At 60.0% G+C, this 48,007-nt stretch carries 44 protein-coding genes and 1 tRNA gene; 23 read left to right on the forward strand and 22 right to left on the reverse strand.

Annotated features, from left to right (window positions below):
• Nucleotides 1–30 precede the first annotated feature (30 nt).
• The 11 genes from U5K31_00235 to U5K31_00285 form a co-directional block, all read right to left on the reverse strand.
• Nucleotides 31–114: transfer RNA gene (locus tag U5K31_00235), tRNA-Leu, on the reverse strand.
• 73 nt (nucleotides 115–187) lie between these two features.
• Nucleotides 188–1,207, reverse strand: a complete 1,020-nt coding sequence (galE, locus tag U5K31_00240) for a UDP-glucose 4-epimerase GalE (GenBank protein MDZ7771170.1) — start codon at nucleotides 1,205–1,207, stop codon at nucleotides 188–190.
• An 81-nt stretch (nucleotides 1,208–1,288) separates the two neighbouring features.
• Entirely contained in the window at nucleotides 1,289–2,020 is a 732-nt protein-coding gene (mtgA, locus tag U5K31_00245) for a monofunctional biosynthetic peptidoglycan transglycosylase (GenBank protein ID MDZ7771171.1), read from the reverse strand.
• Nucleotides 2,021–2,054: 34 nt separating this feature from the next.
• A complete protein-coding gene (locus U5K31_00250; protein ID MDZ7771172.1) occupies nucleotides 2,055–2,387 on the reverse strand; it encodes a taurine dioxygenase in 333 nt (110 codons plus the stop codon).
• Nucleotides 2,388–2,413: 26 nt separating this feature from the next.
• Nucleotides 2,414–2,803 (reverse strand): hotdog domain-containing protein, encoded by a 390-nt coding sequence (locus tag U5K31_00255; protein ID MDZ7771173.1) that lies wholly within the window; start codon nucleotides 2,801–2,803, stop codon nucleotides 2,414–2,416.
• A 40-nt stretch (nucleotides 2,804–2,843) separates the two neighbouring features.
• Nucleotides 2,844–4,301 (reverse strand): carboxypeptidase-like regulatory domain-containing protein, encoded by a 1,458-nt coding sequence (locus U5K31_00260; GenBank protein ID MDZ7771174.1) that lies wholly within the window; start codon nucleotides 4,299–4,301, stop codon nucleotides 2,844–2,846.
• A 119-nt stretch (nucleotides 4,302–4,420) separates the two neighbouring features.
• On the reverse strand, nucleotides 4,421–5,641 hold the full coding sequence (locus U5K31_00265; protein ID MDZ7771175.1) for an MFS transporter: 1,221 nt from the start codon (nucleotides 5,639–5,641) through the stop codon (nucleotides 4,421–4,423).
• 22 nt (nucleotides 5,642–5,663) lie between these two features.
• On the reverse strand, nucleotides 5,664–5,894 hold the full coding sequence (locus U5K31_00270; protein MDZ7771176.1) for a hypothetical protein: 231 nt from the start codon (nucleotides 5,892–5,894) through the stop codon (nucleotides 5,664–5,666).
• Nucleotides 5,828–6,460, reverse strand: a complete 633-nt coding sequence (locus U5K31_00275; protein ID MDZ7771177.1) for an alpha/beta fold hydrolase — start codon at nucleotides 6,458–6,460, stop codon at nucleotides 5,828–5,830. The genes U5K31_00270 and U5K31_00275 overlap by 67 nt, the downstream gene beginning before the upstream one ends.
• A gap of 141 nt (nucleotides 6,461–6,601) precedes the next feature.
• Nucleotides 6,602–8,038 (reverse strand): amidohydrolase family protein, encoded by a 1,437-nt coding sequence (locus U5K31_00280; GenBank protein ID MDZ7771178.1) that lies wholly within the window; start codon nucleotides 8,036–8,038, stop codon nucleotides 6,602–6,604.
• A 155-nt stretch (nucleotides 8,039–8,193) separates the two neighbouring features.
• Nucleotides 8,194–9,480 (reverse strand): amidohydrolase family protein, encoded by a 1,287-nt coding sequence (locus U5K31_00285; GenBank protein MDZ7771179.1) that lies wholly within the window; start codon nucleotides 9,478–9,480, stop codon nucleotides 8,194–8,196.
• 149 nt (nucleotides 9,481–9,629) lie between these two features.
• Here U5K31_00285 and U5K31_00290 point away from each other — a divergent pair, with 149 nt between their 5' ends.
• Nucleotides 9,630–13,946, forward strand: coding sequence for a M14 family zinc carboxypeptidase (locus U5K31_00290; protein MDZ7771180.1), 4,317 nt, complete (start codon nucleotides 9,630–9,632; stop codon nucleotides 13,944–13,946).
• A 9-nt stretch (nucleotides 13,947–13,955) separates the two neighbouring features.
• On the opposite strand, the gene U5K31_00295 is transcribed toward U5K31_00290, so the two are convergent.
• The 6 genes from U5K31_00295 to U5K31_00320 form a co-directional block, all read right to left on the reverse strand.
• Entirely contained in the window at nucleotides 13,956–14,849 is an 894-nt protein-coding gene (locus tag U5K31_00295) for a hypothetical protein (protein ID MDZ7771181.1), read from the reverse strand.
• 119 nt (nucleotides 14,850–14,968) lie between these two features.
• The gene (locus U5K31_00300; GenBank protein MDZ7771182.1) at nucleotides 14,969–17,440 is read right to left on the reverse strand and encodes a pitrilysin family protein; all 2,472 of its coding nucleotides are present in this window, start codon (nucleotides 17,438–17,440) and stop codon (nucleotides 14,969–14,971) included.
• 56 nt (nucleotides 17,441–17,496) lie between these two features.
• On the reverse strand, nucleotides 17,497–17,799 hold the full coding sequence (locus tag U5K31_00305; GenBank protein ID MDZ7771183.1) for an insulinase family protein: 303 nt from the start codon (nucleotides 17,797–17,799) through the stop codon (nucleotides 17,497–17,499).
• A 127-nt stretch (nucleotides 17,800–17,926) separates the two neighbouring features.
• On the reverse strand, nucleotides 17,927–19,099 hold the full coding sequence (locus U5K31_00310; protein MDZ7771184.1) for a bifunctional chorismate mutase/prephenate dehydratase: 1,173 nt from the start codon (nucleotides 19,097–19,099) through the stop codon (nucleotides 17,927–17,929).
• A gap of 28 nt (nucleotides 19,100–19,127) precedes the next feature.
• A complete protein-coding gene (locus U5K31_00315) occupies nucleotides 19,128–19,598 on the reverse strand; it encodes a hypothetical protein (protein MDZ7771185.1) in 471 nt (156 codons plus the stop codon).
• The gene (locus tag U5K31_00320; protein MDZ7771186.1) at nucleotides 19,595–20,131 is read right to left on the reverse strand and encodes a hypothetical protein; all 537 of its coding nucleotides are present in this window, start codon (nucleotides 20,129–20,131) and stop codon (nucleotides 19,595–19,597) included. The genes U5K31_00315 and U5K31_00320 overlap by 4 nt, the downstream gene beginning before the upstream one ends.
• A 146-nt stretch (nucleotides 20,132–20,277) precedes the next feature.
• Between U5K31_00320 and U5K31_00325 the strand changes: the two genes are divergently transcribed.
• Entirely contained in the window at nucleotides 20,278–20,481 is a 204-nt protein-coding gene (locus U5K31_00325; GenBank protein ID MDZ7771187.1) for a hypothetical protein, read from the forward strand.
• Nucleotides 20,482–20,640: 159 nt separating this feature from the next.
• On the opposite strand, the gene U5K31_00330 is transcribed toward U5K31_00325, so the two are convergent.
• Nucleotides 20,641–22,887: a prolyl oligopeptidase family serine peptidase gene (locus U5K31_00330; protein ID MDZ7771188.1), complete on the reverse strand. Its 2,247-nt coding sequence runs from the start codon at nucleotides 22,885–22,887 to the stop codon at nucleotides 20,641–20,643.
• A 199-nt stretch (nucleotides 22,888–23,086) separates the two neighbouring features.
• Between U5K31_00330 and U5K31_00335 the strand changes: the two genes are divergently transcribed.
• From U5K31_00335 to fbp, 5 genes are all read left to right on the forward strand, one after another.
• The gene (locus U5K31_00335; protein MDZ7771189.1) at nucleotides 23,087–23,710 is read left to right on the forward strand and encodes a tetratricopeptide repeat protein; all 624 of its coding nucleotides are present in this window, start codon (nucleotides 23,087–23,089) and stop codon (nucleotides 23,708–23,710) included.
• Between the two features lie 121 nt (nucleotides 23,711–23,831).
• Nucleotides 23,832–24,074, forward strand: a complete 243-nt coding sequence (locus tag U5K31_00340) for a hypothetical protein (protein MDZ7771190.1) — start codon at nucleotides 23,832–23,834, stop codon at nucleotides 24,072–24,074.
• 90 nt (nucleotides 24,075–24,164) lie between these two features.
• A protein-coding gene (gene prfB / locus U5K31_00345; protein ID MDZ7771191.1) for a peptide chain release factor 2 occupies nucleotides 24,165–25,305 on the forward strand; the annotation gives its coding sequence in 2 pieces (ribosomal slippage) (nucleotides 24,165–24,242 and nucleotides 24,244–25,305; 1,140 coding nt in all).
• The gene (gene coaE / locus U5K31_00350) at nucleotides 25,305–25,895 is read left to right on the forward strand and encodes a dephospho-CoA kinase (protein MDZ7771192.1); all 591 of its coding nucleotides are present in this window, start codon (nucleotides 25,305–25,307) and stop codon (nucleotides 25,893–25,895) included. The genes prfB and coaE overlap by 1 nt, the downstream gene beginning before the upstream one ends.
• A 76-nt stretch (nucleotides 25,896–25,971) precedes the next feature.
• Nucleotides 25,972–26,982 carry a class 1 fructose-bisphosphatase gene (gene fbp / locus U5K31_00355; protein ID MDZ7771193.1) on the forward strand — a complete coding sequence of 337 codons (1,011 nt, stop codon included), beginning with the start codon at nucleotides 25,972–25,974 and terminating at the stop codon, nucleotides 26,980–26,982.
• 309 nt (nucleotides 26,983–27,291) lie between these two features.
• Here the strand turns inward: fbp and U5K31_00360 are convergent, their stop codons facing one another.
• The 3 genes from U5K31_00360 to U5K31_00370 are packed head-to-tail and all read right to left on the reverse strand — an operon-like array spanning nucleotide 27,292 to nucleotide 30,603.
• The gene (locus U5K31_00360) at nucleotides 27,292–27,831 is read right to left on the reverse strand and encodes a DUF192 domain-containing protein (GenBank protein MDZ7771194.1); all 540 of its coding nucleotides are present in this window, start codon (nucleotides 27,829–27,831) and stop codon (nucleotides 27,292–27,294) included.
• Nucleotides 27,722–28,678 carry a hypothetical protein gene (locus U5K31_00365; GenBank protein ID MDZ7771195.1) on the reverse strand — a complete coding sequence of 319 codons (957 nt, stop codon included), beginning with the start codon at nucleotides 28,676–28,678 and terminating at the stop codon, nucleotides 27,722–27,724. The genes U5K31_00360 and U5K31_00365 overlap by 110 nt, the downstream gene beginning before the upstream one ends.
• Entirely contained in the window at nucleotides 28,660–30,603 is a 1,944-nt protein-coding gene (locus U5K31_00370) for a hypothetical protein (protein MDZ7771196.1), read from the reverse strand. Before U5K31_00370 ends, U5K31_00365 begins: the two co-directional genes overlap by 19 nt.
• Nucleotides 30,604–30,857: 254 nt before the next feature.
• Here U5K31_00370 and U5K31_00375 point away from each other — a divergent pair, with 254 nt between their 5' ends.
• The 10 genes from U5K31_00375 (at nucleotide 30,858) to U5K31_00420 (ending at nucleotide 41,733) form a co-directional block, all read left to right on the forward strand.
• Nucleotides 30,858–31,319 carry a ribosome maturation factor gene (locus U5K31_00375; GenBank protein MDZ7771197.1) on the forward strand — a complete coding sequence of 154 codons (462 nt, stop codon included), beginning with the start codon at nucleotides 30,858–30,860 and terminating at the stop codon, nucleotides 31,317–31,319.
• A gap of 27 nt (nucleotides 31,320–31,346) precedes the next feature.
• Entirely contained in the window at nucleotides 31,347–32,603 is a 1,257-nt protein-coding gene (gene nusA / locus U5K31_00380; protein MDZ7771198.1) for a transcription termination factor NusA, read from the forward strand.
• 103 nt (nucleotides 32,604–32,706) lie between these two features.
• Entirely contained in the window at nucleotides 32,707–33,759 is a 1,053-nt protein-coding gene (locus U5K31_00385; protein MDZ7771199.1) for a hypothetical protein, read from the forward strand.
• On the forward strand, nucleotides 33,696–35,507 hold the full coding sequence (gene infB / locus U5K31_00390; protein ID MDZ7771200.1) for a translation initiation factor IF-2: 1,812 nt from the start codon (nucleotides 33,696–33,698) through the stop codon (nucleotides 35,505–35,507). The genes U5K31_00385 and infB overlap by 64 nt, the downstream gene beginning before the upstream one ends.
• Nucleotides 35,508–35,511: 4 nt before the next feature.
• Nucleotides 35,512–35,922: a 30S ribosome-binding factor RbfA gene (gene rbfA / locus U5K31_00395; protein ID MDZ7771201.1), complete on the forward strand. Its 411-nt coding sequence runs from the start codon at nucleotides 35,512–35,514 to the stop codon at nucleotides 35,920–35,922.
• Between the two features lie 10 nt (nucleotides 35,923–35,932).
• Nucleotides 35,933–36,673, forward strand: a complete 741-nt coding sequence (gene truB, locus U5K31_00400; GenBank protein ID MDZ7771202.1) for a tRNA pseudouridine(55) synthase TruB — start codon at nucleotides 35,933–35,935, stop codon at nucleotides 36,671–36,673.
• A gap of 47 nt (nucleotides 36,674–36,720) precedes the next feature.
• Nucleotides 36,721–37,665: a bifunctional riboflavin kinase/FAD synthetase gene (locus U5K31_00405; GenBank protein MDZ7771203.1), complete on the forward strand. Its 945-nt coding sequence runs from the start codon at nucleotides 36,721–36,723 to the stop codon at nucleotides 37,663–37,665.
• Between the two features lie 94 nt (nucleotides 37,666–37,759).
• The gene (gene rpsO / locus U5K31_00410) at nucleotides 37,760–38,029 is read left to right on the forward strand and encodes a 30S ribosomal protein S15 (protein MDZ7771204.1); all 270 of its coding nucleotides are present in this window, start codon (nucleotides 37,760–37,762) and stop codon (nucleotides 38,027–38,029) included.
• Between the two features lie 173 nt (nucleotides 38,030–38,202).
• Nucleotides 38,203–40,320, forward strand: a complete 2,118-nt coding sequence (gene pnp, locus U5K31_00415) for a polyribonucleotide nucleotidyltransferase (protein MDZ7771205.1) — start codon at nucleotides 38,203–38,205, stop codon at nucleotides 40,318–40,320.
• 150 nt (nucleotides 40,321–40,470) lie between these two features.
• A complete protein-coding gene (locus tag U5K31_00420; protein MDZ7771206.1) occupies nucleotides 40,471–41,733 on the forward strand; it encodes a pitrilysin family protein in 1,263 nt (420 codons plus the stop codon).
• A 25-nt stretch (nucleotides 41,734–41,758) separates the two neighbouring features.
• Here the strand turns inward: U5K31_00420 and U5K31_00425 are convergent, their stop codons facing one another.
• Nucleotides 41,759–42,826: a 6-bladed beta-propeller gene (locus U5K31_00425; GenBank protein ID MDZ7771207.1), complete on the reverse strand. Its 1,068-nt coding sequence runs from the start codon at nucleotides 42,824–42,826 to the stop codon at nucleotides 41,759–41,761.
• A gap of 495 nt (nucleotides 42,827–43,321) precedes the next feature.
• Between U5K31_00425 and argF the strand changes: the two genes are divergently transcribed.
• The 6 genes from argF to U5K31_00455 all read left to right on the forward strand — a co-directional run bounded on the left by argF (nucleotide 43,322) and on the right by U5K31_00455 (nucleotide 47,975).
• On the forward strand, nucleotides 43,322–44,323 hold the full coding sequence (gene argF / locus U5K31_00430; GenBank protein MDZ7771208.1) for an ornithine carbamoyltransferase: 1,002 nt from the start codon (nucleotides 43,322–43,324) through the stop codon (nucleotides 44,321–44,323).
• A gap of 62 nt (nucleotides 44,324–44,385) precedes the next feature.
• Nucleotides 44,386–45,648: an argininosuccinate synthase gene (locus tag U5K31_00435; GenBank protein MDZ7771209.1), complete on the forward strand. Its 1,263-nt coding sequence runs from the start codon at nucleotides 44,386–44,388 to the stop codon at nucleotides 45,646–45,648.
• Nucleotides 45,641–46,984 carry an argininosuccinate lyase gene (argH, locus tag U5K31_00440; GenBank protein MDZ7771210.1) on the forward strand — a complete coding sequence of 448 codons (1,344 nt, stop codon included), beginning with the start codon at nucleotides 45,641–45,643 and terminating at the stop codon, nucleotides 46,982–46,984. The genes U5K31_00435 and argH overlap by 8 nt, the downstream gene beginning before the upstream one ends.
• Nucleotides 46,985–47,101: 117 nt before the next feature.
• A complete protein-coding gene (locus tag U5K31_00445; GenBank protein ID MDZ7771211.1) occupies nucleotides 47,102–47,395 on the forward strand; it encodes a hypothetical protein in 294 nt (97 codons plus the stop codon).
• Between the two features lie 11 nt (nucleotides 47,396–47,406).
• On the forward strand, nucleotides 47,407–47,688 hold the full coding sequence (locus tag U5K31_00450; GenBank protein MDZ7771212.1) for a hypothetical protein: 282 nt from the start codon (nucleotides 47,407–47,409) through the stop codon (nucleotides 47,686–47,688).
• Between the two features lie 59 nt (nucleotides 47,689–47,747).
• Nucleotides 47,748–47,975 (forward strand): hypothetical protein, encoded by a 228-nt coding sequence (locus U5K31_00455; GenBank protein MDZ7771213.1) that lies wholly within the window; start codon nucleotides 47,748–47,750, stop codon nucleotides 47,973–47,975.
• Nucleotides 47,976–48,007: the final 32 nt, after the last annotated feature.

The following is a 48,007-nucleotide window of genomic DNA, read 5'->3' on the forward strand; positions in this document are numbered from 1 at the left end:
AAACGCCGTAAGTCCTTGCCTGTCAAATAGTACCGGAGGTCGGATTCGAACCGACACGGGTGTTACCCCATTGGTGTTTGAGACCAACGCGTCTACCAGTTCCGCCACTCCGGCATGATAGGCAGGACAATATAAGCATTCCCTGCTGCCGGTTGAAAGGAATTTGATGGGGCGGCTCTTGCCGGGGTCAGTCTCCCGCGTAGCCCCTGGGATTATGGGACTGCCAGTTCCAGGCGTCCCGGCACATTTCCTCCAGGCCTTTTTCGGCCTCCCAGCCCAGCTCGTCCCGTGCGAGGGAGGGATCGGCGTACACCTCGGCCACGTCGCCGGCCCGTCGGCCGGTGATTTCGTAGGGAATTTCCCTTCCCGTGGCCTGCTCGAAGGCCTGCACCATCTGGAGCACGCTGTAGCCGGTGCCGGTGCCCAGGTTGTAGGTGACCGTCCCGGGATGGTCCTGCAGCTTCCGGAGGGCGCTCAGGTGACCCCGCACCAGATCGACCACGTGAATGTAGTCGCGCACGCCGGTGCCGTCCACCGTAGGGTAGTCGTCGCCGAAAACCGAGAGTTTCTCCAACCGTCCCACCGCCACCTGGGTGATGTAGGGCATCAGGTTTTGTGGAGCGGCGCCCGGGTCCTCACCGATCAGGCCGCTGGGATGGGCGCCCACCGGATTGAAATAACGCAGCAGGGCTACGTTCCAGGCGGGATGGGCCCGCTGAAAATCGCGCAGCATCTCCTCTATATAGAGCTTGGTCCGCCCGTAGGGATTGTAGGGGGAGACGGGCGCCTTTTCGGTGATGGGCACTTCGTCGGGATCGCCGTAAACGGTGCAGGATGAGCTGAAAACCAGGTTCTCCACCCCGTGGTGCAGCATGCACCGGCAGAGGCAGATGGTGCCTCCAAGGTTGTTGTCGTAGTAAAAAAGGGGTTTTTCCACCGATTCCCCGACCGCTTTGGAGCCGGCGAAGTGGATGACCGCATCGATGTCGTGCTCGTCAAAGATGGCCTCCAGGGTTTTCTCGTCGCGCAGATCTGCCTCGTAAAAGGACGGTTTGTGGCCCGTGAGTTCCTCTATGCGTGCGAGCACCTCGGGACGACTATTGGCCAGATTGTCTACGATCACCGCCTGGTGTCCCCCTTCAAGAAGTTCCACGACCATATGACTGCCGATGTATCCGGTGCCGCCCGTTACCAGTATCTCACTCATGCTTATTGGGTTCCCAGTTGATAGGTTGACCTGAAAGTAGGCAGGCAGTCCATGCCAGTCAACCGCAGCGGTGCAGGTCCGTCAGTCCAGCTGTTCCAGGTATTGTTCGTTGCCCAGCAGGTTCATGTAGCGAAGTATCCAGGCCTGGCGTTCATACATGTAGGGGGATGGATGGGCCAGATCGTAGCGGTGCGGGGCGGGCAGAACCGTGGCCATCAGGGCGCTCCGGTAGCGGTCCAGGCGGTCGGCCGGTACACCGAAAAAGTGCTGTGCGGCGGCCTCCACCCCGTAGATGCCCTCCCCGAACTCCACCACGTTCAGGTAGATCTCGAGTATGCGCTGTTTGCCCATCAGCAGTTCCATCCAGAGGGCGAACCAGGCTTCCAGTCCCTTGCGCAGGTAGGAGCGGTTCGGAGTGAGATAGAGGTTCTTGGCCAGCTGCTGGCTGATGGTGCTGGCGCCGCGCAGCGACTCGCCCCGTTCATACTCCTGCAGGGCATCCTGTACCGACGAGAGATCGATACCCCAGTGCGTGGCGAAACGCTGGTCTTCGGCCGTGATGACCGCCATCTTGAGGTGGGGGGAGATGCGTTCCCAGGGCATCCATTCCTGCTGCATGCGATACTCCTGAGCGCCGTACCACCAGGCCGACAGATGACGCTGCAGCATGAAGGAGGTGGTGGGGGGATTGATCCACTTGAAGGCGAGCACCGAGAGGAGGGTAAAAAGCAGAAAGGCCGCCGCCAGACGGCTGATCCATTTCCAGAGAAAACGCAGCCCGCTACGAAAGTATAAAGGTTGCCCTTGTTCCATCAGGAGATCAACAGATATGGGCGGGCCGAGAGTCTCAGGATTCGAGCTCCTTCATCTCTACGATGATCTGGTCGCAGAGTTTGGTCATTCGATCCACGGACGTCTCCTTCTCCTCCTTATCGGATTCGCCCTCAAGAAGGTTTTTTCCATGCTCGTACTCCTCCAATAGCTCCTCGAATTCCAGCATCTGGGCCGAGGGTTTGATCTTGTGGCCCGCTTTGCGCAGGAACTCCACGTCGCCGGTTTCAAATGCCCGTGCGTAGTGGTTGCGGAATTCAGTGTAGGATTCCACCGCGGCCCCGGCGAACTCCTTCAGGTATTCCTCGTCGTCGTAGAGCAGTTTTCGAACTTTTTCCTCATCTACCATGCCAGATCACCAACTACTTCTTATTATTAGATTTCACCGGGATTCTGAGGGGCGCTCTCCCGGGTGACACCGTGGGGGGCGGGACGACCCTCCTCGTCGAGGTGCACGAAGACGATTTTATCGATCCTGATAATGGTTTCCTTGGAGAACTTGTTGCGTACGACGCAGCGTACGGTGATAGAGGAGGTGCCGAAGCTTACGGTCTCCATGCCGATCTCGATGATGTCGCCCAGCTCGGCCGAGCTGACGAAGTCGATTTCCGACATGAACTTGGTGACCAGGTTGCCCCGTCCCAGCTGGCAGCTTACGAATATGGCCGACTCCTCGTCGATCCAACTCAGCACGGAACCCCCGAAGAGGGTACCGTGGGCGTTCAGGTCCTGTGGTTTGATGAGCTTGCGGCTGTAGAAATTCATGGATGGATGCTGGCGGTCCGGTTGGTGAGCAATTCGTCTATCATTTTTTCTGCCGCAGGGTGTCGCTGGCCTGGCGGCTCAGGTAGGTGGAGCCGAAGCGCTCCACCATGCGCCTGTAATATCTCCTGGATTTATCACTATTTCCACTGCGGTGGGCTTCCAGCAGAAGTTCATAGTAAATTTCGTTGGCCACATCCTGTACGGGGTACTGTTCGGCGAGTTCTTCCATGAAGCCTATCACCTCGGGGGTGTGTCCCAGCACGTCCAGGAAGAGGGTGCGGTTGGCCCGCCAGAGCATCCAGAGGGGAGAGGTCAACGGCAGGCCGAGCATGGCCTCCCGCAGCAGGGTGGGGTTGACGGCGAGGGAGTCCTGCACGTCGCCGGGGGGAATGCCGGCACGAATCTCCTGAAGGCGCCGCTGCATGTCGAGGTAGCGCACAAAGTAGGATGCCGAGTACACATATCCGGCGTAGAGTACGTGGCGCATGGGTGTGGTGAGGCTGTCCCCGGAAGCGGAGGACAGGCGGTTTTCGATGCGGCGCATGGACTTCCCATGGAAATAGGGATTCATCATAACCCGCTGTTCCCGCCAGATTTCGTGCCAGTAGGCCATTAGGCTGTCCTCGTTGGCCGACCGACTGCTAAGCTCCGGGTCGGTGAAGGCTTCGAGGTAGGCTTTGCGTCCGGGATTTCGAAAAGTGAATATTTCGCGATTGAGCCGCTCCTCCGCAGCGGGCTCCATGGTCCAGGTGGACTGGTTCGGGTCCCGCATCCCCGAGACATAGATGCCGCCGTTGAAGTCCCTGAAATAGACCGAGTCGGCCCGGTAGGTGAAGCGCACACTGTCACCTTCTACAGGTATAACCGCCACAAAGCTGTTCTCCGGGCCGGGTTCGTAATACGATGCGCCGGGAAATACCAGCCGGTCGCCTCCCAGTCCCATTAGCTGGTATCGCAGGGTGTCCAGGCTGGTAGCCACGGCCGCCTCCAGGACGGGTCCCCCGCGGTGCTCGAATTGCACCCCCTTCTGGTAGCTGAAGCCGTTGAAGGAGCCGAATACGCGAATCCACTTGGTGTACTGCGGTTTGTGAAAATAGCGGTCGCGAACCAGCGTGACCGGGTCGAGGCGGATTTCGAAGTTCAGCTCGCCGGGCTGCCGTATCCAGAGAAGGATGGTGAAGGTCTTGTGCATAACGCCGTAGGCCTGCAGGCGGTAGAGGCCGGCCCGGTCTGCAACCAGAGAAAAGTGGCCTCCGGCGTTCAGCATGGTCTCCTGCGAACGAAAAAGGGCGTCGTCCGACCAGGGTTCCAGGCTAACGATCCCTGCAGGGAGGGGCGAGCCGTCCAGACTGGTCACCGTGCCGGAGAGGCGGGCTTCGCCGTGCTCCTGCGCTCGGGCGGGCAGGGCGGCCAGCAACCCTGTGAGCAGTGCAGTCAGGAAGACGCCAATGACGTGGGACAACCGGTTGGAACTAATAAAATCTATGGTTTGGTGCATGGCGGATTATTTACTAAGAATATAATACTTGTGTCACCGCTCGTGCAAATTTATGCATAAATTACCTTGCCCGTTTTCGGTTGATTACTTCCGGTAAGGTGAGATACGGCAGGAAAACGTCAACGCTCACCGCCTGCCATCTGTTTTGCCTCGGGCATGCGCCGCAGGCGGTACATGCTCAGGATGCCGAAGAGGGGACCGGCGCAGAGAATCAGGAAGGAGTAGTGCCAGCCGAGGGACTTTTCCAGCTCGGGCAGAAGACGGATGCTCACCATGGTCAGCAGGAATCCCAGGCTGGTCTGTACCGTCAGGGCCGTGCCGATGTAGCGCGGATCGCTCAGTTCGGAGACGGCGGTGCTGAACTGCGCGCTGTCGGCCACCACGGAAAAGCCCCAAACCAGGCAGAGTACGGTGGCCGCCAGGGGCCAGTCGAAGAGCAGTCCGGCTGTGGCGGCGCATCCGCCTGAAATAAGCAGGCTGGTGATGGTCACCCGCGTGCGGCCCGCCTTGTCGGCCCAGGAGCCCGCCATCACGCATCCCAGCGCCCCGATGCCGATTACGGCAAAGCCGGCCAGCCTTGCCATGGGTTCCGGCCAGCCCGCCGCGCGGTAGCTCGCCAGCAGAAAAAGCGGCACCCAGGTCCACATCGCATAGAGTTCCCACATGTGTCCCAGGTAGCCGAAGTTGGCCATGCGTGTGGGCTTGTAGCTGAAGCCCCGGAGGGCGTAGCGCCAGTTGAAAGGCACGCGATCCACCCTGTAGGGTCCCAGTGACACGGCATACCGCGCCAGGAATCCCCCGAAGATGGCCAGCATGCTGGTGGTCTGCAGCACGGCCGACCAGGGCGGGAGTCCGCCGCCCCCTGAAAAGGAGAAGGCGTTCAGCAGGTGGGGCAGGGCGGAGCCCAGGGTGAGCGCACCCACCAGTACCCCTATACCGAAGCCGCGATCCTTCTTGCAGAAGGTGGTGACGATTTTCATGCCGGGAGGGTAGACGCCGGCCAGGCAGGCGCCTGTTAGAAAGCGCAGGGCGATCATCAGCTGCGGATCGCCCGTCAGGGTGATGGCCCCGTTGAAGGCGGCTCCCAGCAGGGAGGCGTAGAGGAAGAGACGCCGCGCGTCCAGCCGGTCGGCCAGGTTGAGCAGGGCACTCAGCAGCGCGCCCGCCACGAAGCCGGCCTGTACGCTCATGGTCATCCAGGAGGCCTCGGAACTGCTGAGATTGAACTCGGCGGTGAGCTGGGGCACCACGGCGGATGCCGAGAACCAGAGGCTCATGGCCAGCAGTTCGGCCAGGGCGAGCAGCCAGAGATTTTTGGAACGGCAGGGCGTGTCGGTCACCGTTGGGGGACTGGATTGAATGTCAGTGGCTGGAGAGAAATTCCCGGAGCAGCTCCATAAACCGGTCGGGACGCTCCATGAAGGCGAAATGACCGCTGCGCTCCAGGAGTTCCATGCGGGCCTCCGGCAGTACCTTCGCCAGGGTATCGCCGCTGATAGAGGCTGAGGGTTCCTCCTCACCGTAGATCAGCAGGGTGGGAGTGGCCAGGGAGTCGAGGCGCGGGTAGAGGTCGAAGGCGCTCGACTCGCCCACCAGCATGCCAAACATCTGGCTGCGCCCGGGGTAGTCCTCGGGCACGTAGAGCTCCAGACCCTCGGCCAGGGCCGGTTCGTGAAACTGGGGGCGGAAGGCGTGGCGCAGAAGTTCTTCGCGGGCTTCGGGCTCGCCGGCCGGAAGGCCGGGGTGTTGCGCAGGCTGTCACGCTGCTGCAGGTACGAGGGGTCCAGTCGCGAGGAGAGAGCCTGCTGCTCAGCCTGCCAGTGCGCTGAGCTGGGGGGCATGGGACTCACCAGCGTCAGCGACCGCAGCGATTGGGGATAGGCCAGGGCATAGCGCAAGGCCAGAAAACCACCCCAGGAGTGTCCCAGCAGGTGCACCCTATCCAGCCCGAGGTGGCGGCGCACCGCCTCGATATCCTCCGTAAAGCGGTCCAGCGTCACGTTGGCACTGTCCGATTCAGGGGAGGATCGTCCGCTCAGGCGCTGGTCCATGAAGACCAGGCGGTAGTCGGAAGACAGTTCCCTGAGCCAGGGCTCCATGTATCCGTGATCCAGGAGGGGTCCCCCGTGCACCACCATCAGCGGCTCCCCGGCACCCATGACCTGGTAGTCAGAGGCGGGTGTCCTCCAGCTCCACGTAGCCTTCCTGCGGCGCGCCGGCCGGGCCTACACCCCGCAGCGACCAGGCCCAGGAACAGGATGTTTAAAAGGAGGTATCTATATGATATGGAGTAGTTTATATTATTCATTTCGCGTGCTTTCCAGGAGGCTTCCCAGTTCAGACCGGCTGTAGACCGCGCCCTGCTGCACCACCCAGGCGATCGCACGGGTGTTGGAGATTTCCTCCAGCGGATTGCCCTCCAGCAGGAGCAGATCGGCCGCGTAGCCCGGGGCCACCTTGCCGTAGCGGTCGTCCACCTCCAGCCAGCGCGCTCCGTTGATGGTGGCCGCCTGCAGGGCCGCCAGGGGAGGCAGGCCGTTGTCGACGAGTCGCTGCAGCTCGCGGTGCAGCGACTGCCCCGGGTAGACAAAGGAGTTGTAGGGTCCTGCGTCGGAGCCGGCCAGGATGCTCACGCCAGCCTCGTACATGGGACGGATCATCTCCCCGAAATCCTCGTTCATGGCCAGCTGGAAGGCCACGGCTTCCTCGCTGCGGCGCTGGGCTCCCATCAGGCGGCCCTGGTAGGTCTGCCGGATGCCCGGGTCGATGTAATCGAGGTAGGGATCTCCGGAATGGTCCGCTTCGTGCAGGTGGTCCAGCACCTCGCTGATATAGAGGGTGGCCACCACGGCGGTGCCCTCCTCAGCCATTATCTCAAAGGTCCTCTGCGCCGTTTCCGGGTCGTAGGTCTCCATGACCCGCTCCAACACCTCGTAAAAACCGAGGGGGTCTTCGTCGTTCATGCGGGCGGTGTACTCGCGCGTTAGTGCGTTGGCCTCGCTGGAGGCGGCCTTGTAGACGTAGTACATGTGTTCGGTGGCGTCCAGGCCCAGCCGCACGGCGTTGCGGAAATCGACCGAGAATGGCATATGTCCGGAGACCTTCATGCCTCGCTCCTCGGTGTGCTCGAGAATGGCCGTGTAGACCTCGGGGGAGATGGTGCTGTCGTATATTTTCACGTAGTCGGCGCCAATAGCCTGCAGGGAGTCGAGGGCCTCAGGCACCTGCTGAGGTGTCTCCAGCTCGATGGAGCCGTCCCAGCGGGCGTCGGGACCATCCAGTTTCGGTCCGGAGGTGTAGATGCGCGGCCCCTCCAGGCTGCCGGCCCGCACCAGGGAGTCCCACTCGAGCACGTGCGGGGTGATGTCGCCCCCCGCGTCACGCACCGAAGTGATACCGTTAGCAAGGTAGAGTTTCAGCAGCTCGCGGTTCGAGGCCGCCAGGCTGTCCCCGCCGCGAAAATGCACGTGCATGTCCCACAACCCCGGCATAAGGAAGGCCCCGCCCGCGTCCAGGGTATCGGCCGCCGCCGGGGTGGAGCCGGCCGGTCCTAACTTGTGGATTATCCCGTCGCGCACGGTGAGGCTGCGGTCCTGCAACACCTCGCCGGTCTCCATGTCAATAATGTTGGCGTGGTGGATGGCCAGGTCGTTCGCGGGTCCGCCGCAGCCGACGGCCAGCAGGAACAGAAGAAGGCCCGGTAGGGCCATGATTCGGAAAGGGAAAAAGCGTTTCATGGCTGAGCAGTTGTGTTTAGGTCTTCGGTGTTGAATAATTCCGGGGTCCGCGGCCGGGCGCTTGCATCAGCGCCAGTCACCGGCGGAATCGGGTCCCAGCCGCCCTTCGGCGGCCTGCAGAAGGGCATCGGGGTTATAGACGATTCCGCCCTTGACTACCGCACGCACGTCGCGGGTATGGGTGATATCCTGGAGGGGATCCCCGCCAGCCACAAAAAAGTCGGCGTATTTGCCCTCTTCGATGGTGCCCAGGCGGTCAGCCGCATGCCGATGGCCCGGGCCCCGTTGGTGGTGGCGATCCTCAGCACCTCGTGGCCGGGTATGCCTGCCAGGGTCATGGCCTGCATCTCGCGGTGGGCGGCGAAGCCCCCCAGGAAGGGGAGGGTGGATTTCATGACGGGACGGTCGGTGCCCAGGGTAATGCGTCCCCCCGCCTCCCAGTAGCGCTTCAGGATGGCCTTCTTGGCGTGGTAGACCTCCCGAAAAAGATCCTCCAGGGAGTGGTCGGGGTCGCTTTCGAAGGACTCGCGCATGTAGGGCGTCATAAAACGCAGCTCGTCGGTCCAGTGCCGGTAGGCGGGATGGTCCACCCGCCCGATGATGCCGTAGGTGGAGAGGGTGGCGTCAAACCACACCCCGTGGCGCGTGTAGAGGTCGATGACCTCTCCCACGCAGGCTTCGTCGCCCTCCAGGCCGCGAAGGGAGGCATAGGCGCTCGCGCTAGCCGGCAGGCAGGGTCCCCCGAGAAAGTGCTCCACCCGGTCGATGCCCATGCGCACAGCGTCGGCCGGATTGACCGAGGAGCCGGAGCCCGAGCCCAGATGGGCGGTGACCGTCAGGCCGTGGCGGTGGGCCCGCTCGATGAGGGCCTCCAGGTGCGGGGCGGTGATGCCCTTGGCCTTGAAACCGGCCGCGCCGCGGGCCGCCCAGGTATCCACACGCTCACGGATGGCGGCCTCGTCCATTTCCCGGCTCCAGTCGGGAGCCGCCGAGCCGTAATAGGGTCCACTGTTGAGCAGCCGGGGACCGTCCCGCTCTCCGGCGTCGAGCAGGCGGCTCAGCTCCCGCATCTTCTCCGGCTCCACTTCACCGGCCGGGAAGGTGGCCGTTACCCCGTTGGCCAGGAATATCTTGGGAGTGGCCGCTGTGTCGTCGCCCACCATGCCCTCCATGACCACGCGGTAGTGGGCGTGAAGGTCCACCAGTCCCGGCAGCAGCACCTCCTCCTCGGAGAGCTGCAGGGTTTGTACGGAGGAGGGGAGTTCCCCGGGCACATCGCCCACCGACATGATGCGCCCGTTGCGCACGTAGATCCCCGGGTTGGAGACGGTTTGATCGGCCGTGCCGGTGAAGATCTTCCCGCCCCTCACCACCAGGTCCTGCGCATGCACGGGCAGCGTTCCCAGGAGCATGCCCAGGAGAAGTGGCAGGAACTTGTTCATGGTGTCCGAAATCTTAGGGTGGCGAATTGGAATCCCTGCCAAAGTTAGTATTCTGCGGCGCAATGGCAAAACAGTCCGCGCAGACCGGTTTCCCCTTTTTGCCGGCTGCTTTGTACCTTGACGACTCAACGCGAACCAAAGGGCAGGTGATGAAAGCACGCAATTCAAACGGTTCAACGGGCATGCGAAAAGGGGACAGCCAAGAGGAAGCGAGGCGCCCAAGCGCCGGGGGGCTCTGCAGGAGCGGGGAACGGGTCGCTTCTCGAAGGAGTGCGGCCAGCCTGCCGGTCCTGCTGGCCTTGCTTCTGCTGGCGCTGGCTGTGGTCCCGGTGTCACCGGCGCAGGGGCAGTCCCGGCACAACTTGCTGCACGATCTTTACGGGCAGGGTTACCTGCTGGCTGACAGTGACGGGGACTCCCTTGCGGACGTGGTGCGGGGCCGCCTGGTGCTTTCCGACCGTCCCTCCGAGGAGCAGGTCATCACAGCGGCCAACCTGGCCGCACGCCTGGGTTACGAGACCACCGCCATGGACCTGGATCTGCTCTGCAGCTACGGGTCCTGCCCGGAAGGCGAGGAAAGGCCCGCATTGTTGGTGGGTGACCCGCAGGCCTTTGGGCTGGACGTGGACGACCTGAGCCGCGCGCCCGGCCAGGGCAGCGTGCGCCGGGTGGAGCATCCCCATTTCCCGGGAGGCGCGGTGCTGGTGGACGGCTATGACGCCACCGGCCTGCTGGCCGCCGGCAACTACCTGAGCGGGCGCTACCCTGACCTGGACGAGCCTGGTTCGGGTACGTGGACCGAACTGAGGGAGCGGATCAAGGAGCTGGTCCGCGGCGATTCGGCCTCGGCAGCCGGAATTTCGCTGGAATCCTTTACCCTTTCTGACGGACGCAAGGGCGTAAGCCGCGCCTCCATGCGACTGCAGACCGCTGACGTCTCCTCCTTTCGCAGACTGGCCGACAGCCTTTCCGGGGACGCCTCCGCCGCATGGCGCGGTGCCCTGGACGAAGCCTCGCTCTACCGTCTCACCCTTGAGCTGGTCCACGGTGACAGCAGCCGTACCGTCCGCCTGGCCGCCGATGCCTCGCAGCCCGAACGGGAGGGCGGAGACCCGCAGGGCGGGGGCGATCCCGACTTCGCACTTCAGGAGTTCTATACCACAGGCGGCATCTACCGCGACACCAACGGCGACGAGGTGGCGGACGACCTGCAGGCCTACATCTCCTGGAACGGCACGAAAAATGCCGCTTCGCTGGTGCGCCTGGCCGCGAGGGTGGGACTGGAAACGGCGGGCATGCGCCTCCCGCTGGTTTATCCCGGCGGCGATGAACAGCATCCCGAAAACCTGGGTTTCCCGGTGATTATGGGCCCCGACGCCTACATCCTGGAACAGCTCCGCGGGAAGGGCGGCTTGCTGGAGAACGATTCGCAGCCGGGCGACGGCTACATCGAGTTTCTCACCGGTCGGATAGGCGACAAGAACGGGGTGGTCCTCTACGGTAGCGATGCCGCGGGAAGAGGCGCCGCGGCCGACTACCTGGCCCGGCGCTTGCCCTGGCAGTGGAATTACGGGAAAGGCGAGTGGAGGTTGGAGGAGACGCAGACCGGGGTGAGGCGCTTCCTGCAGGGTGTGGACGGCGCCGGACAGGTGGCCGCAGGCGTGGAGAAGCTGCGCACCTGGATGGAACGCCTGGAAGTCCAGCCCGAGGAGGTCTCCGTGCACCTGGCGGCCGAGGAAACCCCGCAGGGACTGGACGCCTTCCTGGAAGGCCTGATGGCCGAACGCTGGCCGGGGGCCAAACATCGGGCGCAGACCCGCGCCACCGGATTCGGGGTGGGGGATACAGTCTTCGCCGAGCAGGTGAGCTTTCCCTGGGAGGTGGACACCTTCTGGGAGCATTTCGAGCGTGAGGTGGAGCCTGAACTTGGACCCGCCTCCTTCGGACGTATTGAACTGCGTGTCAGCGAGGCGCCGCAGGTGCGCGACTCCCTGGCCGGGGTCATCCGCACCCGCCTCCGCGCGGCCGGCGTGCCGGAGGGCGCCGTTGAGGTGGAGGTGCTCTCGGCCTACAAGCAGGGCTACAGCTGGCTGGCCGACCGCATCATTCCCCGGTTGGAGGGTCGCGAAGTAGCCACCGTCCACATAGACTACCGCCACCTGCGCGACGCCGAGGAGATCAAATGGCAGGCCGCCGTCTCGCCCACGCGCTGGCTGCAGGAGATCTACCCCATCGACGGGGTGATGACCCGCCGGCTGGGCGTGGCTGACTCGGCCATTACCTTCAGGCCCTTTTACGGGCAGGAGGGACCCACCTACCGGCTGGCCGCCCTGGATGCGGCGGGGGACACGCTGCTGGCCGACACCTTCAACCCCCGCTACACGGTGCGTTCCTACTTCGACCACTTTCCCAAATACGACTCGGTGCGGGTCACCACCGGCTGGGTGGAGGCGGATATCGACGGCCGCAAGCTGCTCAACCGCCGCATACGCACCGACATCGAGGCCTTCTGGGACCACCTGCAGGGGAGCACCTACCCGAAGATCGTCGACTATGTGATGGATATCCAGGAGGGGCGGCCTGACGAAGACCTGGCGCCCTTTTTCGATGCCTTCCGCCTGGACGTTACGCTCAGCGAGCCTGACTACCAGATCGGCTTCCTTCGGGAGCAGATCTCCAGCACGGAGGCCCTGCACGAGGATCTCTATTTCGAAACCCTGCTGCTCTTCGACCTGATCGGCAACCGCTACGGGGTGGGGGGACTCGACTACCCGGGGCGGATCCTGCCCTTCATCCACCCGCCGGAGCATGGGCAGCCCGGCCGCGCCTCCATCTCGCTGACCGGAAAGCAGGAGGCGCGTCCCCGCCTGGAACTGCGCTACCGCGAGTCAGGAGGAGAAACCCGCGAGTTGAGCTATACGCTTCCCAACGCCCCGGTGGAGGACCCGGTGCTGCGCGCCGTGAAGGTGCGTGAGAGCTACGAGGGAGTCGGGGGACTCTATTTCGAGGTTCCGGTGGATACCGCAGACAATCCCTACCCGGGGCTGAAGGAGCGAGACCCGGAGTATGCCATCGACCGCACCTTCGTCTCCGCTGAACGGGTACGCGGCATAATCGCCGCACTGGGCGACCTCCATGAGGCCGGACTCTTCCGGCAAACACTGTCCTGGGACCGCGTGGAGGAGGTGGGCTTCCGCTTCACGAAGGACGACAGCCTGCTTGACCCGGAGCCGCTGGTGCTGCGCCGCAGCGCCGCGCCCGCCTCCACCGAACCGCCGGCCCTGCCAGATGTGGGTGCATTTACGTACGAGGGACAAAACCTGGTGCAGTGGCAGCACGCCATCTCCCCGGAGGAGAACAATCGCATCATGGCGCGCATGAACACCTTTGACAATATTTCGGTCTACCACGCGGCCACCTCTCTGTTGGGCAACGAGGTCTTTGCCATGGACCTGCTGCCGCCCACGCCCTCGACCTACCGCTCGCAGGCCAAGATGAACGCTCTCAAGCCCACGCTATTTATCTCCGGGCGGCAGCACGCCAACGAGTTCTCCTCCACCAGCCATATGCTAAAGCTGGCCGAAAAGGTGGCCACCGATTCCACCTACCGCCGCTACCTGGACCGCGTCAACCTGGTGCTGCACCCGGTGACCAACCCAGACGGGGCGGAGCTCTCTATTGCCCTTCATGAGCTCAACCCCTACCACATGAACCACGCAGCCTACCTGGGTCCCTTGGGCGTGGACATCCCGCGCGACCAGAATCAGCGCGACCCGCGCTACGAGGTGGCGAAAGTTCGCAGGGTAATCCACCAGGCCTGGCTGCCCGATATCTACATCAATATGCACGGCTACCCGCCCCACGAGTGGGTGCAGTATTTCGCCGGCTACAGCGCCTGGATGACCGGCCGCGAGCGCGGGCCCAACTCCAACAACTACTGGATCCCGCGGGGCTATTTCCTGACCGGTTTCAACTGGTACGACCACGAGGACCATCCCTTCAACAAGGAGCTCTCCTTTGCCCTCCTAGACTCCATAAGTACCAGGGTCAACGACGTGCCCGCCATGCGCCGGGTAAACGAGGAGATGCAGCGGCGCTACCGCAAGTACCGCTCGCAGGAGGACGCCTACGGGGAGTTCTACCGGAACGGCTTGTGGGTGAACGCCCCGCTCGAGGGACGCACCTTCACCGGTTCAGGCTTCTCCGATCCCGACATCACCTACTTCACCCTCACCTCGGAGGCGCCGGACGAGCCGGCACGGGACGACTGGATGGAGATGAACGCAGCGGCCGGACTGGCCCACAGCACGGCGGTGCTGCAGTACCTCTACCATGGGCTGAGCGGCATGGAGATCGAAGCGGAGATGGAGTCAGGCCGGGTGCGCAGGGCGCGCTACCGGGTCAAGCCGGTATTGCCGGAGAAGTTTCACCGTCTGCGGCAGGAGAAGGAGGAGGATGGGAGCTGAAGGCCCGGATCAGTTGCCGGGCAGCTGCCAGATGTCCACGCGGTTCAGGGCGATGTAGGGCACGGCCACCCGGTTGCGCCGGGTGTCGATGCCGATGTCGGCGGGGCGTCCGGGCAACTCTATATAAACCCGGTCGGTTCCGTCGCTGAGCACGTGCAGGCTGGAGTCGGCCTGGCTGGCGGCGATGAGCCGGTTGTAGCGGAATTCGATGCCGTCGAAGTTGCCGCCGCTCTGCGCTTCGGCAAAAACCACGGGCTCCGGCCCGTCTGCCAGGGCATAGAAGGTGCGTAATCCTCCCCAGGGGGCCAGCACCAGCTCACCTGTGGCGGGGTTGCGGGTGATTCCGTTGGGAGGGGCCTCAAGGGAGTCCACCGCGCCGGTGACCTGCAAATTCTGGATACGGTAAACGGTGGCGTTGCCCGTGTCGGTCACGTAGATGGCACCGTCGGAGCCCTCGGTGACGTCGTTCAGAAAGCCGGGAGTGTAGCGGCGGAAGTCCACGAAGGCAAGCTGGTTGCCGCTTTCGCGGTGGAAGGCGTGCACGCCCAGCACATCGGCTACCCAGAGGGTGTCGCCGGAGATATACATGCCCCGGGGGGCGTGCAGGGGCGCCTGGTCCGTGCCTGATATGAAGAGCATGCTGGCGATCTCCCCGTCCGGACGGACAGTGGAAATGTAGCCGTTGGAGTCCTGCGCGCTGCCTCCCCCGTTGAAGCTGGAGACGAACCAGAGGTCCTGCTGCGGGTCGTAGCGCACAGCCTCTGGCTGGTTGAAACCCTCCACGGCGTGCAGGCGGTCCTCGACGGTCTGCACCTGGTTCCAGGAGGGACCCTCCTGTGAGCAGGCCGCAAGGGCCAGGCAGGTTGAGAAAAAAATCAAAAGGGAGCGGGAAAGCGCATTCATGGGTACCGTTCTACAATTGGTGTTGCCGAGGAAGTAAACTGTACACAAGAAAGTTGAAAATATGGAGATATACAACGCCCTGGCGTCCAGACCGGAGCCGCTCGGCAGCCTCCCGAAGCTTAGCGGTCGCTCTCCTGGAGCTCGTGCAGGCGCACCGGTTCGCCGTAGCCCAGTCCCTGAAGCCGCTCAAGCTGCGTATCGGCGTCGCCTACCACCAGCCAGTGCATGCGGGCAGGGTTGACGTAGCGCTCGGCCAGTTCGCGGATGCGTTCGACGGTCATCTCCCGGACCACCTCCTCGCGCTGGCGGACATAGTCGTAGGGCCAGCCGTAGGCGCTGATATCCTGGAGCATGCCCAGTTTGGCGCCCAGCGTCTCAAAGGCGCGGGCGTTGCTCTTGAGCAGGAAGCTCTTGGTGGTGGCCAGGTCCTCTTCGCTGAAGGTGTCGGGGTAATCAGCCAGAATTTGCCGGATAAGCTCGGCCGATTCGTAGGTTACGTTGCTGCGCACGCCTGTGGAGATGGTGAAAGGCCCGCGCAGTTCCGAGCCCCCGAAGCCGGAACCGATGCCATAGGTATAGCCTTTACCCTCCCGCAGCTCCTGCGTGAGTCGGGAGGCGAAACCCCCGCCGCCCAGTATGTAATTCATTACCGTGGCGGGGTAGTGGTCGGGGTGCGTCTCGGCCAGTGCGGGGTAGCCGATGCGCAGCTGCGACTGCACCGCGCCGGGCACGTCGTAGAACCAGACGGTGGAAGACTCCGGCGCCTCAGGTACGGTATAGTCTGGCAGGGTCACCTCGCGCGCCTGCCAGCCCTGATCAAGTCCCTCCAGGGAGGCAAGTACATCCTGGCGCTCCACGTCACCCGCCACGTGGAAGCGGGCCAGGGAGGGGGAGAGTTTCTGCCGGTAGTGGGTTTTTAGATCGTCCAGCGTAATAGCGCGCACCGACGCTTCTGTGCCCAGGGCGTTGTGGGAGAGAATGTGCTCCTCCCCATAGACCAGGCGATTCCAGGCGTTGCCGGCCACACTGCCGGGATTGGCCTGCTGCTGCACGAGGGCGTTGAGGGTCTGCTGGCGCGCCAGCTCAAACTCCGTAGAATCCCAGCGTGGTTCCAGCAGCATTTCGCGCACCAGGTCCATCGTGGACCCGTAGTTGCGGGCCAGGGTGGTACCGGTGATGCTGAAGGACTCGCGACCTGCGCTCACATTGATCGAGGCGCCCAGCAGGTCGATGGCCTTCTCAAGCTCAGCAGGGGTACGGTCCCGCGTACCCTTGTTCATTAGTTCGGCGGTGAGGCTGGCCACGCCCGGCAAGGCGGGATCGTCCAGCAGCAGCCCCCCTTTCATGCGCAGGGTGAACTGCACCAGGGGGAGCTCGTCGCTGGCGATGCCGTAGACCTCCATGCCGTTGTCCAGCTGCTCTTCCCAGACCTCCGGCACGCGCGTCTGGGGCGCCTCCCCGTAGGGCGGCTCCACTGTGCGGTCAAAGGTGGAGGGGGTGCGCTCGTAATCGGCTTCTGCAGAGAGATCAAAGCCCTCCTCGGCGCCCATGACAATCTCTTCTTCCTGAACTTCAGCACGCTCTGCACCGGCCAGGGCCAGTTCCGACTCGCCCCGGGGTACGAAACTGGTAGCCACGTAGTGGCGGCCTTTCAGGTAGGATTCGTAGACGCGCATTACATCTCCGCGGTCAACCTCCATGATACGGCGGATGTCCTCGTTCACGTAGCCGGGGTCGCCCGCAAAAATGTTGTACTGGGCCAGCTGGAAGGCCTTGCCCAGCACGCTGGAGAGTCCCTGGTAGAAATTGGTCTCCTGTCCAGCCTTGATACGCTGCAGGTCGTCGGCGGCCACGCCCTCCTCCTCGAAGCGGGCGAAGGCGCGGTCGACGGAGGCGCGCACGGTGTCGAGATCCGTACCGCTGTAGGCCTGGATGCCCAGCTGCATGGAGCCGGCCAGCTCGGAGGTGGAGTGGTACATGGATACGCCGGGTGCCACCTGCTCCTCCTCGACCAGCACCTGCTGGAAGGGGGAGGACTTGCCGTCTGTGAGCAACTGCGCCAGTACGGCCAAGGGGTAGGCGTCGGGGTGGTACTGCTCGACGGTGGGCCAGGTCATGGTGAGGCGCGGCGATCGCGCGAAATTATCTTCGTGGTAGAGGCTGGGACTCTCAGCCAGTTCCGGCTTGGGAGCTTCCAGCGAGGCGATCTCCTCTCCACGCGGGATCTCAGCGAAGTACTTCTCCACCCAGGCGCGCGCCTGCTCGGTGTCGAAATCCCCTGCCACCACCAGTGTGGCGTTGTTGGGCACATACCAGCGGGTGTAGAAATTCCTGACGTCCTGCAGGGTGGCATTCTGTAGATCCTCAAGCGAGCCGATCACCTGCCAGCTGTAGGGATGGCTTTCCGGGTAGAGGTTTCTGTCGATGACATAGCTGGTGTGTCCGTAGGGCTGGTTGTCGACACCCTGCCTCTTTTCGTTCTTGACCACCTGCTTCTCCTTGGCCAGCACCGGTTCGGTGACGGTGTTGATGAACCATCCCAGCTTGTCGGCCTCCGCCCAGAGCATCTTCTCCAGGGCGTCGTTGGGCACGGTCTGGAAGTAGTTGGTGCGGTCGCGGCTGGTGGAGCCGTTGGCGCCCGAGCCGCCTACACGGCTGGAGAGGCGGTCGAGTCCCCCGCGCCCCAGGTTCTCCGACTCCAGGAAGAGAGATGCTCGAAGAGGTGGGCGAAGCCGGTGCGTCCCGCCTCCTCGCGGGCCGAACCCACATGAAAGGTGAGCGCCACAGCCGCCACAGGGTCGGAGCGGTCGGTGTGGAATATCACCTCCAGCCCGTTGTCCAGGGTGAATTTCTCGTAATTAATGCCGAGTTCAGGCGTGGGTTCGCCGGTCGAACAGGAGACGAGCAGCAGGGCGGGCAGCAGCAGGAGGGTGGAGAAAAGGCGTTTCATAGGGAGAAGTCAGGTTCAGTGATGACGGAGGGGTACGGCGTGGACACGGCCGAAGATATGCGTGTCGACGGCATACGCTTGCCGGTTGGAATGGTTCCAAGGTAGGACGGGGGAGGTTGTAAAGCAATCAGCCTTCGTCGTCCGCTTCCCATGGTTCCGATCGCGGCTGACCGGAGGGATAGCTGCCCAGCACCCGAAGCATGCCCGCCCTCAATTCCATCTCATCCAGGGCTTCCCGCACAGGTGTTTCCGCAGCGTTGCCCTCAATGTCCAGGTAAAAACGGTATTTCCAGGGACGGTTGGGACGGGGACGCGATTCCAGTTTGGTCATGTTGATATGTGCATCTCCCAGGACCTGCAGGCATTTCAAAAGTTGTCCCTCCCGATGGTCGGTTTCCAGCAGGAGGGAGGTCTTGGCCGGAATCTGGGGGTCGCAACGGACGGGTTCCGGGGCCACAACGACAAATCTTGTGAAGTTGCCGGACTGGTTGGCCAGATCATGCTTCAGGATGACAAGTCCGTAGCGTTTCGCCGCTTGGGCGCCGGCGACGGCGGCCTGGGATAGATCACCGTCTTCCAGCACCTTCCGTGCGGCCTTGGCGGTATCGATGTACGATTCCACCCTGCAGCGATTCAGTCCACCCAGGAAGCGGCTGCATTGGGCGATGGCCTGCGGATGGGAGATAATGCGCCGAATGCTTTCGAGGGGTACGTCCTGGGGGGCCATGAGGCAGTGGACCACCCTCAGGATCTCCTCTCCCGTTATGTGCAGATTCCCGTTGCCCAGGATATCGTAGGTGTCGTTGATGGAGCCGGCGGTGGTGTTCTCAACCGGCAGGATGGCCACGTCGCACGCCCCCTCCGATACCGCGTCGGCCGCCTCATGAAAGGTATCGTAGCCGTAGCAGGCAACCTCGCCGTATCGCTCGCGGAAATGACGCATGGCCGCCATATGACTGTAGGCGCCGTCGGTACCCTGGTAGGCCACCCTCAGATGCGCGGCCTGCCCCTCCCGGTTCTGGTGATCCAGCAGCGAGTGGTGCTGGTAGCGTACGGAGTGTTCCAGGATCTCCCGGAACAGTTCTTCCGCGAAATGGCGGTCAAGTCCACGTTCCCGGGCCAACTCCGATACCTTGTTGAGGAGCTCGTTCTCGCGTTCGGTGTCCCGAATCTCACGGCTGTTTTCCAGTTTCAGATCGGATACCCGGCGGACCATTTCGTGGCGCTTTGCCAGGGTTTCGATCAGGTTCCGGTCAAGCCGGTCCAGCTGCTTGCGTATGCGTTCCAACTCATTGTTCATGGGATGCCGGTGGGGCTATGTGCTATCATCAGGTCGCTTCGGCGTCTTTTGAAGCACCGCCGCCTTCCAGCAGGGGGTGCCGCCAGGTAAAGGCCAGGGCGAGCACCGCACCGAGGGTGAGAATGCCCGGCGCCAGCAGGGGACTGCTCCCGAACAGGGCGTGTCCCATCGCCTCCCAAAAACCGGCGCTGGGCCGGATTTCTACCTCGAAGAGGTAATTGTGGTACAGATGCTCGTAGACCCCGAATGCTCCGCCTGCCGTGATGAGTACCATTAACAGGCGGTGGCTCTTCAGCAGGGAGGGAGTGGCTCGAAACCAGACCGCGGCCACCGAGGCGAGTCCCGCTCCACAGAGCACAAAGGGCAGCCACTGCATGAGGCTCCCCGTGTGTTCGGAAAAGATCAGCTCCGGGATGGTCCCGGCAAAGACCAGGGCCGAAAGGCCCAGCAGAAATCGCCGGAACCAGGCGATCTCGGAACTTGGACCGGTCGCGGTCATTGCGAGCCGGACTGCAGGAAGTGTTCGGCGGCGGCCATCTGCTCCTCGCTGACGTATTCGGAGAGGGCTTGCAGGAAGGCTTCATTGGATTCAAAGGGGCGTGCGCCGATGAGCGATTCAGCTTCGTCGGCATCCAGTCCTGGAATCTGCATCAGCGTAGCGGCGTCGCTGTCGTTTCGCTGAACAGGCACAAAGACGTAGCCTTCGTAGGTGGCCACCTGTGTGGAATCGACGTACTTGCCGATTTCCTGGCGGAACTGGGAAATGCTGACGTAGGGTCGGTACTCCTCGAATTCATGGATCATGTTCTCACCTACGCCCGGGATGGTACCGAAGTCTTCGCCGGAAGCGGTGTTCAGGTTCAGTTTCTGAGTGGGGGCCCAGGCGGAATCGGCTGAAGCCATCGCTTCGCTGTCGGCAGTCATGGTATCTTCGGCGGCCTGCTGTTCGGAAGAGCTGCCGCTGCAGCCGGCCAGGATGAGCATGCCGGCGGTCAGAAAAATGCCCAGGGTAGAGGATAATATGCGTTTCATTGTCGGTATGGGAGGTTGGATTAGATAAAGAAGGTTCGCCACACACGGTGTGCGGCGTTATTTATAATGATTCTAAATATGCCAACTATTTTTCGGGCAATCCAGTCCGATTTTAAAAAACTGTGAGTTGTCGGCGAATCGAATGAATGTCAACTGTTTCAGAATCGTTTTTCAAACGAAACTGGAGAACAGGTATTCATCCTGCGAGCAAGACAGAGGTGCTGACAGGCAATATGGAAGCGGACCTTCTGATCACGCTGGGCGTGCCCTGTGCTGTGGCGGGGCTGCCGCTGCAGATCACCTTGTGGATCATCATCGTTGCGCTCGCCCCGCTGATCTGGTCCTTCTGAAGGCCCGGCAACCGCTCACATCAATTGATATCGTCTTGTTGCAGCCCTACCCCTATTTTGGACTCTAATTTTTTTATTCGCACTCCGATGTGGCAGGGAATATGGAGGTAAAAAAAATCAATGTCCAAAATAGGGGTAGGGCAGGCAACATCCAGAACTTCAGCGGCTGTCCGGGCCGTTCATACTGTTCCAGTGGGGCGGCTCCACGTCCAGTATATGCTCCACAAAGTAGTCGTAGCGCATGCGCTGTCCCAAATCCCCGCCCGAGGTGTGCCCCCCGTTGGGAATGGGGAAGAATTCAAAGTCCTTGCCGGCCTGGATGAGGGCGTCGGCCACCTGGTAGGTGGAGGCAGGCGGCACGTTGGTATCCTGGTTGCCTACGATCAGCATAAGATCGCCCTGCAGGCGGTGGGCGTTGTCCACGTTGGAGGAGGATGCGTAGTGCGGTCCCACGGGCCAGCCCATCCACTGCTCGTTCCAGGAGATCTTGTCCATACGGTTGTCGTGGCAGCCCGAGGCCGATACGGCCACCTTGTAGAAGTCGGGGTGGAACAGCAGTGCCCCCATGGAGCTCTGTCCCCCGGCCGAGGTGCCGTAGATGCCCACCTTGGAGATGTCATACCAGTCGTACTCCACGGCCGCCGCCTTGTGCCAGAGAATGCGGTCGGGAAAACCGGCATCCTTCAGGTTTTTCCACGCCACACTGTGGAACTCCTTGGAACGGTTGTCGGTGCCCATGCCGTCAATTTGCACCACCACAAAGCCCAGCTCCGCCAGGCTCATCATGTGGGAGTGGGCGTCAAAGCTCTTGGGCACGAAGGAGTCGTGCGGGCCGGCGTAGATGTATTCGATAACGGGGTAGTTTTGGGAGGGGTCGAAGTCCGTCGGACGCACGATCAACCCCCAGATGTCGGTCTCCCCGTCGCGTCCCTTGGCTACAAAAGGCTCGGGCGCCTGCCAGCCAGCTTCGTGAAGAGGACCCAGGTCGCCTTTCTCCAGTTCCATCACCACGCCCTGGTCGGAGGTGCGCCGCAGCACGGCCACGGGCGCCTGGTCCACGCGCGACCAGCGGTCCACATAGTAGCGCATGTCCGACGAATAGTCCACCGTATGGGTCCCGTCGGCCTCGGTGAGGCGTGTGAGTCCGCTTCCGTCAAAGTTGATCCTGTAGGCGTGCAGGTAGTAGGGGTCCCGACCGTCGTCCATGCCGCTGGCCCGGAACCAGATCTGCCGCTTCTCGGTATCCACGGAATCCACTTCGCGTACGACCCAGTCGCCTGAAGTGATCTGATTCTTCACCTGTCCGGTGCGTCCGTCGTAGAGGTAGAGGTGCCGCCAGTTGTCGCGTTCGGAGGCCCATACGATCTCCTCCCCGTTGTCGTCGTAGTGACGCCAGAGGGTGGTATAGTAGGAAAAGAAGGGATTGCCCTTTTCATGGATGAGAGCCCTGGGCTTGCCGGTTTCGGCATCCACTTCGATCACCTTGTAGTTCTGGTGCCCCCTTTCGTTGTACTCAAATCGGAAGGCGCGGCTGTCGGACCACCAATACAGGTCGCCCTGGCTGTAGGCGTTGGGGAAGAGGCTGTTGTCGATGAAAATTTGCTCACGATCGTCCACATGGAAAAGCACGGGCGACTCTGTCTCCAGGACGTCTCCCGGCTTGGTATACTGGTCGGTCCAGTGGCGCGGCTGCAGGCGGTCGGGTGGCGAGCTCTGCAGATAGTGGATGGTGCGGTTGAAACCCGGCACCACGCGGTAGGCGGCCAGCTTTTCGGAATCGGGCGACCAGGCGAAGGAGTCCACCTCGTAATAGTTTCCCTCCGATCCGTCACTGCTGAGCATGACCCGTTCGCCGCCCTCCGCCGGCCGAATGGCCACGTTGTAGTTGTGTACGAAGGCCACCCACTCACCGTCGGGGGAGGTTACCGTCTCCTCGTCTTCATCATCCTCGTCGTCCTGCTGCCACCAGGGCAGGGGCGGCTCCTCGGCCGTGCAGGCATAGTCGTCCAGGGAGCAGGTGTAGAGGGAATCACCGGTCTCAAATTCAATGGATGCTCCATCCTCCCCGTAATCAATTTCCTCGAAGGGCAGGGTCAGCGGACCGTAGGACTCCCCGAGCCGGGAGGAGAGCACCTCGGCCAGGCGCTGGTGGTCGAAGGATCGCGCCCGGCTCTGCTGCGCGGCATTCACCGTCAGGAACTCGTGTCCGCCCTCCACCGATCGGCGGTACCAGAAGCGGTGCGAGTCGCCTATCCACTCCAGTTCATCAATGATGTTCAGAGCCTTGCCTTCGAAATGCTGCTGGAGGGTATCGGCGCGCCGGTAGTCGGCAAGGGTGCCCTGGGCCGGCAGGAGGCCGGGCAGCAGGAGGGTAAGGCAGAAACAAAGAACCGTCAGGCGTTTCATGTTGCGGGGGTTGGGTGCGGGTAAGGTTAATTGTATGGGATCCCATTCTTTTCCCATGTTAAACCATCCCGCAATAAATTATCCTCTTAGCGGTATATAGCTAAAATGCTCCCGTATTGGCAAATCCGCGAACGTATTTTTACAGGTAGGGGAGAGAGCCCGCCTGTCAATGCTGCCGGCATCCCCCTATATTCCGCCCATGGAAGAGATTGAGCAGCAGATGAGCAGCATCCGAAAGGAGCTGGAGGACTCCCCGGACGATCCCGGCCTGTTAAACGAACTGGGCGTGGGGCACCAGCTTCTGGGCGAGTACGAAGAGGCCGAAAAATGCTTCCTGAAGGCCATTGAGGAGGATCCCGGGGAATACACCGCCTACTACAACCTGGCCAATACCTACGTGGAGATGGAGCGCGTCGAGGAGGCCGTCAATCGCTACCTGGACGCCCTCGACCGCAAGGCCGACTTTGTACCGGCCCTCAACAACCTGGCCGATATCTACTGCATGGCGGGCGAGGATGAGCGCGCCCTGGAGCTTTTCGAGTACATCACCAGGCTGAAGCCCAAAGATCCTACCGGCCATTTCAACCTTGGTAATCACCTGCTGCGCATGAACGACACGGTGGAGGCGGGCCGGGCCTACCAGCAGGTGCTGGAGCTGGACGATGCATATTACGAGGCCTGGAACAACATCGGTTTCATCCTCAAGCACCTGGGCAAGTACGAAGAGGCCATTCCCTACTACGAGCGCTGCCTGGAAATCAAGCCCGACTACCGGCCGGCGCTGGACGACATCCGCGAGTGCCGGCGCAAAGTGGGGGAGTAGTGTGACCGGAATGGCTCAGCTGTGAATACAGATCGGGGTCCGTGTATGAACACCCTTCTTCTGAGTTTCGCCGGCAATTTTGTATCTTGGCTTCTACAGTTTGAACCAAAGACAAATATCAATGGCTGATAGCAAGAAAGAGAAATCGGAGGAGACCGCCAAGGAGGCGAAGAAGGAGGCTGAAAAGGGCTACGAACAGCTCATTGACCGCCTTAAAGAAGAGCGGCAGCAGGTGCGCAAGGAAATGGACCGTGACTACAAACGTGCCCGCGGCTACGTCCGCTCCCACCCCGAGGAGGGCGTCCTAATAGCCTTTGCCGGGGGTGTGGCGCTGGGACTGCTCCTGGGCAGGCTTTCCCGATAATCCACGTCCCTTTGGGACATCTGCGCCGGTTGATTAGCCTTCCGGAACGAAACCAACCTGTAAGCACGAATCTAAACCCTTTCTTTGACCATGAGCGTATCAACCACCGTCAATTCCGACCACCTCAACGAACTTTATGAGCGCGTGGATGCGCTCAGGGGGTATCTTTGACTATGATCAGCGAAAAGTACGCATCATAGAGCTGCAGGAGCAGACACAGGTCCCGGGCTTCTGGGACGATCCCGACAGCGCGCGCCAGGTCATGAAAAAGCTGGACCACGAGAAAAATCTTCTGGCGAGCTGGGACCGCCTGGACGAGCTGCGCGACAGCATCGAAGTCTACCGCCAGTTCGCCGACGAGGGCGAGGAGGTTGGCGAGGAGCTGCAGGCCGAGGTACGCAGGCTGGAAAGAGGCCTTGAGGAGCTGGAGCTGCGCAACATGCTGCGGGGAGAGGATGATCACCGCGACGCCATTCTCACCTTCAACCCCGGCGCAGGGGGCACGGAAAGTCAGGACTGGGCCGAGATGCTCTACCGCATGTACACCCGCTGGGCCAATCAGCACGACTACGAGGTTTCCGTGATAGAGTACCAGGAGGGGGAGGTGGCCGGTATCAAGAGTGCCACCGTGCAGGTGGAGGGTGATTCGGCCTACGGCTTTCTCAAGGCCGAAAGCGGCGTGCACCGACTGGTGCGCATCTCGCCCTTCGACAGCAACTCCCGGCGCCATACCTCTTTCTGCTCGGTCTTTGTCTCCCCGGTGGTGGACGACACCATCCAAGTGGACATCAACGACAAGGACGTGGAGCTGCAGCGCTTTCACTCCAGCGGCGCCGGAGGACAGAACGTGAACAAGGTGGAGACGGGCGTGCGCCTGGTCTGGGAGGGCACCCTGTCGGACGGCTCCGAGGAGCGCGTGGTGGCCGAATGCCAGCAGGAGCGCTCGCAGATGCAGAACCGTGAGAAGGCGTGGGTACTGCTGCGTTCGAAGATCTACGAGCTTGAAAAACAGATTAAGGAGCGCGAGAAGCAGAAGCTGGAGGACTCGAAGTCCAAGATCGAATGGGGGTCGCAGATCCGCTCCTACGTATTCCATCCCTACAACATGGTCAAGGACCACCGCACCGATTTTGAAACCTCCAACGTGGAGGCGGTTATGGACGGGGAACTGGACGATTTCATCAAGGAGTTCCTGCTGAGCCTTTCGCAGCACGAATCGGGCGAAAGCTGATGGTACGCATCGGCGTCACCGGGGGGATAGGAAGCGGCAAGAGCACGGTCTGCCGTGTCTGGGAGGAGTTGGGCGCGGAGATCTGCCAGGCCGATGTGGTGGCCAAAGAGCTGATGGTGACCGACCCCGAGGTGGTCCGCGAGATTAAAGAGGCCTTCGGCGATCCCGCCTACGCCGAAGACGGCAGCCTCAATCGCGACTACCTGGCCCGCGAGGCCTTCGAGAAGGGCAGGGTGGAGGAGCTCAACGCCATCGTGCATCCCCGGGTGCCCGCCGCCGTCCGCCGGCGCATCGAAGAGGCCGAAGAGAAGGGCGCTTCCGCTTTTGTCTACGAGGCGGCCCTTCTGCCCGGCAACCGCAGGCCCGAATTTGTGGATTACCTTCTTATGGTCCGCGCCCCCCGCAAGGAGCGCGTGCAACGGGTGGCCGAACGCGACGGCCTGGAGACCGACCAGGTGGAGGCGCGCATCCGAACCCAGCAGGCCTACGAGGAGCTGGAGCACCTGGCCGACCGTGTGATCCGCAACGACGGCACCGAGCAGGATCTGCGCGAGCAGGCCGAGGCGCTCTACCGGGAGTGGGTGGGTTAGGCCTTCACTCTCTCGGCGGATTTGGTTATTCTTCCGCTAAATCAAATACGCACTTTCCAAACGTGATCCGCACCCGATGACCCAGCCGAAGCCCAAGCAGCAACTGGTTACCCTCGAAGAGTACATCATTCAAAGCCAGAACCGCTTTCCCCGGGCCACCGGCGAACTCTCACAGCTGCTGAGGGACATCGGCCTGGCCGCCAAAATCATCTCCCGCGAGGTCAACAAGGCGGGCATCACCAACATCCTGGGCGAATCGGGCAACACCAATGTACACGGGGAGGACGTCAAGAAGCTGGACGAGTTCGCCGACCAGCAGCTCATTTCTGCCCTCAGCCGTTCCGAAATCACCTGCATGGTGATCTCCGAGGAGAACGACGGCATTGTGGACCTGGACAATGAGGGGGGCAAGTATATCGTCTACCTCGACCCGCTGGACGGCTCCTCCAACATCGATGTGAACGTCTCCATCGGGAGCATCTTCTCCATCTATCTGCGCGACAAGGACGACTATCCGCTGGAGGCGGAGGATGCCCTGCAGCCCGGCACCCAGCAGGTGGCCGCGGGCTATGTGCTCTACGGCTCCAGCACCATGATGGCCTACACCACCGGCATGGGCGTGAGCCTGTTTACGCTGGACCCCGGCATAGGGGAGTTCATCCTCTGCGAGGACGACATCAAGATGCCCAAACATGGCACTATCTACAGCGTGAACGAAGGCTACTACCGCTCCTGGCCCGAGGGACTCAAGAAGTACGTGAAATACTGCCAGGAAGTGGAGCCGGATGAGGGGCGCCCCTACTCGGCCCGCTACATCGGCTCCATGGTGGCCGACGTGCACCGCACGCTCATCAAGGGAGGGATTTTTATCTATCCCCACTCCAAGGACTACCCCGACGGGAAACTGCGTCTGATGTACGAATGCAATCCTCTGAGCTTTATCATCGAGCAGGCGGGGGGCATGGCCATCGACGGGGAGGGGCGCATTCTGGAGAAGGTACCCGAGTCGCTGCACCAGCGCACGCCTATCTTTATCGGATCCAGGGCTAATGTGGAGAAGGTCAGGGAATTCCTCAACGGGGGATAACGGGCAAGGGGTACGGCTATCTCGGCTGGAAATGGTTGATTACCACTACTAGCCTAATTCATCCAATCTCATTTTCAACCATTTAGGCCTGCGATAGCCGTACCCCCTTGCCGCGAAGTCCGCGAGCATCCGCCGGATCAGTGTAGGGGTAAGGAGGTGTGAGGCGCAGGCCTGATTCTTTTCAGAGATAGCTGGTAGAGGGATGGATGGCCGGGGACGGAGGCCTAATTCTTTTCCGATGGGATACGGCATAGGATAGGGTCAAACCGGAAAAGAATTCCAGCCGAGTACCCGGCCGTCCATCCCTCCTCAGCCCTCCTCGAACACCACCCGCATCCCTTCCCGGATATCGTGCGACACGCAAAAGCCCCCGTTCACCTCCACCACATAGCGCGCGGGATCCCCGCTGGGAAAGCTATCCTGGGAATAGGGGGTGGTGCTGCGGTGGATGCGTACGATTTCCCCGCTCTCGTTGACAAAGATGATATCGAGGGACAGGGGCGTGTTGGCCATCCAGAAGCTCAAGGGCTCCTGCTGCGGGAAGACGAAGTACATGCCGCGGTCCTCCGGCAGATCGGATACGTTCATCAGGCCTTCGTTGCGCTCCTGCTCCTCGTCGGCCACGGCCACGCGCACCGAGGCCAGGGTGTCAGCCTCCCCGGCGGGGCCGTCCAGGAAGTGGACCTCCCCGGTGTATTCCAGGGAGGCGCTGCGGTCAGAACCGGCGGACTGCTCCGTGTCAGTACTCCTCGTACTGCTCGAAGTCGATTTCGTCCGGCGATCCGAACATGCGCTGATTCCAATTGCCAGGACCGCCGTTATCAGCGCTGATTTCCAAAGTGCGTTCATGCGTAGCTCCGTTGATTTCGAAGGTGAGGGTGTAGGTGCCGGGTCCGATGTAGGAATCTTCTCCGGTCATCAGGTCCCAGCTGTAGCGGTTGAAGCCGTAGTTGGCGGTGTCGTTGATTTCGGCCACCGCGCTGCCTGTGCTGTCGGCTACGGTGATGGTAACCTGGTCGCCTTCGGCGCCCTCGTTGCCCACCCAGTACATCCATTCGGTGGAGGGCATCTCAGGAGGCTCATAGCCGACGTCCTGCTCGCCCCAGTCGCCGTCGTGCTCCACCGATTCGGGCTCGAAGACAAAGATCTCATCCTCGAGATGTTCGCTTACGGTATGAATGGGCTCCACGTCGGATACGTAGATGCTGCGTCCGTGGGTACCGACCACAAGGTCCAGGTCACGAGGGTGGACCAGCATGTCGTAGGAGGCTGCGTTGGGTATGCCGTTGAGCAGGTGCCACCGCTGTCCGTCGTCAAAGCTCACGAAGGTGCCGTGATCCTGTCCCGCGTAGAGAATGTCGGGCTTCTCAGGGTCCTGCACGATAACGTTTACCACATCCTCGGGCAGGTTGCCGGAGATGTCGGTCCAGCTCTGCCCGTAGTCTTCGGTCTTGTAAAGGTAGGTGACGAACTCGTCGTAGCGGTAGCCGTTGAGGGAGACGTAGGCGGTGCCGGCATCGTGTTCGGAGGCGTGCACCTGGCTGACCCAGCGTCGCTGGGGCAGCTCGTCCGATACCCGCTGCCAGCTTTCCCCGCCGTCGCGCGTCACATGCACCATGCCGTCGTCGCTGCCGGCCCAGATCACCTCGAAATTGACCGGTGATTCGGAGATGGTGGTCAGGGTGGAGTAGGGCACGTTGCCGCTGGGCAGGTTGTGAGTAAGATCGGGACTGATGGTCTCCCAGTTGTTGCCCCGGTCGAAGGGATCAGGTTCACCTTCTGCGAGCCGAAGTAGATGATGTCAGGGTTGTGGTTGGACATCTCGATGGGAGTGTTCCAGTTGTAGCGGTAGCGGTCCTCGCCCAGTTCGTGGGAGGGGGTGATGCTGGCCGTCTGGCCGTCCTCCCCCTGCTCGAGGCGGTAGTAGTTGCCGAACTGGAAGCCGGTATAGATGCGGTCGGAGTTGCGGGGATCCACCGCCACGTGCATGCCGTCGCCTCCAAACAGGCTCTCCCAGTAGTCCTGGTCATCCGGCGATCCCTGGGAGGAGCCGTAGTAGACGCCGTTGTCCTGGAGTCCCCCGTAAATGTTGTAGGGCTCCTCCATGTCCACCTCCACCGAATAGAACTGTCCCACGGAGGAGGTGTTGTGGTGGATAAAGTTGATGCCGCCGTCGTGACTCTCGTAGAGTCCGCCGTCGTTGCCCAGGAACAGGTGCTCCGAATCGTTCGGATTGATCCACATGGCGTGATGGTCCACGTGCACCGGCTGATTCTCGGCAATCTCGAACCAGGTCTGTCCCCCGTCGGTCGATTTGAGAATGGGAACGCCCAGGATGTAGACCACGTCGGGATCGGAGGGGGAGACGCGGATCTCGCCGAAGTAGTAGCCGTAGGTGTTGATGATCCCGGGCAGATCGTAGTTCTGCGTCTTGCTCCACGACATGCCTCCGTCAGTGGACTTGTAGACTTCCGCGCCCGTGATTTCGGTGTCGAAAAGGGCCTCGTTGGCGTCGCCCAGGTAGTCGGAGAGGGCGCGGGGCTCATACTCGCCGTTGCGTACATCTCCCTTTACCGTCTCTGCGGTGTGCTTCTGGGGGAAGCCGTTGCGCCGAAGGTATCCATTGAGCTTTTCGTTGTCCAACGCCAGGAACTCCTCCTCGCTCATCTCCACAAAATCTTCCTGGTAGAGCTGATCATCGTTGCGGTCCTCCCTGGTGCGCGACTCCTTCTGGTTGTCCAGGAAGGCGTAGAGTATGTCGGGGTTGGATTGGCTCACGTCCAGCCCTATGCGTCCCACGTCGGCGTGGCTGGGAAAGCCCTCCATGGCGCGCTGCCAGCTCTCGCCCCCGTCGGTGGATTTCCAGATGGCGGAACCTTCGCCGCCTTCCTGGAAGTTCCAGGCCTGGCGAAAACGCTGCCAGGTAGAGGCCCAGAGGATGTCGGGATTCCCGGGGTGGCGAACCAGGTCGATGACCCCTGTGCTGTCGGCCGGCGTCAAGGTACGGTTCCAGGTCTCACCCCCGTCCGTGGTCTTGTAGACGCCGCGCACGTCGTTTATGGAGTAGAGGGGACCCTGGCTGGCCACCCAGGCGATGTCGGGATTATCAGGGTGCGTGATGATACGCCCGATGTGCTGTGAGCCGCGTAGGCCGGCGAACTCCCAGCTCTCTCCGCCGTCGCTGCTTTTGTAGACGCCCGTGCCGGCGTAGCTTGAGCGGCTGCTGTTGTTTTCGCCGGTACCTGCCCAGAGTATCTGCCCGTCGGCTTCCGAGATGGCGATATCGCCCATGGTGAGCGTGCCCTGGTGGTCAAAGATCGGGCTCATGGTATTGCCGCTGTTAGTCGATTCAAAGATCCCGCCCGAGGCGTAGGCCACGAAGAAGTGGCGCGGATTGTCCTCGTAGACGGCAATGTCGGTGACCCTGGCGCTCATGACCACCGGTCCCACGTTGCGTACGGGATATTCGCGGAAGATGGAATTGGCCCGCATGTCGTGGCGGTGTTCGATGGACTGGGCGCGTTCCTGGGACGTGGTGGCACGCACCTGTACGTCCTGGGCGGCGCCATAGCCAAGCGGCAGGAAGAGCATCGAAAGAAGGAGAGAGGTAAAAATGCGCATGGGATCTGCGTTGATTGCGATTTCAAGCGTCGACACTGCTAAAATATAAATCTGGGCGAAGGATCATAAGGATTTATCAATATTTCAAGAACCATTCGGCAGGGAGCCGGAATGCTTGATGGCAGGGGGGGCTGCACGGAATGTCCGGGGGCAATCCAGAGTTGTATTTTAGCCGTATTAAGGCTAACTTCAACTGCTGTAAAGTGAGCGCCGAGAGGTTCTCACTTTTTTTTGTACCTGTAACCGGGAAATACGTGTCCAATAAAACCGTACAAACAATTTCGGAGCTTGCCGAGACGGTCCTGGCCGACTCGGAATTCTTCCTCGTAGATGTGGAGCTCAAGGGGGGCAACACCCCTGTGGTCTGGGTCTACGTGGACGCCGAGGAGAAAGGCGTGAATATGGATGAGTGCGCCAGGCTGAGCAATGAGCTCGGTTTTTTGCTGGACGCCCACGATATTTTCAAGGCTGGTTACCGGCTCAACGTCTCCTCGCCGGGACTCAGCCGACCGCTGTCCGACCGACGGCAGTACCCCAAAAACAAGGGGCGAAAGTCACGCGTCAAGTTCCGTTCCGAGGAGGGCTCCTACGAGACGGTGGAGGGCATACTCAGCGAAATTTCCGACGACGCTATAAGCCTGGAAAAAGAGGAGGGAAACCGCTTGAAAATACCTTTCGAGCAGGTCGTCGAGACGAAAATAATTCCATCGATTTAGATTCAAAAAATCCAGAGGACCCACGCAATGTCAAACGATATTTCCAAGCAGATCATCCAGTCCTTCGCGGAGATTGCCAAGAACAAGGACATCAACAAGGACCTGCTGCTGTCGATTCTGGAGGACGTGTTTCGCACCATGATCCAGAAGAAATACGGCTCGGACGACGCTTTTGAAGTGATTATTAACGCCGATCGCGGTGATATTCAGGTTCTGCACGTGCGAGAGGTTGTGCCCGAAGAGGAACTCACGGACAAAGTGTCCGAGATCACCGTGGAGGAAGCCCATAAGCACGACCCGGATCTGGAGCTGTACGACGAGTTCGCCCAGGAACTTTCCATCCAGGACTTCGGCCGGCGTGCCGTGATGATGGCGCGCCAGCAGCTGGCCCAGCGCATCCGTGAAATCGAGAAGGACAACATTTTCGAGGAATACTCCGACCGCGTGGGCGAGATCGTACTTGGAGACGTCTACCAGATCCGCAATCGTGAAATGCTGGTCAACCACAACGGCGTGGAGCTGGTGATGCCCAAGGGCGAACAAATTTACAAGGACCGTTACCGCAAGGGTGATACCATACGTGCCGTTGTCAAGGAAGTTAAACGCTACAACGGCAATCCCTCAGTGATCGTCTCGCGCACCTCGTCGCTCTTCCTGGAGCGCCTCTTCGAGAACGAAATACCTGAGGTCTACGACGGTATCATCGACCTGGTACGCATCGCCCGCGAGCCGGGCGACCGGTCCAAGGTGGCGGTGATGTCGCACGACGAACGTGTAGATCCCGTCGGAGCTTGCGTGGGCATGAAAGGCATTCGTATTCACGCCATCGTACGGGAGCTGCAGAACGAAAACATCGACGTGATCAACTGGACCGACGATAAGTTCGAGTTTATCAAACGGGCCCTGCAGCCGGCCAAGGTACTGAACGTTGAACTAAGTGAGGACGGCAAGCATGCGAAGGTGCTGGTGCCGGCGGACGAGGTCTCCAAAGCTATAGGAAAGGGCGGTGTAAACATCCGACTGGCCTCTATGCTAACCGACTGTGAAATCGACGTCTACCGGGAGGTGGAGGAGGAGGACGACATTGATCTGAAAGAATTTGAAATCGATTTCGGTGAGGAGGTTATCGAAATCCTCCACGAGATCGGCTGTGACACCGCCCGCCAGGTGCTTGAACTTGATGAGGAAGAGATCGTCCGCCGTACCGAAGGAAGGATCAGCGAGGAGGAGGCCGAACGCATCCTCGATATCATCGCCTATGAGTTCGATGACGAGGATCGCTAGAAACAAACTAAATTTGCCCTTATACCGCCGAACCTTATACCTTTCAAAGGATGGCCTATAGGATTAAATAGCAAGTAAACAGAGCGTTTCACGAACACCCTTTATGCCGCAGAACGACAAGCCCCAAAAGTTATTCAAGGTCGCATCCGAGTTCAATGTGTCGACACAGTCCATTGTGGATGCACTTGCCGAAGAGGGCATTGAAATCGCCAACAAGCCCAACTCGAAGATCACCTCGGATATGTACGAGGTGCTGGAGGAGGAGTACGGTTCCGACAAGGAGAAGAGCCGTGAACATGAAAAGGCGAGAGAGCAGTACGAAAGCCGTCGTAATCAGATTCGTCAGAGCCGTAACGAAACCGTCTCCATCGATGATTTTCTGCAGCCGCAGGATGAAGAGGAGATGCCCCTCGAGCCACAGGACGGGGACGACGGCACCATTGCGGGCCTGAAACCACAAGTCGAAGAGTCGGAAAGTCCAAAAGTCGAAGAGTCGGAAAGTCAGGAAGTCGAAAAGTCGGAGGAAGTCGAGGAGTCCGAAGTCGAAGAGTCGGAAAGTCCTGAAGTCGAGGAGTCGGACGAAGTCGAAGAGTCCGAAGTCGAGGAGTCGGAAAGTCAAAAAGTCGAAGAGTCTGAAAGTCAGGAAGTCGAGGAGTCGGACGAAGTCGAAAAGTCCGAAGTCGAGGAGTCGGACGAAGTCGAAGAGTCGGAAAGTCAGGAAGTCGAGGAGTCGGAGGAAGACGAGAAAGAGGATGACGGCATCGACGAGGAGATGGTCATCCGTGGCCGAGCCGGCAAGCTCAAGGGCACCAAGGTGCTTGGCAAGGTTGAGATCGACGAGGAAAACAAGCAGATCAAGCGCCGCAAGAAGCGCAAGCGCAAGAAAGACCTTAAGGACTCCGACAGCGACAAGTCAAGCTCCTCCAAGACCAAGAAAAGAAAAAACGCAAGAGCCGGGGCGGACCTGCCGAAGACGACGTCGAGGAGAAGCTCAAGGAGACTATGCACAAGATGCAGCAGTCCGAGACTGTGGGCTCCCGCCGGCAGAAACGCCGCCGACAGCGGCGTGAGGAGCGTGAAGAGGAGGAGCAGATGCAGGCCGAACTGGAAGAGTTCGAAGAGCAGATCCTCGAGGTTACCGAATTTATTACCGTGAGTGACTTGGCTGAGGAGCTTGGGGTGAAGGCCAATGAGGTGATTACGACCTGTATGAACCTGGGCATGATGGTCTCGATCAACCAGCGCCTGGACGCCAGCACTATTGAGTTGGTGGCTGAGGAGTTTGGTCGCGAGGTGGAATTCGTAGATGCCGATGAGGCCATCGAGGAGATCGAACTGGAGGAGGACGATCCCGAAGATCTTCAGCCGCGCGCGCCCATTATTACGGTAATGGGACACGTGGACCATGGGAAAACCTCCCTGCTGGACCATATCCGTAAGACCCGTGTAGCTGCCGGCGAGGCGGGAGGCATTACCCAGCATGTGGGCGCCTACGAAATTATGACTGAAGACGGTCGCCACATTACCTTCCTGGATACCCCGGGCCACGAGGCCTTTACCGCCATGCGCTCGCGCGGCGCCCAAGCTACTGACATTGTGATCCTGGTGGTGGCTGCTGACGATGCGGTGATGCCTCAGACCATTGAGGCCATTAACCACGCCAAGGCCGCTGGCGTCTCTATTATCGTGGCCATCAACAAAATGGACCTGGAGGGTGCCAACCCCGACAAGATCAAGAATCAACTCGCTGAACACGACGTAATCGTTGAGGAATACGGCGGCGAGAGCCAAAGCGCCGAAGTCTCCGCCAAGACCGGTGAGGGTATCGACGATCTGCTTGAGAAAGTCCTCATCGAAGCCGATCTCATGGAATTGAAAGCCAACCCCGACCGCCGCGCCGACGGCGTGGTGCTGGAAGCCCGTGTGGACAAGGGCAAGGGTGTAGTGGCTAATATCCTGGTGCAGAATGGCACTCTGCACGTGGGCGATGCCTTTGTGGCGGGCTCATGCTTCGGTCGCGTACGTGCCATGGAAAATGAACATGGCACTCGCGTTGAGGAGGCCGGCCCCTCGACTCCCGTGCAACTTATGGGTCTTGACGACATTCCCCAGGCCGGCGACAAGCTGGTGGTGGCCGCCGATGAAAAATCCGCTAAGGAAGTGGCCAACCAGCGCTCGCAGATCCGCCGCGAACAGCAGCTTCGCCGCACCAAACATCTTACGCTGGACGATCTCAGCCGACGCATGGCGCTGGGCGAGGTCTCCGAGCTCAACATCATCATCAAGGCCGACGTGGACGGCTCCATCGAGGCTCTTTCCGGGGCATTGCAGAAACTGAGCACTGACGAGGTCGGCGTGAACATCATTCACACCGGCGCGGGCGCTATCACCGAATCGGATGTGTTGCTTGCCTCCGCTTCCGAAGCCATCATTATCGGCTTCCAGGTGCGGCCCTCGGCCAATGCGCGCCGCACCGCCGAAGAGGAGGAGATCGATGTCCGGCTCTTCAGCGTCATCTACGACGCAGTCGACGAAGTGCGCGACGCCATGGAGGGCCTGCTCTCGCCGGAAATCAGCGAGAAACTGCTCGGAAACGCCGAAGTCCGCGAGATATTCAAGGTCTCCAAGGTGGGCACCATTGCAGGCTGCTACGTGACCGAAGGCAAGATTCATCGAAACAACCCCGTCCGCGTCGTGAGAGACGGAGTCGTCATTTACGACGGGGAAATCGACTCCCTGAAGCGTTTCAAGGACGACGTCAAGGAGGTGCAGACCGGTTACGAATGCGGCATCAGCATCGTCAACTACAACGACATCAAAGTGGGCGACGTCATCGAGAACTACACCATGGTCGAAGAGAAGCGCAGCCTGGAAGACGCCAAGAACCTGGAAGATATCGAATAGCGGCATGAGTGTCCGAACCGAACGCCTGGGCGCAGTTATACAGCGCGACCTGGGAGAAATTATCCAGAAAAGTTACCAGCGGAGCGGTTCCTTTATCACTGTTACGAAGGTGCGAGTCACCGACGACCTGCTCATCGCCAAGGTCTTTCTCAGTATCTTCGCGCCCGGAAAGGATGACGACGCCATCTTTAAGAATATGGAGGAGCACAACTCCGAAATACGTCATGAGTTGGCTTCCAGGATACGCCACCAGGTTCGACGCATTCCCGAGCTGCATTTCGTCAAAGACGAGACTGCCGAGTACGTGAACCGGATGGAAAACCTTTTCTCGGAAATTCGCAAGGAGCGGCAGCAGCGAGGCAAGGAATCCGGGGGAGAGGATTCGCCCGGGAGCGCCTCCGACCAGGAGGAATAGATATTCCCGCATGGCCAAAGCCATCCCCCTTTCCGAACTTCCCGTCTTCAGCGCCCGCCGCCCGCCCGATCCCAACTTTCACTTCCAGGGCGGAGCCGCCTTCCTGGTAGACAAGCCAGCGGGCTGGTCCTCTTTTGAAGTGGTCAAGTTGCTGCGCCGTTGCCTGGATATGCGCAAGATCGGTCATGCGGGGACACTTGATCCCATGGCCACCGGTCTACTGGTGCTCTGTTGCGGCCGCGGCACCAAATCCATCCAGCAAATTCAGGTCCTGGAGAAAGTCTACGTAGGGGAGGTGACCTTTGGGGCGGCTACCGCCAGCTATGATGCGGAGACGGAGGTGACCGAAGAGGCGCCATGGCAGCACCTTACCGGGGAGCGTATTGCCGACAAGATGGAGGAAGCTTTCACCGGCGATATTATTCAGTATCCTCCCATGTACTCTGCAGTCAAGCACAAGGGACAACCCCTCTATAAGCTGGCGCGACAGGGCAAGGAGGTGGAGCGCAAGCCGCGCGTTGTAACCGTGCACGAGTTGCGACTGCTGGAATGCAGACTGCCGGTAATTAAGTTATATATAAGGTGCGGGAAGGGAACCTACGTACGTTCCATCGCCCACGACCTGGGTCGGGCCCTCGATTCGGCGGCCCATCTCAGCAGTCTGGTGCGCGAACGCATCGGGGAGTTCTCCAACGAAGACGCCCTCTCGGTGGCGCAGCTCCGCGACATCTTCGACGTAGAAGAAAAATAACGGCCGACTTCTAGACTTTCCGACTTTAAGACTTATCAGACTTAAAAATGACTGAACTTGTATACCTGGACGACGTGGAAAGGGACCCAGACACCGTTCTGACGGTTGGCACTTTTGACGGGGTGCATGCAGGACACCGGGTGCTGATCGACACCGTGGTGGAAAAGACGAAGAAACACGGTGCGCGAAGCGTAATTGTCACCTTCGACCCTCATCCCCGCGAGATTATCAACCCCGGCGATGCCGGAATCAAACTGTTGACTTCACTCACCGATCGCCGGGAAATCCTGGAAGAGTTGGGGGTGGACTGCATGGTGGTCATACCCTTCGATCGCGACTTCTCTCTGCTCTCCTCCGAGGAGTTTATCGAGGATGTCATTCACCGGAAGATCGGGGTGAGCGAGTTTGTGATCGGCTATGACCACCACTTCGGGCGTGACCGCGAGGGAACGATTGAAACGGTGGAGAAACTGGGAAAGAAACTGGACTTCGAAACCTATGTGATTTCCAAGCAGGAGGTGGGCGAGCGCACCGTCAGCAGCACGGCGATCCGTCGGGCCCTCAGCGAGGTGGGAAATGTTCGCCAGGCAGCGAAATTCCTGCAGCGTCCCTACCGCCTCAACGGCATGGTGGTGCACGGCGACAAACGCGGCAAGGAAATCGGTTTTCCCACGGCCAACCTACTGCCGGAAGACCAGCGCAAGATAGTGCCACACGACGGGGTCTATGCCGTCAGGGTTCGGGTGGAGGGCGACTGGTACGGGGGTATGATGAATATCGGCGTACGTCCCACCTTTGAGGGACAGCAGCGTGTGCTGGAAGTCCACCTTTTTGACTTTGAGGAGGAGATCTACGGCAAGAGCATACAGGTACGCTTCATCGAGCGCATCCGCGACGAGATGAAATTCGAGCGGGTGGAGGAGCTGGTGGCCCGGCTGGAGTCCGACAGAGAAGACGCGCTCGCCATCCTCCACGAGGCGAAGCAGGATTGAGTATAAATTGTATAATTACCCCATTTCGTTTATCTTTGGTGGCTGTAAACCACGAAGAAATGTACGTACCCGACGAAAGGACCAAAACATACACATGACGATTACCAAGGAACGCAAGGAAGAGATAATTGAGAAGTACGGTGGCTCCGCGGAGAACACCGGATCGACCGAAGCCCAGATCGCTATATTCACCGAACGTATCGCCGATCTCACCGAACACCTCAAGGACCATCCGCAGGATCACGCTTCGCGCCGGGGCCTGCTCAAAATGGTCGGGAAACGCCGGCGCCTGCTGAACTACCTGGCCAAGAATGATATCGAGGCCTACCGTTCGCTCATCAGCGACCTGGGTATTCGCAAGTAGCCCACATGAAGGCACGTCTCAACGGCGTGCCTTTTTTCGTATCCGCACCGAACGGGGGATTTCCCGGCCCATCCGATTGATCCCCCTTATGATTGCCGGCAGCATACTAGCCGACAGGGTGCGATCGGAAACCGATTCCTCATTTAACCGAACAGAAAAGAAGACCCATTACGATGAAATCAGATTTCAGAACCTGTGAATTCGCTCCCGGAAAAACCATCTCCATTGAAACCGGACGCATCGCCAAGCAGGCCGACGGGGCCGTTGTGATCCGCATGGGTGACACCATGCTGCTCTGCACCGCAGTTTGCGAAAAAGATCCCAAGCCGGGCATGAACTTTTTCCCACTGACGGTAGACCTGCGTGAAAGTTTTTCCGCGGCCGGCAAATTTCCCGGCGGTTTCATCAAGCGTGAGGGACGCCCCTCCGACAAAGAGATTCTCTCCAGCAGGCTTATTGACCGTACACTGCGCCCCCTCTTTCCCGACGGATTCCGATGCGAGACACAGGCCATCTGCGCCGTCCTTTCCTCTGACGGGGAGAACGACGGTGACGTGCTGGGAGGTGTGGGCGCCTCGGCAGCCATGCACCTCTCGGACGCCCCCTTTCAGGGTCCGACCGCCATGGTTCGCGTGGGACGCATAGAAGGGGAGTTCATTATCAATCCCACGGTCAGCGAGCTGAAAGAGAGTGATTTAGACCTGATCGTAAGCGGTACCGCCGAGAGCGTGATCATGATCGAGGGCGAGGCCGACGAAATTTCCGAGAAGGAGATGCTGGGAGCCATCAAGGCCGGCCACGAGGCCATCCAGAAACTTTGTGCTTTCCAGGAAGAGCTTCGCGAGGAATTCGGCAAGGAGAAACGGGACTACGAACCTGATCCTGTAGACGAGACCCTCAAGCAGAAGGTTGAGGAAAACGCTCGTCCGAAGATCCGCGACGTGGTCACCACCGGACTCGGCAAAGAGGAATACTCCAAACGGCTCAAAGAGGCCAAGGAGTCCGTGGTCGAGGAGCTCACCGCCATCGAGGAATTCGAAGAGGAGGCTGACGCCATCAAGGAGTTCTGCAAGAACATCGAGAAAGAAGAGCTCCGGAGCCTCATTCTCAACAAGAAAGAACGCATCGACGGGCGTGCACCGGAAGACATTCGTGATATCTGGACCGAAGTGGGTTACCTGGCCCGCACGCACGGTTCTGCCATCTTTACCCGAGGTGAGACTCAGGCCCTTGTTTCTATCACCATGGGCACCAAGCAGGATGCACAGTCCATCGACACTCTGATGGTGGAGGAAGACAAACAGTTCTACCTGCACTACAACTTCCCGCCTTACTGTGTGGGCGAGGCGCGCTTCCTGCGTGGTCCTGGTCGGCGTGAGATCGGCCACGGCCATCTGGCCGAACGCGCACTCAAAAAACTGATGCCATCCTTCGAGGAATTCGGCTATGTAATCCGCGTCATTTCCGACATTACCGAATCGAACGGCTCGTCTTCCATGGCCTCCGTTTGCGGAGGCTCCATGGCCCTGATGAACGCCGGCGTGCCGCTGAAGAAGCCGGTGGCCGGAATCGCCATGGGCATGATCGTGGGCGAGGACGAATCTGTGGTACTGTCTGACATCCGCGGAGAGGAGGACTTCATGGGCGACATGGACTTCAAGACCGCCGGATCGGCCGACGGCATCACCGCATGCCAGATGGACATGAAGGTGCAGGGCATCTCTTTCGAGGTGCTTGAAAAGGCACTGGAACAGGCCCACCAGGGACGCATGCATATTCTCGGCAAGATGGCTGAAACCATATCGCAGCCGGCTGATGAGATTTCCCCCTACGCGCCGCAGTTCATCAATATGGAGATCGAAGCCGATGACATCGGCGCAGTGATCGGTCCGGGCGGCAAGGTCATCCAGACTCTGCAGAAGGAGACCGACACCGAGATCTGGGTCGAGGAGGACGAAGAGCGCCGCAAGGGCATGATCACCATCACGGCCGACAGTCTTGACAAAGCCGAGGAGGCCAAGAAACGGATCCAGGGTATCGTGGGTCACCTCGATGAGGGAGCCACCTACAAGGGCACCGTTAAGGCCATCAAGGAATACGGCGCTTTCGTGGAGATCGTACCGGGCAAGGACGGACTGTTGCACGTCTCTGAGATCAATCACACACACGTGGACAACGTCAGCGATGTCCTTTCAGTAGGCGACGAGCTGGAAGTCAAACTCCTCAAGGTGGAGCACGGCGGTAAGCTGCGTCTCTCCCGCAAGGCCCTGATTCCCAAGGACGGCGAATAATTGCCGTCACCGCATTCTGTTCAGCGCCATCCTGGTATTGCCGGGGTGGCGTTTTTCTATGCGGGACAGCCTGCATACCATAACCTTCTCCCGTGAGTTATGCCCGCGCGGCCTGACACACATGCACATAAAAGATGTATCGATTCCATCATGACCCCCAAACGATCCGCCGAGGAACTAGACTTTGTTGGCAAAACCACCCTGGAAAACGGACTCAAAGTGGTCACCGAACAGGTGCCCAGCATCAAGAGCGTCTCCGTCGGCATCTGGGTGAAGACCGGCAGCCGAAACGAGAGCGACCGGCGCGCGGGCATTACCCACTTTCTGGAGCACATGCTTTTCAAGGGCACCGAGAGCCGCTCCTCCTACGACATCGCCATGAGCATGGAGTCGGTAGGGGGCTACCTGAATGCCTTCACTTCTTCCGAATACACCTGCTACTACTCCCGATGCCTCAACTCGCAGATGGAGCGGGCGCTGGACGTGCTTTCCGACATGGTGCTGCACCCGTCCTTCCCTGAGGAGGAGATCGCCAAGGAGAAAAAGGTGGTCATCGAGGAGATGAAAATGTACCGCGATTCTCCGGACGACTATCTCTTCGAGGAGTTCAGCAATGCCATGTTTAAGGGACATCCCCTGGGACGGCCCATCATCGGCTTCGAGGAGACGGTATCGGCCTTCAGCCGGCAGGACCTCTACGACTACATGGCCGAGCGCTACCGTCCAGACAACTTGATCGTGGCCGTCTCTGGCAACATGGAGCATGAACGGGTGGTGGAGCTGGTGGAAGGATATTTCGGTGACCTGGAGCGTGAAGCCACCGAGACGGAGAATCAGCCGCTTACCGGCTACGAACAGGACCGACTGCAGCTGACCAAGGACATCGAGCAGACCCATCTCATAATGGGACGACGCGGACTCAACTACGATCACGAGGACAAGTACAAGCTGCTGATGGCCAACACCATCCTGGGAGGGGGGATGAGCTCGCGGCTGCACCAGAACGTGCGCGAGAAATACGGCTACTGCTACTCCATCACCACCTTTAACCAGTCCTACAGCGACTCGGGTCTGTTCGGGGTCTACGTTGGTACAGACCGTGACTACGTGGATCATGTACGGGAGCTGATCGTTCGTGAGCTGGACCGCCTGCGAAGCGAAAAGGTGGGCGAGCAGGAGCTGGCCGAAGCCAAGGCACAGCTCAAGGGCAAGCTTATGCTCTCGCTGGAGAGCATGAGCAACCGCATGTCACGCCTGGCCAAGAGCGAGCTCTATTTCGAGCGTTTTGTGACCCTGGACGAGCTGGTGGAAAACATTGACGGCGTGGATGCCGAAGGGCTGCGCAACTTTGCGGAGGACTTTTTCGATGCCGGCCGCTACTCCGAGGCCCAGCTGCTGCCGGACGGAAACTGACGTACGCTGCGAAAATCCTTCATTCTTACTCAATATGAATGCGGGTCACCCGAAGGACCGGAACATCGCCGGAGCGGTCGAAAAAGTAGAGTTGGTTCCGGTCGTCTATATGTTTCGGATGAAAGACCGTGTAGAATTCCTGTCTCATGGTGAAATCGTCGTCAATCTGCGAATACCCGACGTAGGCGCCCGTCTCGGCATCGAACAGTTCCAGGTAGTAGTCTGCATCGTTTCCTTCGGCCACTGTAACGAAATGAAAAAGCCACTCATCGTTGGCGAAAAGATGATTGCTTTGCAACAACATCTGGTAGCGGTATGAACCTGCCGGATCCCCTCCACTGATCATACCATGCACCTTGCGCGCCATTTCAAAGAAATCTACATCCTGATCGAGCTGCCGGTAGGGTGTGGGGTTTGAAAAGCGGCTGTTGATCCCCTGAACGGTGGTCTGCAATTTGTCCTCAAGATAGGTATAGTTGATCATGAAAAGGGTTCCCTTGAATACCCGGTGGGTGAAGGCAAGCTGATTGCCGGGGAGACCTGCCATGTTATAGTGGTTTGGTGAACGGGCAATACGCCGTTCGATGAGCAGGTCGGGATCCCACATCTTTTCATATATATCCAACACGCCGTGATACTGGGTGTCCAGATCCCGGGACATGAATTTAATGACCCTGTTGTCCATCTCTTCGACTCTGTCGGAACCTACTTCTCCCCGGTAGTCTTTAGCTGTCACCGCCAGCGTTGAGTCGTCGATGGGGACGATATTGTGGCCGCCCGACCAGTCTGACTTGAAGCTGTGTGACCGGTGACTTTCTCCCAGTTCATAAAAATATGTGATGCGCTGGGACCGCGTGTCCAGTGCAATGAGTTCTCCGTCCTTCCCTATGGTCATCTCGTCCATATCCAGGAACTCCCCGGGTCCCCGGCCCCGGCCACCAAACCGGGTGATAAAATTTCCCTCTGAATAGAAAACCCGGATGGACAGATCCTGGCCCGCCAGGTAGATGCGACCCACGGTGTCCGTGGTCACATGCAGTGGGTTGGCGATCATGTACTCCTCGGGGGCGTTCTCATCCTGGCCTATAACCATGACCTCTTGGAAGGATATCTCCAACTCCTGTGCGCCGGCTATCTGACCACCTACGAATAACCATGCCACAACAATCAGGCAGGCAAGACGAATTGAATATGCAAATAGGGCAGGGGACCACGGAGTAACTGTCGTAGGTAAAGGAGTGGATGTATTCATAATTCAAGGCCTTTTCCGTTGTTTACCCGTAACAAGAGCACGCAGTATGCGCTTGTATAGTTTACTACTTATTTAACACTCTGTAAATTTGTAAGATTGGAGATCTTTGGCTTTTAGTTCAAATTGGGGGTTGACATCCAAGGCCGAACCGCTTAGATTTCTCGCATTTCCAAAAGACATCTGTTGATGATAGAGCAAGTGCGCATAGCCTTAAACGAACGACGCCGCCGCCCGAAAGGGCGAAATACTTGATCTCTATCCATCATTAAGTATTCGCCCGCTCACTCTCACGATTGAGCGGGCTTTTTTTTTGTAACTCACAAAACGTTTAAGGCTATGAACCATTTCCTTTCCATCGGCGGCAACGACCCGTCCTACATTCAGCATCTGCTGCGGCAAAGCCGGTACCTTCACACCAATCCCTCCATCAAAACCCTGGAGGGCAAGAATATCCTCTTCTGCTTCGAGAAGCCCTCCTTGAGAACCAAGGTGGGAACCGAGGTGGCCATCAACGCCCTTGGCGGCGATGTGATCCACATCTCTCCGGAGGCCTTTCTGGGCGGCAAGGTGGTGCATCCCTCCGAGTTTGAATCCGACGTGCCCGAAGAGCGCGAGGCGCTCAAGGACACCGTGAAGAACGTATCGGAGTGGTGCGACGCCATCTTTGCCCGGGTCTACCGCCACCAGACACTCACCACGCTGGCCTCCTTTTCAGGTATCCCCATCATCAACGCCCTCTGCGACAAGCACCATCCCATGCAGGCGCTGGCCGATCTTTACACTTTGCAGGAGAAGTTCGGAGAGGGACACCAGCTCACCGTGTCATTCGTGGGCGATGCCAACAATGTGGCCTTTTCGCTCATCGAGATCCTCCTGATGTCCGGCCATGAGATCCGCTTTGCAGGTCCCCGCGAGTACTACTGGGACAAGCAGCAGCTGCACCATTTTATCCAGCTGGCCAAGCGGCACCGGGGTACCTTCACCCACTCCACCGATCCTTTGAAGGCCGTCAGCGGCGCCGACGCCGTCTACACCGACGCCTTCGTCTCCATGGGCGAGGAGAAGATCTACGACGAGAAGCTGGCCGCCTTCCGGAAATACCAGGTAAACGGCGAGCTCTTCGAAAAGGCGCCCTCCCATGCGGGCTTCATGCACTGTCTGCCTGCCCACCGCGGGGTGGAGGTAACCGACGAGGTGCTCGACCACGAAAACTCCTGGATCTACGACCAGGCGTGCAACCGGATGGTGGTCTCCAAGGGGGTCTTCAGCACCCTGCTGACCGACAGCCAGGCTGCCTCCCCGGTAGCGTCGCGCCGTCAGCTGGCCGCCGAGGCCTGAGCACCGGGTGCCTCTTTCCGCACGAAACCTTTTTTATCTCCAATTTTCAAGAATACGTAACCATGCAACAGCAACACTACCATAAAACCGCTTCCCACGAAGCCGAGAAAGGAACCTTCGACACCTGCCTGCTGCTCTACAGCGGCGGCCTGGACACCAGCGTCATGCTCAAGTGGATACAGCAGGAGTACGAATGCGAGGTCATCGCCCTGGCCATCGACCTCGGCCAGCGCGCCGACAACCTGGAGTGGATCCGCGAGAAGGCGCTCTCCCTCGGGGCCAAAGAGGCCGTCGTCTATGACGCGAAGGAGGAGTTTGCCGAGCTCTGCCTGGAGTCGGTCCGCGCCAACGCCGACTACCAGGGCGGCTACGCCCTGGGCTGCCCGCTGGGACGGGTCATGATCTCCCGGGTCGCCGTACGCCTTGCCGCCGAATACGGCTGCCAGGTTATCGCCCACGGCTGCACCGGCAAGGGCAACGACCAGGTGCGCTTCGAGAGCTATATCACCACCTTGGATCCCTCCCTGAAAACCATCGCCCCGGTTCGGGAGTGGTCCATGGGACGAGACGAGGAGATCGAATATGCCCTGGCCAACGACATCCCGGTCGAGCAGACCAAAGAATCTCCCTACTCCTACGACGAAAACATGTGGGCCAACACGGGGGAGGGGGGCGAGATCGAGGATCCGGGCAAGATTCCCCCGCTCGGTAACATCCTCAAGTGGTGCAACACCCCGAAGGAGGCACCCGACAAGGAGGAGATTGTCTCTGTCGGCTTCGAAGAGGGACGTCCCGTAAAGCTCAATGGAGCTCCTGTGAAGCCGGCTGGGCTGATCACCGCTCTCAATGACCTGGGCGCGCGGCACGGGGTGGGTTATTTCCACCTGATCGAGGACCGCGTGGTGGGACTGAAGGTGCGGGGCATCTACGAGAATCCGGCCGCGCACATCCTCATCCAGGCGCATAAAAACCTGGAGCAGCTGGTCTCCACCCGCGAGGAAAATGAGCTCAAGACGCTCATGGACACCAATTGGGCCTACCTCTGCTACGGGGCCAAGTACTTTGAGCCGGTCATGGATAACATCCGCGCCTTCATCGACAACCAGAACCGAAAGGTGACCGGCACGGTGAAGCTGCGCCTCTACAAAGGCAACTGCGAGGTGGTGGCCCTGGAGTCGCCCTATTCGCTCTTCGACGAGAACCTGGCTACCTTCAACAAGTCGGCGGCCTTCAACCAGAATGCCTCCGCAGGCTTCATCGAGCTTTGGAACCTGCCACAGAAAACCGCCTACAACCTCAAAAAGGGAGTCAAACAGCATGTCTAAACTCTGGGAAAGCGAACACGGAAAGACGCAGAACGACAAGACAGGGAACCGAGCGGGACTTCGCCGCAAGGTGGAGGCCTTCACCGTGGGGGAGGACTATCTGCTGGACCGCAGGCTGCTTCCCTACGACCTGCGGGCCTCCAAAGTGCACGCGGAGGCGCTGGTGCACGCCGGCGTACTCGATGAGGAGGAGTGCGTCCGCCTGCAGGAGGCGCTCGACGAAATTCACGGCCTGTGGAAGGCGGGGGATTTCGAGATTCTTCCAGAGCAGGAGGATTGCCACACCGCCATCGAAGAGTTCCTGACCGACAAGCTGGGGGAGCTGGGACGAAAGATTCACGCCGGGCGCTCCCGCAACGACCAGGTGCTGGTGGCCATGCGCCTGCTGGAGAAGGACGGGCTCAAGCAGGTGGTCGGTGGCGTAAAGCTGCTGGCCGAGACGCTATTGGACCAGGCCAGGCGATACGACGGAGTGCCTATGCCGGGCTACACTCACACCCGCAAGGCCATGCTCTCGTCCGTTCCGCTTTGGCTTGCCTCCCTGGCCGAGATGCTGATCATGGACCTGGAGGCGGTGCGCGGAGCATGGCGGCAGGCCGACCGCTGCCCCCTGGGTACGGCCGCCGGCTACGGCACGGCCTTCGACCTGCCCAGGGAGGAGACGGCCCGCAAGCTGGGCTTCTCGCGTCCCCTGGTGGCCTCCCTCGCCGCCCAGAACACCCGGGGGAGGGTGGACCTGCAGGTGGTGCAGGCGCTGGAGGCGGTGGGCTCCACGCTGGCCCTTTTCGCGGACGACCTGCTTGATTTTACGGCCTCTGAACGGGGATTCTTTGAGCTGGACGACGTCTTCTGCACCGGCTCCTCCATCATGCCGCAAAAGCGTAACATCGACACTGCCGAGTTGATGCGCGCCCGTCATGCTGAGCTCGCGGGATCGGCGCAGGCCATCCGCATGAATATCAACGGCCTGGGATCCGGCTACCACCGCGACCTTCAGCTGGCCAAGGGTCATGTCATACGGTCGCTGGATACCATCCTGGAGATGCTGGAGATGGCCACCCTTTTGGCCGAAAGCCTGCGGCCGGTAGAGGAGAATCTGCGGGCGGCCTGTACGCCCGAGCTCTTCGCGGCCGACCGGGCTAACGAGCTGGTCAGAGAGGGGCTTTCCTTTCGGGATGCCTACCATCGTGTTAAAGAGGAGCTGGATAATTTGGAGGCGGACGACCCCGAGGCCAACCTGCGGTCCAAGACCCACCTGGGCGCCCCAGGTAACCCGGGTGTGGAGGAGCTGCGAGAGGAAGTGAGGGCTTTTCGGCTGGAACTAGACCGCGATTGACGCGGCGCACAACGCCAATATGCCGGTCTCTTTTGCGCTGGAGAGATTTTTAATTTATACTGGCAGTATCAAATTCTGCCGGTCCATGCCGGCCAGGCTATCATCAAGCATCGGGCCATGAATGATACCGCAACAAATTCCGACGCCAATCGCACCCAGAAGATGCGGGAAAGGGGAGACGACCTGTACCACGTTGGACTTCTTTTCTGGTTTATTTCCGTACTGCTGGATCACCTTGAGGTTGATGCGCTGTGGACGGACGGGGCCATCGGCATCTCCTATCTGTGTGTTGTCGGGGGACTGACGGTCACCTTTATATACAATGAGAAGGGCGGCTGGAAACGGAAGCTGAACGGTTTTTTTCTGCTCTTTCTGCTTGCCGTGACGGTATGGCTGCTCTTCACCTTTTAAAAACCAGCGACATGTCTGAAACAAATAACTCCAGCTCTGCCCGTCGCATGATCGTGGACATAGCCCATGAAACAGCCAGGTTCGGGCTTGTGCTTTTGATACTTTCGCTGCTGCTGATTCGCCTGGACCGCGGTGTGCTGGCCCTGGAAGTTACCGCAATGATCCTCATTCTGGGGCCACATATTGCCATACTGATCTACAGCCATAAAAAAAGCGAGCGTCATTCCGCCATGCGCATCCTGGGACTTGTCGTATTGCTTCTGGTTATTGCGGCGATAATGTGGTACCTGTGATGCATACGGAAGATACATCCAGGGACCAGAGCATGCTGAATAGGGCTGACCGTATGTCTATGCCCATCATTGTTTTATTCATTATTTCTGAAATCATGCACTACCTCGGCTGGCCCTACTGGAAGCCGATGGTGCTGACAGCACTGACCCTTGCCACCCTGCAGTCCGCCATGCTCATTTATTACGCGGAAAAGGGCACATGGAAACGACGTTGGGGAGCAGGCTTCTTTGTGGTACTGATCCTGCTGGCCGTTTTCCTGTTTCTCGGATCACAAGGCTGGTTGTAGGTATTTCATAATAATTAGATTTCAGAGTAAGT

The organism is Balneolaceae bacterium, assembly GCA_034521445.1.
GTDB lineage: Bacteria > Bacteroidota > Rhodothermia > Balneolales > Balneolaceae > JAXHMM01.

What these genes read in the sequence shown, in the direction of transcription:
- galE (MDZ7771170.1), bottom strand. Translation starts at nt 1,207, where the DNA reads ATGAGTGAGATACTGGTAACGGGCGGCACCGGATACATCGGCAGTCAT.
- mtgA (MDZ7771171.1), bottom strand. Translation starts at nt 2,020, where the DNA reads ATGGAACAAGGGCAACCTTTATACTTTCGTAGCGGGCTGCGTTTTCTC.
- U5K31_00250 (MDZ7771172.1), bottom strand. Translation starts at nt 2,387, where the DNA reads ATGGTAGATGAGGAAAAAGTTCGAAAACTGCTCTACGACGACGAGGAA.
- U5K31_00255 (MDZ7771173.1), bottom strand. Translation starts at nt 2,803, where the DNA reads ATGAATTTCTACAGCCGCAAGCTCATCAAACCACAGGACCTGAACGCC.
- U5K31_00260 (MDZ7771174.1), bottom strand. Translation starts at nt 4,301, where the DNA reads ATGCACCAAACCATAGATTTTATTAGTTCCAACCGGTTGTCCCACGTC.
- U5K31_00275 (MDZ7771177.1), bottom strand. Translation starts at nt 6,460, where the DNA reads ATGGGTGCCGGGGAGCCGCTGATGGTGGTGCACGGGGGACCCCTCCTG.
- U5K31_00280 (MDZ7771178.1), bottom strand. Translation starts at nt 8,038, where the DNA reads ATGAAACGCTTTTTCCCTTTCCGAATCATGGCCCTACCGGGCCTTCTT.
- U5K31_00285 (MDZ7771179.1), bottom strand. Translation starts at nt 9,480, where the DNA reads ATGAACAAGTTCCTGCCACTTCTCCTGGGCATGCTCCTGGGAACGCTG.
- U5K31_00290 (MDZ7771180.1), top strand. Translation starts at nt 9,630, where the DNA reads ATGAAAGCACGCAATTCAAACGGTTCAACGGGCATGCGAAAAGGGGAC.
- U5K31_00295 (MDZ7771181.1), bottom strand. Translation starts at nt 14,849, where the DNA reads ATGAATGCGCTTTCCCGCTCCCTTTTGATTTTTTTCTCAACCTGCCTG.
- U5K31_00305 (MDZ7771183.1), bottom strand. Translation starts at nt 17,799, where the DNA reads ATGAAACGCCTTTTCTCCACCCTCCTGCTGCTGCCCGCCCTGCTGCTC.
- U5K31_00310 (MDZ7771184.1), bottom strand. Translation starts at nt 19,099, where the DNA reads ATGAACAATGAGTTGGAACGCATACGCAAGCAGCTGGACCGGCTTGAC.
- U5K31_00315 (MDZ7771185.1), bottom strand. Translation starts at nt 19,598, where the DNA reads ATGACCGCGACCGGTCCAAGTTCCGAGATCGCCTGGTTCCGGCGATTT.
- U5K31_00320 (MDZ7771186.1), bottom strand. Translation starts at nt 20,131, where the DNA reads ATGAAACGCATATTATCCTCTACCCTGGGCATTTTTCTGACCGCCGGC.
- U5K31_00325 (MDZ7771187.1), top strand. Translation starts at nt 20,278, where the DNA reads ATGTCAACTGTTTCAGAATCGTTTTTCAAACGAAACTGGAGAACAGGT.
- U5K31_00330 (MDZ7771188.1), bottom strand. Translation starts at nt 22,887, where the DNA reads ATGAAACGCCTGACGGTTCTTTGTTTCTGCCTTACCCTCCTGCTGCCC.
- U5K31_00335 (MDZ7771189.1), top strand. Translation starts at nt 23,087, where the DNA reads ATGGAAGAGATTGAGCAGCAGATGAGCAGCATCCGAAAGGAGCTGGAG.
- U5K31_00340 (MDZ7771190.1), top strand. Translation starts at nt 23,832, where the DNA reads ATGGCTGATAGCAAGAAAGAGAAATCGGAGGAGACCGCCAAGGAGGCG.
- coaE (MDZ7771192.1), top strand. Translation starts at nt 25,305, where the DNA reads ATGGTACGCATCGGCGTCACCGGGGGGATAGGAAGCGGCAAGAGCACG.
- fbp (MDZ7771193.1), top strand. Translation starts at nt 25,972, where the DNA reads ATGACCCAGCCGAAGCCCAAGCAGCAACTGGTTACCCTCGAAGAGTAC.
- U5K31_00360 (MDZ7771194.1), bottom strand. Translation starts at nt 27,831, where the DNA reads ATGAACGCACTTTGGAAATCAGCGCTGATAACGGCGGTCCTGGCAATT.
- U5K31_00370 (MDZ7771196.1), bottom strand. Translation starts at nt 30,603, where the DNA reads ATGCGCATTTTTACCTCTCTCCTTCTTTCGATGCTCTTCCTGCCGCTT.
- nusA (MDZ7771198.1), top strand. Translation starts at nt 31,347, where the DNA reads ATGTCAAACGATATTTCCAAGCAGATCATCCAGTCCTTCGCGGAGATT.
- U5K31_00385 (MDZ7771199.1), top strand. Translation starts at nt 32,707, where the DNA reads ATGCCGCAGAACGACAAGCCCCAAAAGTTATTCAAGGTCGCATCCGAG.
- infB (MDZ7771200.1), top strand. Translation starts at nt 33,696, where the DNA reads ATGCAGGCCGAACTGGAAGAGTTCGAAGAGCAGATCCTCGAGGTTACC.
- rbfA (MDZ7771201.1), top strand. Translation starts at nt 35,512, where the DNA reads ATGAGTGTCCGAACCGAACGCCTGGGCGCAGTTATACAGCGCGACCTG.
- truB (MDZ7771202.1), top strand. Translation starts at nt 35,933, where the DNA reads ATGGCCAAAGCCATCCCCCTTTCCGAACTTCCCGTCTTCAGCGCCCGC.
- U5K31_00405 (MDZ7771203.1), top strand. Translation starts at nt 36,721, where the DNA reads ATGACTGAACTTGTATACCTGGACGACGTGGAAAGGGACCCAGACACC.
- rpsO (MDZ7771204.1), top strand. Translation starts at nt 37,760, where the DNA reads ATGACGATTACCAAGGAACGCAAGGAAGAGATAATTGAGAAGTACGGT.
- pnp (MDZ7771205.1), top strand. Translation starts at nt 38,203, where the DNA reads ATGAAATCAGATTTCAGAACCTGTGAATTCGCTCCCGGAAAAACCATC.
- U5K31_00420 (MDZ7771206.1), top strand. Translation starts at nt 40,471, where the DNA reads ATGACCCCCAAACGATCCGCCGAGGAACTAGACTTTGTTGGCAAAACC.
- U5K31_00425 (MDZ7771207.1), bottom strand. Translation starts at nt 42,826, where the DNA reads ATGGTTATAGGCCAGGATGAGAACGCCCCCGAGGAGTACATGATCGCC.
- argF (MDZ7771208.1), top strand. Translation starts at nt 43,322, where the DNA reads ATGAACCATTTCCTTTCCATCGGCGGCAACGACCCGTCCTACATTCAG.
- U5K31_00435 (MDZ7771209.1), top strand. Translation starts at nt 44,386, where the DNA reads ATGCAACAGCAACACTACCATAAAACCGCTTCCCACGAAGCCGAGAAA.
- argH (MDZ7771210.1), top strand. Translation starts at nt 45,641, where the DNA reads ATGTCTAAACTCTGGGAAAGCGAACACGGAAAGACGCAGAACGACAAG.
- U5K31_00445 (MDZ7771211.1), top strand. Translation starts at nt 47,102, where the DNA reads ATGAATGATACCGCAACAAATTCCGACGCCAATCGCACCCAGAAGATG.
- U5K31_00450 (MDZ7771212.1), top strand. Translation starts at nt 47,407, where the DNA reads ATGTCTGAAACAAATAACTCCAGCTCTGCCCGTCGCATGATCGTGGAC.
- U5K31_00455 (MDZ7771213.1), top strand. Translation starts at nt 47,748, where the DNA reads ATGCCCATCATTGTTTTATTCATTATTTCTGAAATCATGCACTACCTC.